The sequence below is a fragment of the Epilithonimonas sp. genome, assembly GCF_032054305.1.
GTDB lineage: Bacteria > Bacteroidota > Bacteroidia > Flavobacteriales > Weeksellaceae > Epilithonimonas.
Genome location: NZ_DAMBSX010000003.1, coordinates 393,949 through 451,619, shown reverse-complemented (window position 1 = coordinate 451,619; position 57,671 = coordinate 393,949). Strand labels below are relative to the sequence as shown.

58 protein-coding genes and 2 tRNA genes (2 of these 60 only partly in view) are annotated in these 57,671 nt (G+C 36.0%); 39 read left to right on the top strand and 21 right to left on the bottom strand.

Annotated features, from left to right (window positions below; all coding sequences use genetic code 11):
- The 3 genes from rpsT to RTX21_RS08890 form a co-directional block, all read right to left on the bottom strand.
- Positions 1-151, bottom strand: the 5' portion of a protein-coding gene (rpsT, locus tag RTX21_RS08900; protein ID WP_312766951.1) for a 30S ribosomal protein S20. It extends 104 nt beyond the left edge of the window; 151 of the gene's 255 nt are visible here — the first part of the coding sequence; the start codon lies at positions 149-151; its stop codon lies off the left edge, out of view.
- A 271-nt stretch (positions 152-422) separates the two neighbouring features.
- Positions 423-494, bottom strand: a tRNA-Glu gene (locus RTX21_RS08895).
- Between the two features lie 61 nt (positions 495-555).
- A complete protein-coding gene (locus tag RTX21_RS08890; RefSeq protein WP_312766949.1) occupies positions 556-1,839 on the bottom strand; it encodes an N-acetylmuramoyl-L-alanine amidase in 1,284 nt (427 codons plus the stop codon).
- Positions 1,840-1,881: 42 nt separating this feature from the next.
- Here RTX21_RS08890 and RTX21_RS08885 point away from each other — a divergent pair, with 42 nt between their 5' ends.
- From RTX21_RS08885 to RTX21_RS08875, 3 genes are read left to right on the top strand one after another with little or no spacing between them, the layout of a single operon-like run.
- Entirely contained in the window at positions 1,882-4,503 is a 2,622-nt protein-coding gene (locus RTX21_RS08885) for a putative LPS assembly protein LptD (RefSeq protein WP_312766947.1), read from the top strand.
- A 46-nt stretch (positions 4,504-4,549) separates the two neighbouring features.
- Positions 4,550-4,930, top strand: coding sequence for a RidA family protein (locus RTX21_RS08880; protein WP_312766944.1), 381 nt, complete (start codon positions 4,550-4,552; stop codon positions 4,928-4,930).
- 2 nt (positions 4,931-4,932) lie between these two features.
- Positions 4,933-5,400: a hypothetical protein gene (locus tag RTX21_RS08875; protein ID WP_312766942.1), complete on the top strand. Its 468-nt coding sequence runs from the start codon at positions 4,933-4,935 to the stop codon at positions 5,398-5,400.
- Between the two features lie 55 nt (positions 5,401-5,455).
- Here RTX21_RS08875 and RTX21_RS08870 read toward each other — a convergent pair whose 3' ends face one another.
- From RTX21_RS08870 to RTX21_RS08860, 3 genes are all read right to left on the bottom strand, one after another.
- Positions 5,456-5,821, bottom strand: coding sequence for a helix-turn-helix transcriptional regulator (locus tag RTX21_RS08870; RefSeq protein WP_312766939.1), 366 nt, complete (start codon positions 5,819-5,821; stop codon positions 5,456-5,458).
- Between the two features lie 287 nt (positions 5,822-6,108).
- A complete protein-coding gene (locus tag RTX21_RS08865) occupies positions 6,109-6,360 on the bottom strand; it encodes a hypothetical protein (protein WP_312766937.1) in 252 nt (83 codons plus the stop codon).
- 244 nt (positions 6,361-6,604) lie between these two features.
- Positions 6,605-6,859: a helix-turn-helix transcriptional regulator gene (locus RTX21_RS08860; RefSeq protein ID WP_312766936.1), complete on the bottom strand. Its 255-nt coding sequence runs from the start codon at positions 6,857-6,859 to the stop codon at positions 6,605-6,607.
- A gap of 138 nt (positions 6,860-6,997) precedes the next feature.
- Between RTX21_RS08860 and RTX21_RS08855 the strand changes: the two genes are divergently transcribed.
- The 4 genes from RTX21_RS08855 to RTX21_RS08840 are packed head-to-tail and all read left to right on the top strand — an operon-like array spanning position 6,998 to position 10,789.
- The gene (locus RTX21_RS08855) at positions 6,998-8,455 is read left to right on the top strand and encodes a hypothetical protein (protein WP_312766935.1); all 1,458 of its coding nucleotides are present in this window, start codon (positions 6,998-7,000) and stop codon (positions 8,453-8,455) included.
- A gap of 12 nt (positions 8,456-8,467) precedes the next feature.
- Complete coding sequence (locus tag RTX21_RS08850; RefSeq protein ID WP_139166557.1) at positions 8,468-9,037, top strand: DUF6705 family protein; 570 nt, start codon at positions 8,468-8,470, stop codon at positions 9,035-9,037.
- Between the two features lie 38 nt (positions 9,038-9,075).
- Positions 9,076-9,939 carry a hypothetical protein gene (locus tag RTX21_RS08845; protein WP_312766929.1) on the top strand — a complete coding sequence of 288 codons (864 nt, stop codon included), beginning with the start codon at positions 9,076-9,078 and terminating at the stop codon, positions 9,937-9,939.
- Positions 9,940-9,949: 10 nt separating this feature from the next.
- Positions 9,950-10,789 carry a M23 family metallopeptidase gene (locus tag RTX21_RS08840; RefSeq protein WP_312766926.1) on the top strand — a complete coding sequence of 280 codons (840 nt, stop codon included), beginning with the start codon at positions 9,950-9,952 and terminating at the stop codon, positions 10,787-10,789.
- Positions 10,790-10,869: 80 nt separating this feature from the next.
- Here RTX21_RS08840 and asnB read toward each other — a convergent pair whose 3' ends face one another.
- Positions 10,870-12,531 (bottom strand): asparagine synthase B, encoded by a 1,662-nt coding sequence (asnB, locus tag RTX21_RS08835; RefSeq protein ID WP_312766924.1) that lies wholly within the window; start codon positions 12,529-12,531, stop codon positions 10,870-10,872.
- A gap of 485 nt (positions 12,532-13,016) precedes the next feature.
- Between asnB and RTX21_RS08830 the strand changes: the two genes are divergently transcribed.
- Entirely contained in the window at positions 13,017-14,303 is a 1,287-nt protein-coding gene (locus RTX21_RS08830) for an adenylosuccinate synthase (RefSeq protein ID WP_312766922.1), read from the top strand.
- A gap of 240 nt (positions 14,304-14,543) precedes the next feature.
- On the opposite strand, the gene RTX21_RS08825 is transcribed toward RTX21_RS08830, so the two are convergent.
- Positions 14,544-15,473, bottom strand: a complete 930-nt coding sequence (locus RTX21_RS08825) for a hypothetical protein (protein ID WP_312766920.1) — start codon at positions 15,471-15,473, stop codon at positions 14,544-14,546.
- Between the two features lie 158 nt (positions 15,474-15,631).
- Here RTX21_RS08825 and RTX21_RS08820 point away from each other — a divergent pair, with 158 nt between their 5' ends.
- From RTX21_RS08820 to coaE, 5 genes are all read left to right on the top strand, one after another.
- Positions 15,632-16,168: a YMGG-like glycine zipper-containing protein gene (locus RTX21_RS08820; RefSeq protein ID WP_312766917.1), complete on the top strand. Its 537-nt coding sequence runs from the start codon at positions 15,632-15,634 to the stop codon at positions 16,166-16,168.
- Between the two features lie 61 nt (positions 16,169-16,229).
- Positions 16,230-17,840: an LIC_10190 family membrane protein gene (locus tag RTX21_RS08815; RefSeq protein ID WP_409414971.1), complete on the top strand. Its 1,611-nt coding sequence runs from the start codon at positions 16,230-16,232 to the stop codon at positions 17,838-17,840.
- An 80-nt stretch (positions 17,841-17,920) separates the two neighbouring features.
- Entirely contained in the window at positions 17,921-18,943 is a 1,023-nt protein-coding gene (gene ruvB / locus RTX21_RS08810; RefSeq protein WP_312766914.1) for a Holliday junction branch migration DNA helicase RuvB, read from the top strand.
- 253 nt (positions 18,944-19,196) lie between these two features.
- Entirely contained in the window at positions 19,197-20,063 is an 867-nt protein-coding gene (locus RTX21_RS08805; protein WP_312766911.1) for an MBL fold metallo-hydrolase, read from the top strand.
- 51 nt (positions 20,064-20,114) lie between these two features.
- Positions 20,115-20,696: a dephospho-CoA kinase gene (gene coaE / locus RTX21_RS08800; protein WP_312767017.1), complete on the top strand. Its 582-nt coding sequence runs from the start codon at positions 20,115-20,117 to the stop codon at positions 20,694-20,696.
- Between the two features lie 70 nt (positions 20,697-20,766).
- On the opposite strand, the gene RTX21_RS08795 is transcribed toward coaE, so the two are convergent.
- From RTX21_RS08795 to RTX21_RS08750, 10 genes are all read right to left on the bottom strand, one after another.
- Entirely contained in the window at positions 20,767-23,697 is a 2,931-nt protein-coding gene (locus tag RTX21_RS08795; RefSeq protein WP_312766909.1) for a reprolysin-like metallopeptidase, read from the bottom strand.
- Positions 23,698-23,816: 119 nt separating this feature from the next.
- Positions 23,817-24,074: a GlsB/YeaQ/YmgE family stress response membrane protein gene (locus RTX21_RS08790; RefSeq protein WP_248874318.1), complete on the bottom strand. Its 258-nt coding sequence runs from the start codon at positions 24,072-24,074 to the stop codon at positions 23,817-23,819.
- Between the two features lie 36 nt (positions 24,075-24,110).
- Positions 24,111-25,064: a signal recognition particle-docking protein FtsY gene (gene ftsY / locus RTX21_RS08785; RefSeq protein ID WP_312766906.1), complete on the bottom strand. Its 954-nt coding sequence runs from the start codon at positions 25,062-25,064 to the stop codon at positions 24,111-24,113.
- Between the two features lie 125 nt (positions 25,065-25,189).
- Positions 25,190-25,345: a DUF4295 family protein gene (locus tag RTX21_RS08780; RefSeq protein ID WP_312766904.1), complete on the bottom strand. Its 156-nt coding sequence runs from the start codon at positions 25,343-25,345 to the stop codon at positions 25,190-25,192.
- A 19-nt stretch (positions 25,346-25,364) separates the two neighbouring features.
- Positions 25,365-25,547: a 50S ribosomal protein L33 gene (gene rpmG / locus RTX21_RS08775; RefSeq protein ID WP_027384735.1), complete on the bottom strand. Its 183-nt coding sequence runs from the start codon at positions 25,545-25,547 to the stop codon at positions 25,365-25,367.
- A complete protein-coding gene (rpmB, locus tag RTX21_RS08770) occupies positions 25,547-25,795 on the bottom strand; it encodes a 50S ribosomal protein L28 (RefSeq protein ID WP_027384734.1) in 249 nt (82 codons plus the stop codon). Before rpmB ends, rpmG begins: the two co-directional genes overlap by 1 nt.
- A gap of 156 nt (positions 25,796-25,951) precedes the next feature.
- Positions 25,952-26,302, bottom strand: coding sequence for an ArsC/Spx/MgsR family protein (locus RTX21_RS08765; protein WP_312766901.1), 351 nt, complete (start codon positions 26,300-26,302; stop codon positions 25,952-25,954).
- 73 nt (positions 26,303-26,375) lie between these two features.
- Positions 26,376-26,990 carry a deoxynucleoside kinase gene (locus RTX21_RS08760; protein ID WP_312766900.1) on the bottom strand — a complete coding sequence of 205 codons (615 nt, stop codon included), beginning with the start codon at positions 26,988-26,990 and terminating at the stop codon, positions 26,376-26,378.
- A gap of 72 nt (positions 26,991-27,062) precedes the next feature.
- A complete protein-coding gene (locus RTX21_RS08755) occupies positions 27,063-27,749 on the bottom strand; it encodes a hypothetical protein (protein WP_312766899.1) in 687 nt (228 codons plus the stop codon).
- Positions 27,750-27,827: 78 nt separating this feature from the next.
- Positions 27,828-28,394 carry a DUF6759 domain-containing protein gene (locus RTX21_RS08750; protein WP_312766897.1) on the bottom strand — a complete coding sequence of 189 codons (567 nt, stop codon included), beginning with the start codon at positions 28,392-28,394 and terminating at the stop codon, positions 27,828-27,830.
- A gap of 237 nt (positions 28,395-28,631) precedes the next feature.
- Between RTX21_RS08750 and tsf the strand changes: the two genes are divergently transcribed.
- The 6 genes from tsf (at position 28,632) to RTX21_RS08720 (ending at position 36,927) form a co-directional block, all read left to right on the top strand.
- Positions 28,632-29,459: a translation elongation factor Ts gene (tsf, locus tag RTX21_RS08745; RefSeq protein ID WP_312766895.1), complete on the top strand. Its 828-nt coding sequence runs from the start codon at positions 28,632-28,634 to the stop codon at positions 29,457-29,459.
- A gap of 96 nt (positions 29,460-29,555) precedes the next feature.
- The gene (locus tag RTX21_RS08740) at positions 29,556-31,925 is read left to right on the top strand and encodes a choice-of-anchor L domain-containing protein (RefSeq protein WP_312766894.1); all 2,370 of its coding nucleotides are present in this window, start codon (positions 29,556-29,558) and stop codon (positions 31,923-31,925) included.
- A 115-nt stretch (positions 31,926-32,040) separates the two neighbouring features.
- The gene (locus RTX21_RS08735) at positions 32,041-34,737 is read left to right on the top strand and encodes a gliding motility-associated C-terminal domain-containing protein (protein WP_312766893.1); all 2,697 of its coding nucleotides are present in this window, start codon (positions 32,041-32,043) and stop codon (positions 34,735-34,737) included.
- Positions 34,738-34,877: 140 nt separating this feature from the next.
- On the top strand, positions 34,878-35,678 hold the full coding sequence (locus RTX21_RS08730; protein WP_312766892.1) for a hypothetical protein: 801 nt from the start codon (positions 34,878-34,880) through the stop codon (positions 35,676-35,678).
- Between the two features lie 108 nt (positions 35,679-35,786).
- Positions 35,787-36,473, top strand: coding sequence for a tRNA (guanosine(46)-N7)-methyltransferase TrmB (trmB, locus tag RTX21_RS08725; RefSeq protein ID WP_312766891.1), 687 nt, complete (start codon positions 35,787-35,789; stop codon positions 36,471-36,473).
- Complete coding sequence (locus RTX21_RS08720) at positions 36,466-36,927, top strand: DUF6759 domain-containing protein (protein ID WP_312766889.1); 462 nt, start codon at positions 36,466-36,468, stop codon at positions 36,925-36,927. The genes trmB and RTX21_RS08720 overlap by 8 nt, the downstream gene beginning before the upstream one ends.
- Before the next feature lie 50 nt (positions 36,928-36,977).
- Here the strand turns inward: RTX21_RS08720 and RTX21_RS08715 are convergent, their stop codons facing one another.
- Positions 36,978-37,994, bottom strand: coding sequence for a glutaminyl-peptide cyclotransferase (locus RTX21_RS08715; RefSeq protein WP_312766888.1), 1,017 nt, complete (start codon positions 37,992-37,994; stop codon positions 36,978-36,980).
- 153 nt (positions 37,995-38,147) lie between these two features.
- On the opposite strand from RTX21_RS08715, the gene RTX21_RS08710 reads away from it, so the two are divergent.
- Genes RTX21_RS08710 through RTX21_RS08700 form a run of 3 tightly spaced genes read left to right on the top strand, consistent with a single transcriptional unit; the run spans position 38,148 to position 40,131 of the window.
- The gene (locus tag RTX21_RS08710) at positions 38,148-38,642 is read left to right on the top strand and encodes a dihydrofolate reductase (protein ID WP_312766886.1); all 495 of its coding nucleotides are present in this window, start codon (positions 38,148-38,150) and stop codon (positions 38,640-38,642) included.
- Positions 38,643-38,686: 44 nt separating this feature from the next.
- Positions 38,687-39,301, top strand: coding sequence for a recombination mediator RecR (gene recR, locus RTX21_RS08705; RefSeq protein WP_312766885.1), 615 nt, complete (start codon positions 38,687-38,689; stop codon positions 39,299-39,301).
- Positions 39,298-40,131, top strand: a complete 834-nt coding sequence (locus RTX21_RS08700; RefSeq protein ID WP_312766884.1) for a glycosyltransferase family 2 protein — start codon at positions 39,298-39,300, stop codon at positions 40,129-40,131. Before recR ends, RTX21_RS08700 begins: the two co-directional genes overlap by 4 nt.
- On the opposite strand, the gene RTX21_RS08695 is transcribed toward RTX21_RS08700, so the two are convergent.
- Positions 40,121-40,645: a hypothetical protein gene (locus RTX21_RS08695; RefSeq protein WP_312766882.1), complete on the bottom strand. Its 525-nt coding sequence runs from the start codon at positions 40,643-40,645 to the stop codon at positions 40,121-40,123. The two genes, RTX21_RS08700 and RTX21_RS08695, sit on opposite strands and share 11 nt — an antisense overlap.
- Before the next feature lie 25 nt (positions 40,646-40,670).
- Positions 40,671-42,002 (bottom strand): aspartyl protease family protein, encoded by a 1,332-nt coding sequence (locus RTX21_RS08690; protein WP_312766881.1) that lies wholly within the window; start codon positions 42,000-42,002, stop codon positions 40,671-40,673.
- Between the two features lie 177 nt (positions 42,003-42,179).
- Between RTX21_RS08690 and RTX21_RS08685 the strand changes: the two genes are divergently transcribed.
- The 17 genes from RTX21_RS08685 to RTX21_RS08605 form a co-directional block, all read left to right on the top strand.
- Entirely contained in the window at positions 42,180-43,010 is an 831-nt protein-coding gene (locus tag RTX21_RS08685) for an energy transducer TonB (RefSeq protein WP_312766879.1), read from the top strand.
- A gap of 188 nt (positions 43,011-43,198) precedes the next feature.
- Complete coding sequence (locus tag RTX21_RS08680) at positions 43,199-43,972, top strand: ParA family protein (RefSeq protein ID WP_312766877.1); 774 nt, start codon at positions 43,199-43,201, stop codon at positions 43,970-43,972.
- Positions 43,973-44,032: 60 nt separating this feature from the next.
- Complete coding sequence (locus RTX21_RS08675; protein ID WP_312766875.1) at positions 44,033-44,923, top strand: ParB/RepB/Spo0J family partition protein; 891 nt, start codon at positions 44,033-44,035, stop codon at positions 44,921-44,923.
- Positions 44,924-45,553 carry a DUF5683 domain-containing protein gene (locus RTX21_RS08670; RefSeq protein WP_312766873.1) on the top strand — a complete coding sequence of 210 codons (630 nt, stop codon included), beginning with the start codon at positions 44,924-44,926 and terminating at the stop codon, positions 45,551-45,553.
- Positions 45,554-45,575: 22 nt separating this feature from the next.
- Positions 45,576-46,274 carry a 4-hydroxy-tetrahydrodipicolinate reductase gene (gene dapB, locus RTX21_RS08665; RefSeq protein WP_312766872.1) on the top strand — a complete coding sequence of 233 codons (699 nt, stop codon included), beginning with the start codon at positions 45,576-45,578 and terminating at the stop codon, positions 46,272-46,274.
- Positions 46,275-46,409: 135 nt separating this feature from the next.
- A complete protein-coding gene (gene lepB, locus RTX21_RS08660) occupies positions 46,410-48,080 on the top strand; it encodes a signal peptidase I (protein WP_312766871.1) in 1,671 nt (556 codons plus the stop codon).
- A gap of 339 nt (positions 48,081-48,419) precedes the next feature.
- A complete protein-coding gene (locus tag RTX21_RS08655) occupies positions 48,420-49,034 on the top strand; it encodes a WbqC family protein (RefSeq protein ID WP_312766870.1) in 615 nt (204 codons plus the stop codon).
- A 142-nt stretch (positions 49,035-49,176) separates the two neighbouring features.
- Positions 49,177-50,865 (top strand): S8 family serine peptidase, encoded by a 1,689-nt coding sequence (locus RTX21_RS08650; RefSeq protein WP_312766868.1) that lies wholly within the window; start codon positions 49,177-49,179, stop codon positions 50,863-50,865.
- A gap of 100 nt (positions 50,866-50,965) precedes the next feature.
- The gene (locus tag RTX21_RS08645) at positions 50,966-51,463 is read left to right on the top strand and encodes a lipocalin family protein (RefSeq protein WP_312766866.1); all 498 of its coding nucleotides are present in this window, start codon (positions 50,966-50,968) and stop codon (positions 51,461-51,463) included.
- A 17-nt stretch (positions 51,464-51,480) separates the two neighbouring features.
- The gene (locus RTX21_RS08640; RefSeq protein WP_312766864.1) at positions 51,481-52,167 is read left to right on the top strand and encodes an OmpA family protein; all 687 of its coding nucleotides are present in this window, start codon (positions 51,481-51,483) and stop codon (positions 52,165-52,167) included.
- 85 nt (positions 52,168-52,252) lie between these two features.
- Positions 52,253-53,140 (top strand): decaprenyl-phosphate phosphoribosyltransferase, encoded by an 888-nt coding sequence (locus tag RTX21_RS08635; protein ID WP_312766862.1) that lies wholly within the window; start codon positions 52,253-52,255, stop codon positions 53,138-53,140.
- A gap of 64 nt (positions 53,141-53,204) precedes the next feature.
- Positions 53,205-54,524: an FAD-binding oxidoreductase gene (locus RTX21_RS08630; protein ID WP_312766860.1), complete on the top strand. Its 1,320-nt coding sequence runs from the start codon at positions 53,205-53,207 to the stop codon at positions 54,522-54,524.
- A gap of 64 nt (positions 54,525-54,588) precedes the next feature.
- Positions 54,589-55,314 (top strand): SDR family NAD(P)-dependent oxidoreductase, encoded by a 726-nt coding sequence (locus tag RTX21_RS08625; RefSeq protein WP_312766858.1) that lies wholly within the window; start codon positions 54,589-54,591, stop codon positions 55,312-55,314.
- A 6-nt stretch (positions 55,315-55,320) separates the two neighbouring features.
- Entirely contained in the window at positions 55,321-55,908 is a 588-nt protein-coding gene (locus RTX21_RS08620; protein ID WP_312766857.1) for an HAD family hydrolase, read from the top strand.
- Between the two features lie 49 nt (positions 55,909-55,957).
- Positions 55,958-57,130 (top strand): cysteine desulfurase family protein, encoded by a 1,173-nt coding sequence (locus RTX21_RS08615; protein ID WP_312766856.1) that lies wholly within the window; start codon positions 55,958-55,960, stop codon positions 57,128-57,130.
- A gap of 66 nt (positions 57,131-57,196) precedes the next feature.
- Positions 57,197-57,514 (top strand): thioredoxin, encoded by a 318-nt coding sequence (gene trxA, locus RTX21_RS08610; protein ID WP_027384703.1) that lies wholly within the window; start codon positions 57,197-57,199, stop codon positions 57,512-57,514.
- Positions 57,515-57,650: 136 nt separating this feature from the next.
- Positions 57,651-57,671: transfer RNA gene (locus RTX21_RS08605), tRNA-Asp, on the top strand; it runs 153 nt beyond the window's last position.

The window sequence follows — 57,671 nt, the reverse complement described above, 5'->3', positions numbered from 1 at the left end:
CTTTAGGTAACTGCTCAACTGCTACTGCTTTGTTTTCTTCGTTTCTCAACGCTTTCAAAGCTGTTCTTGCAGTTTTGTGGTAGTATCTGTTACGAAGTCTTCTTACTTCGTTTTGTCTAATTCTCTTTAATGCTGATTTATGATTTGCCATATCGTTCAAATGTGGGTGCAAAGATAAAAACTATTTTTTAATTTGCAAACTTTTTTAAATAAAATTTTGTTTTGCCTGTTGAAGTTGATCATGGCCCAAAATCATTTTTAATTATAAAAATCCGATGTCCTTCTCTTCTTCTTTAAAGCGGTGCAAAAATATGGATATTTTTTAAAATTCAAAATGTTTTTTTGATGTTTTTCTAAAGGTGTGATTATCAGATAAAAAAAATGAAAGCTATTTTATAACTTTCATTTTAGATTCTTGATTGTAGCCTATAGGGGAATCGAACCGCTGTTGCAAGAAAGAAAATCTTGAGTCCTAACCACTAGACGAATAGGCCGTTTAGTTTTTTATGGACTGCAAAAATAGATACTTTATATTTTTTTAGCAAATGATTTTGTCTATTTCAATTTTTTCTCGATTACAGTGTTTGTAATTCCCTTGTTTTCCAGTTCTTTTTGGGCATTCACGGCATCTTCCAATGTTCTATATTTTCCACTGGTGTAGTAGAAGATTCCGTTTTCTTTGTTTCTGACGATATCAGTAAGCGTTTTCATAATAAGGGATTTGGAGTCCAGCTTGTCTTTTCCAGCATAGATCTCTATAGTATAATAACCCATTCCCAAAGCCTGATTTGGAACAAAACTGATTGCCATAGAATTCCGGAATCCTGCATCTTTGGCCGTTTTCAGATTGGTATCTCTTACAGAAGCATAATTTGTGGTTCCATAGTAATATTTGTAGAATCCATTCTCTTTGATCGGCAAGATGTATTTCAAACCTTTAAGAGCTGGGTCTTCGTCTGTATATTTATTAGGAGTGCTCATCAATAATATTCTGAAATCATTTTTCAGAGGTTGTTCTACCGGTTTTTCTGGTTCAGGCTCTTTTACATTTCGGTCAACGAGTTTTTTATAACTTACTATGGCATTATAAATACTTTCCGCAATAGCTTGCTGGCCTTCTTCTGTAGAGATATAGTGGGCATCATCATAATTATTTACAAAACCGGTTTCTATCAGGATCGATGGCATTGCGTTCATTCGGAGAACGTGTAAATTTTCCTGCTTTACGCCACGTGACATTCTCTTGTCTTTTTTTACAAAATTCTCTTCTACCAGTCCACCGATAATAAGGCTGGCTTCCAGATATTTGCTTTGCTGGATTTTAAGGGCGATCAGAGATTCCGGGGAGCTTGGGTTGTAAGATGCGAAGTTCTCCCTATCCTTTTCATCAAGGAAGATCACGTCGTTTTCAGCTTTGGCAACATCCAGGTTGGCCTTGTTCTGATTAGGCCCCTGCACAAAAGTTTCGGTTCCTTGTGCAGTTGCGCTTCTGCTGGGGGAAGAATTGACATGGACCGAGATGAACAGGTCTGCTTTGCTCCTGTTGGCAAGCGTGGTTCTGCTTGTCAAAGATGGATATTCATCTATTTTTCTGGTGTAGATTATTTTATAGTCTTTGTTCTTTTCAAGCATTCTTCCCAATTTGAGGACAATGCCGAGAGTAACATTTTTTTCCTGTACAGACCCGATGTCGGGATAGGTTCTATTTGCACCGATGTCACTGCCACCATGCCCTGCATCTAAAACGACTGTAAATTTTTTTTGAGAATAACAGTGACTTAAACCGATAAAAAATGTTAACAGAAAGAAAATTTTATTATAAAATTTGAAGCTGGTCATTTTAATCTTTAAAATTTAATTAATTTTGAACCCAATTTCAGAATGACTGCATTGGCCCGAAGTATTTTCAAAAGTATATTACTAATTTTAAATATCCTAATTTTTAACAATATTTTATCACAAACTGTGCCTAAAAATATTGATGAAAAAAACGATGTTCGAGATTCTATAAATATAAACAAAGACTCTTTAAATCTTAAAAAGGATACAATTCTTCCAAAAGAACAATTGGAGGATGTTGTGAAGATGAAGGCAGAATACAAGAACAGCTCTTCCATTACCAACAAGCAGACCACACTCCACAAAAATGCCCAGATCATCTATCAGGATATGCAGATAGATGCGGATTATATCAGATTCGAATGGGAAACCGGGAAGATCTATGCCAGAGGGGAGCAGGATGAGAAAGGAAAGATCATAAAGCCGGCAATCGCTACCCAGGCCGGAAAAAAATATGAGTATAACGAGGTTATCTATAATACCAAAACCAAACAGGCGATCGCTTTCAATGCAAGGACGGAAGAGAATGAAGGTGTCATTGTAGCCCAGAAGACCAAGAAATATAATGATTCGGTCTATGTCATGAGCCATGCTATTATGACGACTGATGAGTATTACATAAAAAAGAAAGATTCTTTACCGGATTATCATATCTCTGCAGCTTATATAAAGTTGCTGAAAGGTAAAAGTAATTCACAGGTGGTTACCGGGCCATTTCAGTTTTTTATAGAACAGGTTCCAACTCCTCTGGTCCTTCCGTTTGCGATTCTTCCATTCTCGGATAAAAGGTCTGCAGGGATTTTGATTCCGAGTTTTGGGGAGCGCCAGGATGTCGGGTTTTTCTTGAATGGTCTGGGGTATTATCAGCCAATCGGAGACCATTTTGATCTGAAGATCCTTTCCGATATCTATACAAAGGGAAGCTGGAATTTGAAGCCGGAACTCAACTATCTTAAAAAATACCGTTATTCCGGGAATTTTGCAGCGGATTATGGTTATACAGTGCGTGGGATAAAAGGCCTGGATGATTATTCCAGGACAAAGACCTTCCGGATCGCATGGAGGCATTCCCAGGATTCTAAAGCCAATCCATATTTTACCTTCAATGCGAGTGTGGATATTGTCAGCAGCAAGTTCTATAACAATACGGTCAACAATAACTATATCTTCAACGGAAATGTCCTGAATACGACACAGACCTCCAGGGTCAATGTTACTAAGAGGTTTCTGGATTTTCCTATAACGATCAGTGCGAGTGCCACCTATAACCAGAATTTTGCAACAGGCAATACGGATATTCGCTTACCGGATATGACCATAGCAGTCAATCAGTTTTACCTTTTCAAACCGAAAACGGGTGTCAGAACAGGATTATTGGAAAACATCAATGTCAATACGGGCTTTGCGCTTAGTAATTATGTGACCACGACAGAGGGTGCGCTATTCAAAAGAGAAATGTGGCAGGACCTGAAAACCGGTGCCAAAAATAATATTTCACTCTCTACCAATACTACTGTTGCGAAATATTTCACATTTACTTTGGCTGCCAATGCAGATAATGTTTTGACGACAAAAACTTTGGAAAAAAGTTATAATCCATTGACTAACCTTGTGGAAGATAATTACAAAAGCAATGTTGCGGGTTATACTACATTCTCCACAAGTGCAAGCTTGCAGACAGTTTTGTATGGACAGAAGAACTTTAATAAAAATTCTCCTATCGTTGCTATCCGTCATATGGTCACGCCAAGCATGAGTTTTACCTATTCTCCTGATTTTGGTGATAGAAGCTGGGGCTATTTCAGAAATTATTCTAATGCCAGAGGAGAGATGACGCCTTATTCTATTTTTGAAGGAGGGATCTATGGAGCGCCTTCATCGGGACTTCAGCAGACCATGGGCTTCAATATATCGAACAATCTGGAGATGAAAGTGAAATCTAAGACCGATTCTACCGGTGTGAAAAAAGTGAAGATCTTTGAAAATCTTAATATTTCCGGAGGTTATAATTTTGCCGCGGAAAGAAACAAATGGTCGGTATTCAGCGTCAATGCACAATCTTCTTTCTTCAATAATAAACTGAATGTCAACACCAGCCTTACTTTGGAACCCTATAAAATTATTTTCGAGGAGGGAAGCAGCACGGGAACAAGAACGGATCAGTTTGGACATTTTAGCCTGCAGGGGATCAATGTTCAAATGTCTTATCCTATGAGCGAAGCTATTTTCGGAAAGAAAGAAGAACTCTCCAAAAAATATAAAAAGAAGGGCGAGATCCGGAACGAGAACTACTTCTTCGATGATGACAATTATGCCCATTATCAACCCACCTGGACCTTGAACGTGAATGCCAACTATGCCTATACAAGAGGCTTGTCCAGAGAAGGTACCAAAACGGCAACTGTAGGTTTGGACGGAAGTATAAAGCTGACGCCTTATTGGAACATCAACGGTAGTACAAGCTATGATGTCGAAAGAAAAGAACTGGCCATGACACGGATCGGATTTGCCAGGGACCAGCGTAGTTTTACGATCACATTCAACTGGGTTCCTTTCGGGCAATACAAGGTCTATGATTTCTTTATCGGGATCAAGGCCAATATCCTGAAAGATGCAGTGAAATACAAAGAGAGAAGTTTCACGCAACCTAACAGCTCTTTCTAGGATTTTAGGAAAATTTGTATAGTTTTGTAAAAATTAATTTTTGAAAATGAAGAAGATCATTCATACATCAGAGGCTCCGGCAGCTATTGGGCCTTATTCTCAGGCAACTTTGGTCAATGGGACATTGTATATATCTGGTCAGATCCCTGTGGACCCGGAAACTGGAAAGCTGGTGGAAGGGATTGAAAAAGAGACGCACCAGGTCATGAAAAACCTGAAGGCTATCCTGAAAGCAGCTGATATGGATTTTGATAATGCTTTGAAAGCTTCTATCTTTCTGAAGAATATGGACGATTTTGCGGTTGTGAATGAGGTCTATGCTTCTTATTTCAATAATGATCAATATCCTGCCAGAGAAACGGTGCAGGTTTCCTGCCTTCCAAAAAATGTAGATGTGGAGATCTCTATGATCGCGTTCAAAGACTAAAAATGAATTTTTTCAGGAATACATTAGGTGTTTTGGCTGGCTTAACAGTGGCTGCTCTCATTATCACATTGGGGATAAAGATAGATTCCTCCTGGGTCACGTACAAGCAGTTTGCACCTTTTGACCATTGGGAAACTTTGCTTCAGTCGGTTCAGAAAAAAGATTCCTTTTTTGTGGCACTTTTATTCTTTGGAGGGCTGGGGGTTACTTTTGGAGGTGTGGTTACGGCCATGATCGTGAAATATGCCAAGGTAGCCTATGCTATTCTGATAGGCTTCATCATGCTGTTCATCGCCATGTTGGATATCATTATTTATCCCTACCATCCTGTTTTCTATAAGATATCGATATTCCTGATATTCTTTCCTTTCTCATGGATCGGTGGCAAAATAACCGAGGTCATCTACGAAAGACGAAAAAAGAGAGCCAAACAATTATTACAATCAAAAAATAAAAAACCACAAGCGTAAGTTTGTGGTTTTTATTAACTCAAATAGTCTATCTACTTAGGTTATTATTCTTGGATCATTCAATGTTATGAATCTTTTTATAGACGCCAAGCTGAGTTTTCAGTGAGAGAATTTCTTCCTCTTTCCCTTTCAATTGTTCTAGCAATGCTTTTTCCTTTTCCGTTTCAAAGTCCACGTCCAGCTTTTGCCCAAGATACATCAGGAAATTAAAATTGATAGCCCTGCTGAGCCGCCACAAAATCGTGGTCTGCAGCGATGATTGTTTGAAGTACTGGTTCAGGGTTGTGGGGCCGATGCCCAGCTTTTCTGCCACATCCTTTTTCTTTAGGTTTTGTTGTTTGATCTCCCAATGTACCAGATTCCCTATATGCAAAGGGTCGGTATCATCTTGCTGTAAAAATTTCTTTTTGATTTTTTCCATTTCTGTGTTTTTAATTGGTTCTAAAACTATTGTTACTTGGTTATAAAGACCAAGTAGCTAATTAATTTTAATAAGTATATTGGTAAAGATAACTAATAGAGTTGGTGAAGATGACCAACTCTATTGGTTAAAAAACTGTGGTAAGTTGGTGTTGATAACCAACTGAGTTATGTTTTTTTTGTCATTTACTTGGTTAAGATAACCAAGTGGGTTGGTTTTCTTAACCTGATTTTATAAAAAACTCCGCTTATTTACGGAGTTTAGAAATTTTTATTGGTACTGAGCTATTACTCCGGCTCGGTAGGTGCATTGCCTCCACCGCCTTGCCCCGCAAAGCGTTGCTTCAGCTGGTTATAAACAGCATCAGAACCCGCTACGCCAGCATCTGCTGCAGAGCCAAACAGTTTGTAAAGGGTCAATGCGCCCACGTAGGCCTCGCTGCCAGCGAGTAGTTGTGTGTCCTGTAGCTTTTCTCCCAACTGGTTATGGAGGGCGATCAACTCATCCAGCTGTGCGAATAGGGTTAGGTCGGTCTGCATACCGGCTGGTGAAACGTAGCTTGGTAATAGGCCAGCGTTGTTCACTCTCGCAGATATGGCATCTTCTGTAAAAGCTTTGTTGCTGACATCTATCGCAGGCAGGCTGGTGCGCTCGTCTGTGGTAAGCCCGAGGAGGAAGGGCAGGTTGGTCAGGATGGTTTGGTAAGCGGTTTTGACTGCAGTGATCTGTGAAGCGGTCGCCGTGATGTTTAGGTTAAAATTTTAACTAATGTCCTTATCTATTTTAAAAATTAAAAAGTTCTTTGATGTCGACTTCCAATGCTTTTGCAATCTTGAAAAGGTTAAGTATTGATGTATTTATTTTACCTGTCTCTATTCTGGTTATTTGAGAAATCTCAATATCTAAATCAAAAGCAAGTTCTTTTTGAGTCAGTTTTTTCTGAAGGCGGATCTCACGGACTTTGTCCCCGATTTTTTTTAATATTATTGAATCCGTTTCCTGCATAAAGCAAAGGTTGGATTTTAGTATAAAATTCAAATAGGCAAATTTGCCTATTTGAATAATTTAATATAATTTAGCAAAATTAATTAATTGCATTTTTTTAATTTTCAGTTGAAAACGTTATGCAATTGATATGAAATCATTAGTTTTATAAACTTAAAAACAAAAACACCTATGAGAAAAACCTATGTATTGTGGTTTGCCTTTCTGGCAATCCTGATGGTCGGCTGTAGGAATGACAATTTCAACACCGGCGAGACCAGCAACAATCAACAAGCCCTGAAATTCCGTGTCGTCTACAGGTCCGAGATTCCACAGATTATCATGGAGCTTCAGACAAAAACAAACAATTTCAAAGTCCCATTGAGGGGACATCCTTCTGCGATGGGCAAAACAGAGACTGTGTTTGGGGAGATCAATACCAACTACATTATTGAAACTACAAACGGGACTGATGAAGTATATTACACATTCTCTGTAAGACCGGATGCAGAGTATGATGCTTCTGGAACGTATAACCTGGAAGTGAAAGCATACGATACAAATGCTTCTACTGCCAAAGTGATTGCTTATGAGCCGACAGCAGAGTGGCTACTGAATGGTAATAATGATTATCTGACGTTTTCTGGTAACAGAAAAACTTATTCTCTGGATGGGACTCTGGAAAGCACAGTGGTTTACGTTATAGGTAACCCGGAGTGTCCAACTCCACCAGAACCATGCCCTGACTGTCCGACTACTCCCAGTGGGCCTGGTGGTGGAACCGGGGGTAATGGCGGCGGTATCCCAGGTGGCGGCGCTGGTGGTGGAGGTGGAACTGGAACCACAGATCCTGGTGATAATGGTCCCGGTCCCACTAGTTCTGGCGGTGGGCAATGTTTCTATGTATGCGATTATGATGAAAATGGAGAGTGCTCATCCATGACAAGAATATGCGTTGGAGCAAAACAAGTTAAAAACTGTCCTCCTGATAATGGTGAAGGTGGCGGTGGTGGTGTTGTGATCTATGATGAGACGAAAACGCCTTGCGCAAGAAACAAAGCGTTATTACAGAATGCAAACATACAAGCGTCTATAACGCAATTGAAGAACACTGCCGTAAATGGATCTGGAGAAGTGGGCTTCAAAAGCAAGAAAGACGGAACACCTTCTGCTATAATTACTGGTGGTGCCCATAGCGTGAATTTTGGGGACAAGACAGGTTATGCAGGAGGGTATCATAATCATACCAAAACAGGAATCCCGATGCATTCGCCACCGGATATAGACCAATTGTTAGGTTTTGCAAGGGCGCAAGGAAATTATGGCGATCCTACGCTTGCTTTTGTCGGAATGGTAGCGCCAAATGGAATGCATTATATCATACGTTTTACAGGAACTTATCAGGATGCTTTGACAACTTTTTCACAGGATGAAATAGATATTTTTGAAAAAAATTACCAAACTAGATATAGAATATATAAACCAACTGGGGATATGAATAACGATACAATTGAAAAATTTTTTTTCAAAGCCCTTAAAGATATGGGACTAGATAAAAAAATCGTTTTACAAAGAGTAGAAAATGATGGGACAATAAAAACAATAATAAAAAATAATGATGGAACAATAATGGCTGTTCCTTGTTCTTAAATAATAAAAAACATGAAAAAAATAATATTCTTAACACTTTTTGTTATTTCAATGAGTTGTAAAACACAGGAATACCCCTTAAAAACAGATTACACAGAAGTACCTAATTATTCATATCTAAAGGATATTAACAATGAATTAGATTCATATATTGGTATTTATAACGCTAATTTTCAAGGAAGAGAAATAACCATATTTATTACAAAAGAAATCCATAAACTTTTTGATCAAGGCAAAAATAAATTTTATAAAGATGTTTTATCTATAAAATATGTAATTGTAAATTCTTCTGGAATCACTCTTCAAAATACTCAAAACATGACTTTGCCAACACAACAAATAAGGCATACGATTTATAGTCAATGGGCTGAAGAAAATGGAAATCTAATGCTTTTTTATTATGGAGGTACCAACTGCGGAGTTGGATGGGGAAGTATTCATTTGAAAAAGATAAACGCTACTCAACTTTCTTGGGAATATCTACCCAATGATATTATTCTTGATAATAGCCGATGTCCCGCAGGGACAGATATCAATATCTACCTCCCAGAGACTAAAGATTTGATATTTACAAAACAATAATTAAAAGCCTCTGCAATGGGGCTTTCTTTTAAAAACAGATGAAAAAACTAATATTATTATCAATCTTCACTACTTCCTTTCTTTTTGCACAAGAGAGTGCGGAAAACATTCCGAGCCAAACCGTGACTGTGAAGAATAATAAGCCTATCCCATATGCAAGGGCGTTTTTTGAAGATAAGCCTTATTTCAAAAACACGGATAAAAAAGGAAGACTGAAACTGGAAAAAGGAGAGAAGATTTCCAAAATAACTGCTATCGGCTTTGAAGACCTCTTCCCAGATAACAACCAAAAAGAGTTCGTGTTGAAGTCTAAGGAAGATATTGAAAAGACGAGTTTGGCTCCTAAAAACAAACTCTTGTTTACAATTGGAAAGGCAGATAAAAACTCTGTCAACTATATGGTGGGTGATAGAGAGTTATTTAGCAAAGCAGAGTATATCCCCTATAAAGCAGATTATTCTGAGATATCCTTCATAAAAATCATAACTTTTTTATCATCTTCTTTGAATGGAAAAACCAGACCTGTTATCCTCAGATTTTATAAAAATGATAATGGAAAACCCGGTGCTCCTTACGGAAACTCTGGTTATGTGGTCAATTGTAAACCAGGTAAGACCATTAATAAGGTAGATGTTTCAGATAACGGATTGGTATTTCCAAAAGAAGGTCTTTTTTTAGGTTTCGAATGGATCAATATTCCCCTTAATATTGTAAATGCTGACAAGAAAGCATTGTCTATAGATAAAAACAAGTCTTTAAATGGTATGATTGAACCGAATATCGCTTTGGAGAAAGCCGATGATGAAAACAATGATTGGTATCTCTCCTCAAAAGGCTGGCTAAAACAAAAATACGGCGATAATCATTACAAAATAAGTTTTGAAATGGTCATTTCTGACTAATAAAATTAGTATGATAAAAAGATTTATTTATCTGATAACACTTTTAAACTATTGTTTTCTATTTTCTCAGGTTGTCTATAATATCAAGGTCTATTATCAGAAAAAAGAAGACACTATTACATTATTATTGGATAACAATGATCCCTTCCCGTATTCTTTTGAGTTTTTTGAGCAACCAAAAGTAGAGAATATGCGTTCTGTGGTGGAGCATTTCCCTAACAAATATGTTATTGAGGGCAATACGGCCAAGGTGAGATTGGCGCAGTTCATTCCTCTTGATAAGAAACATGCTTTTGCCTTCAAGAAGATTCCAAAATTCAGTATTCGAATTGGAAATATATGGAAAGAAGATTATGATTCGGATTATGTTTACGATCTCCCCTATTTAAAAAGAGAAAAGTTTTTACTTTCACAGGGGTATTATGGATGGGAAACACATCAGAATCAAAATGCCCTCGATTTTAAAATGCCGGAAGGTACAGAGATTTTAGCGGCAAGAGAGGGTTATGTTATAGAACTAAAACAAGACAGCAATACAGGATGTCCCGATAGGTCATGCGCAAATCAAGGGAATTACATCAAGATAATCCATGCCGATGGGACAATAGCAGACTATTATCACATCAGGATGAATGGCGCAAAAGTAAAATTCGGTGATAAAGTTGAAAAAGGGCAAACTATTGCACTAAGTGGAAATACAGGATGGAGTACCGGACCGCATTTACATTTTATGTGTTATCTACCCAGGCCAAAAGGAAAGAATATCAGTATTAAAACCTTGTTCCGTGTGGATGATGGGGAAAAAGTCAAATTTCTTAATCCCGGAAGTACTTATAAAAGGAATTATTAAATATTTACCCTGATTTAAAATAAAAACCACAAGCCATAGCCTGTGGTTTTCGTGTAGTATAGTTAGTTTAAATAAATTTATTAATAAGCCGTCTCGTGAACTTTCACAGCACGTCCGCTCGGGTCGTTCATTTTTTTGAAAGCTTCATCCCATTCTAGGGCGACTGGTGTAGAACAAGCCACAGATGGGACAGAAGGAACACAGCTTGCTGCAGAATCACTCGGGAAATGACTTTCAAAGATGGTTCTGTATCTGTATTCTTCTTTGCTCATCGGCACGTTGATCGGGAATCTGAACTTTGCATTGGCCATCATTTCGTCTGTTACTTCGTCCTCGGCAACTTGCTTCAAAGTATCGATCCAAGAATAGCCAACACCATCACTGAACTGTTCTTTCTGCCTCCAGGCGATGCTTTCCGGAAGGATATCTTCAAAGGCTTTTCTAAGGACCCATTTTTCCATTCTTTCAGGAGTTACCATTTTATCTTTTGGATTGATGGTCATTGCCACATCCATGAATTCTTTGTCAAGGAAAGGGACTCTGCCTTCTATTCCCCAGGCCATCAAAGATTTGTTGGCTCTCAGGCAATCATAAAGATGGAGTTTGCCCAATTTTCTCACTGTTTCTTCATGAAAAGCCTGAGCAGATGGTGCTTTGTGAAAATACAGATAACCACCTAACAATTCATCTGAACCTTCTCCCGAGAGAACCATTTTGATTCCCATAGATTTGATCACTCTGGCTAAAAGATACATGGGTGTAGAAGCTCTGATCGTGGTCACATCATAGGTCTCCAAGTGATAGATCACATCTTTGATAGCATCCAGACCTTCCTGGACTGTATATTTGATCTCGTGATGTACGGAACCGATATGGTCCGCTGCTTTCCTGGCCGCTGCCAAATCAGGGGAACCTTCCAATCCAACAGCAAAACTGTGTAGTCTTGGATACCAGGCTTCCTGTGTATCGCCACTTTCTATTCTTTGTCTTGCAAATTTGGCGGTTACAGCAGCAATGATGGAAGAATCCAATCCGCCGGAAAGTAGTACACCATAAGGGACATCACTCATCAATTGTCTGTGTACGGCTTCTTCCAGGCCTTTTCTGATGGCAGCGATATCCGTTTCGTTATCTTTTACATTTTCGAACTCTGTCCAGTCTCTTTTGTACCATTGCTGTAGCTCTTGTCCATCTTTGCTATAAATAAAATGACCGGGTAAAAATTCTTCGATCTTGTTACAAACGCCTTCAAGCGATTTTAGCTCAGATGCAACATAAAAGCTTCCGTTTTTATCCCAACCCATATACAATGGAACGATTCCCATGTGGTCCCTTCCTATTAAATAGGCATCATTTTCTTCATCATATAATGCAAATGCGAAGATTCCATTTAGTTTCTCAAGAAAGTTTTTCCCATCTCTTTTGTATAAGGCCAAAATTACCTCGCAATCAGATTGGGTCAGAAACTCATAATCTGGAAATTCAAGTCGTAATTCCTGATGGTTGTATATTTCTCCGTTTACGGCCAAAGCTACTTTTCCGTCCTTTGTAAATAGTGGTTGTTTACCAGATGTTGGATCTACGATAGCCAATCTTTCGTGGGAAAAGATAACATTGTCGTGTTGATAGATTCCCGACCAGTCCGGACCGCGATGTCTGATTTTCTTAGACATTTCCAATATCTGAGGTCTTATTACTTCATTTTTTTGTTTGGTGTCAAACACACATACAATTCCACACATTTTTTATTTATTTTCTGTTTTGATTAAAATTATATGGCAAAAATATATTTACCAATTCATAAATAAAATTATTTTTTTATTTTTCGTTTAAAATTTAATTTATTTTATTTTTTTGGTTAAATATTTTCTGTTTATTACTGGAAAATGATAGATATTATTGATTTTTTATTTAATGATGATGTTTTCTAATAAAAATGGATAGAGTATAAATTATTTCACTATATTTTTTAAACAATTATTTGTTTTTTTAAAATTAAGTCTGATTTTTTGTGGTAGATTAGAAAATTTGTACGATTTTTGCAACGAAAATTGTATTGTAAATGCGAAATGGTCTCCGGAGCATTTCAAATTGCATTTATGATTTTTTTTCATCATTTGTGTTTTTGCCCTCTTATTCATAGTAAGAGGGTTTTTTATTTTGTATGATTTTGCTAAGCCACATTTATAGTATAACTTTGCAAATAATCTAAAAAAAGTAAAAAAATATGTCAACTTACGTAGTTGTAGGTCTTCAATATGGGGACGAAGGAAAAGGTAAAATTACAGATGTTTTATCTGCAAAATCCGATTATGTAGTACGTTTTCAAGGAGGCGATAATGCTGGTCATACAGTATATGTTGGGGATGAAAAATTTGTATTGCATCTTTTACCTTCCGGTGTTTTGCAGTGTAAAGGTAAATGCATCATTGCCAATGGTGTTGTAGTAAACCCAAAAGCTTTTATCAAAGAGATCGAGCAGATCGAGAGTAAAGGGCTGAAAACCGATCACGTTTTCATTAGCAGACGTTCCCATGTGATAATGCCTTACCATATTTTACTTGATACTTACAGAGAAGAAGAACAAGGCGGAACCCAAATTGGTACGACCAAAAAAGGAATCGGACCATGTTATGAGGACAAGATTGCAAGAGTGGGTATTCGGATGATCGACCTTCTTAATCCTGAAGTTCTTAGAGAAAAAATTGAGAAAAATTTAAAAGTAAAAAATTCTCTTTTTGAGAAATATTTTGAGAAGCCGAGTTTGGATGTTGAGGAAATTTATCAGGAGTTTTTAGCCTTGGGTGAAAGATTGAAAGACAGAATTGTTGATACAGAGCTAGAGATCAATGAAGCGATCAACGAAGGAAAAAATATTTTGTTCGAAGGAGCTCAGGCATTGATGCTGGACATCGATTTTGGAACTTATCCTTATGTGACATCTTCTTCGCCTTCCACTGGTGGTGTTTGTACCGGAGCCGGGGTCCCTCCAACGGCTTTGAAAAATCTTATAGGTGTTGCAAAAGCTTATACTACAAGAGTCGGAAATGGTCCTTTTCCATCAGAATTGGATAATGAATTAGGAGAAAAGATCAGACAAATTGGTTTCGAGTTCGGAGCTACTACAGGAAGGCCAAGAAGAACCGGTTGGTTGGATCTGGTTTCTCTTAAGCACGCTTGCATGATCAATGGGATTAATAATCTAGTAATTACCAAACTAGATGTTCTTACAGGTATACATCCTTTGAAAATCGCCACGAAATATAAGACTGAGGATGGAAAGATCATCGATTATTTCACTTCATCTACAACCAAATTATATAATTACGAACCAATCTATGAGGAGCTGGAAGGTTGGAATGAGGATATTACCAATGCCAGAACTTATGATGAGCTCCCAGCAAATGCAAAAAAATATATTGAGTTTATAGAAGAGCATTTGGGTATTAATGTTTATTTGGTTTCTGTAGGACCTGAACGTTCCCAGAATATTATTAGAAAAGAATTATTCTAAATTTTTAATCAGATAGAAACAAAAAACCGGAACCTAAGTTCCGGTTTTTTCATTTGTGTTTAGAAAAATCTTTTGTGTTCGTATTGCCCTGTTTGAGGATACAATAATATTAATTCTCAAAATGTGGTAAAAGAAATCATCTATTTATCTGTTTACTTACTTATACTCATACAATTTTGAATTGTTGATATGCGATTTATTATATTGAAAATCAATGATTCTTATTTGTAAAATAAAATTTTAGAAATTATTGATGATATAAAGATTTATATCATTTTCTGAGGGCAAATTGAACTTTCTACGGATTCTATACTTCTTATTTTCGATCGCCCGGATTGTAGAATTGGTGGCTGTCGCAATTTCTTTGGTACTAAGGTTGAGTTTGAGCAAGGCGCATACTTCCAATTCGGTAGAAATAAGATTTGGGGAAGCTGCTAAGATCTTGTCAAAAAAATCTGGAAATTGAGATTTGAAATAAGTGATGAATAGAGAATTCTTGCTCATTGCAAAATCATATAATTCGCCCGAAAAATTAATTTTGTCAGTTTTCTGAATAATGTTATTTAATCTTTCTTTTTCTACATAGTATTTTACTAAAATACGTTCTTTACGATATATAAAATACATCCCGATAAATGTACAAAAGGATATTTCGAAGATTTTATAGATTCTTACATACCATTGTTGTTTTAAGGTAAGATCTACACTGAAAAATTGACTTAAATAATAATTGGTTCCAGCATTGATCAAAAACCAAATAAGATAAGAAGCGACCAAAAAAAATATGAACCATCTGTCTCTGATGTGGTCAAAGAAAAACGACAAAGCTATTGTAAGAGATACATACGAGAGATAATTCATGCAGCCTTCACCAGAAATCGTATCAAAATAGAAAATAAAAAAACCTAAAGAGAAAAAAAGTAGAAAAAGCAGATTGCTATTAAATCTAATTCTGTCAGGAAAAAATAATGTCACCAACATAAATAGGGCAGCTATTGTGAAAATTAAAAGACTTTCATACTGTTTAAGAATAAGATTTAATACTATGTTGCAAGCCAATAATAATACAAGAGTCAAAGTATAAACATCAAACAAGATGCTTTTCTCATATTCCATTTCATTTTTTGCAAGGTCTCTTTTTTTAGCCAATACGGTAGCTATATAGCTCATGAATGATTATTTGTGTTATTCAAAAGTAAATAGAAAATTCAATAAATCGATACACGATATTAATTATCTAAACTTGATTTGAGCGATGATTTCCATTTTGGTATCATAATTGAAAATGAATTAATTGTAATTCACATTTTGTGAAAAAATAAAAGGTTATGAAAAATTTATTTTTAACAGGAGCAAGTATAGTTTTATTGTTGTCATCTTGCAATAAAGACGAAAAGCTACAAACAGCTTCTTTGGAACAACAAAAACTGGATTATCAAGCGAGACAGATTGATATAGAAAAACAAAAGCTTGCTATTGAAAAAGAGAAGATCAATTTTGAAAGACAGAAAGATAGTCTCAACAAAGTTGAAGTAGAGAAAGAGCAAGAAAGAAAAGCTGAGGCTAATCGTGTTGCCAGAAAAAGAACTGTAAGAAGTTCTTCTTCAGGAAGCGTTGCAAATAACTCGTCTTCAGCTTCTAGCAGCTCAAACACGGCTGCTACGACCGGAACGACTCAGAAAAAAGGCTGGAGTAGTGCAGCAAAAGGCACAGTTATTGGTACAGTTGGTGGAGCCGCAGCCGGAGCTATTATCTCCAAAAAGAATCCAGGTCTTGGAGCAGTCATCGGAGGTGTTGCAGGTGGTGCAACGGGTTACACGATAGGACGGGCAGAGGACAGAAAATCGGGTAGAGTACAGAAGTAAATTTTCTTCATATATATTTTAACACGGAAAGATTGCTTATTTTTGGTAAGCAATCTTTTTTATGCTTTTACTTTTCATATCTATAATAAGTTTATTGATGGTTAATTTCGGAATGGGGTTAATTGTCAAAAATTTTCTAAAAACCGAAAGTCAGAGTTTTGTTATGACCTCCTTTTTAGGAATTCTGAGCATTACATTTTTCCAAACCATAACTGCATTTTTTTCTCCACTCAATATTTTTGTTGAATCTTTTTTTCTGATTCTTGGATTGATAGGATTTCTCTTTTTATTAAAAAAGAAAGACTTTGCATATCTCGATTTTAGAAAAAATCTCAACGTTTGGTTTTGTTTTTTGGTTGTTCTAATTTTTTTTGTTGGAGCTTTTTCTCCTTATTTATATGACCATTACAGCTATTATACTCCAACTATAACATTTCTTAAAGAAGTTGGTTTTGTAAAGGGAATTTCAAATCTGGATCTATTATTGGGGCAAACCTCTTTTTGGCATATTTATCAAGCTGGATTTTCAAATATTTTGGATGAATTCATGAGAATAAATTCTTATATATTAGTTCTGTTTTTGATTTATATTTATGAAAGAAGACAATGGATATTATTGATTTTCATCCCGTTTTTTCTTTTATTCATTCAACAGCCAAGTCCGGATTTACCGGCATTTGTAATTGCTCTGATTGTTCTAAGTGAATTATTAAATAATACTGACAGGAAATTACTCTTATACCTTTCAATGTTTGCGTTTTGTATAAAACCAATCATGTTTTGGCTACCACTACTTATTATTTTGGAATACATCTGTCAAAGAAATTTCAAATTTCAAATTCTGATCCCAGTTTTGGCTTTTGGGATTTTATTCACTTTGAAAAATATCTGGCTTTTCGGATTCCCGGTTTTCCCGGTTTCAGCAATTGATTTTAATTTACCATGGAGGCCAAGCCAAGAGATTCTGAACTATTCGTCTCAGATAGGATCAATGAAATCTTATGACATGCATTATTCTTATCAGCAGATTTTCGATTTTAATTTCTGGGAAAGGATTTATCATTGGTTTACAATTGGCTTCAAATCAATCCTTAATCTTGGAATTGTATTAAGTGTTCTGATTTTAGGATTTTTAGCCCTTAAAAAACGAGATAGATTTTATACTTTGATTTTTATCGGTATTTTAATCAAGTTTATTTTAATTGTCATATTTTCAGCGCAATATCGATTTTTTATAGATGTTTACTTGATTACCTTATTTATCGTTTTCAAAAATATTTCTGAAGTGAGAGTTATTTTCATATCGATTGTTTTTTCAGTTTTGATTGGGGTTATTTTTACCTTTCCTGGTTTCGTAAAAGGAAAATCCCATATGGGAAAATGGATGTCAGGTTTTCAAATGTCACAAATGATAAAACCTACTGAATTCAAATCAGAAAATCCTAGATCTTATCAGCTTGGAAATTTAAAATTTAATGCCACAAAAGGATTGATTGATAAAACTCAATTTCCTACATTGTCTCTTTATTGGCTGCACACCTATCAATATTATAATATTTTTCCTCAAGTATCAGATAATGGATTTATTCAGAAAAAATTATCCAAAAAAGAGAAAATCGAACTCCAGGAGATCATTGATGATTTAGAAAGATCCAAATCAAAAATCCCTTAAAATTTCTCTATCTTTGAATACCATTAAATCAAATTCACTTTCTGGTTTAATCTTCATTTATAATTATTAATTAATAAACAATGCCAGATTTTTTACATCCTGATAAAGAGAATTTTTCTGACGACGATTTGATTCAGGAAGAGAAGATCCGTCCGCAGAGTTTCAGGGATTTTGCAGGACAAAGAAAAACATTGGACAATCTGGAAGTTTTCGTAGCTGCGGCTAAAAATCGAGGTCATGCTCTGGATCACGTTCTTTTGCATGGCCCTCCGGGATTAGGAAAAACTACTTTGTCACATATCATTGCTAATGAATTAGGCGTAAATTGTAAAATTACCTCAGGCCCTGTTTTGGATAAACCTGGAAGTTTAGCTGGATTATTGACGAACCTTGAAGAAAATGATGTTCTTTTTATTGATGAAATCCATCGTTTGTCACCGATTGTAGAGGAATATCTGTATTCTGCGATGGAAGATTACAAAATCGATATCATGCTGGAAACTGGTCCCAATGCACGTTCTGTACAAATCGGACTCAATCCTTTTACACTGATTGGAGCAACTACACGAAGCGGAATGCTCACAAAGCCGATGCTCGCAAGATTTGGGATCCAAAGCCGATTAGAATACTACACTATCGAACTTCTGGGGATGATCATCGAGAGAAGTGCACGTGTTTTGGGTGTGAAAATCTACGAGGATGCGGCACTCGAAATCGCAAGAAGAAGCCGGGGAACACCCAGAATTGCAAATGCATTGTTGAGGAGAGTTCGAGATTTTGCCGAAATCAAAGGGAATGGAGAGATTGAGATCAATATCACAAAATTTGCACTGAATTCCCTTAATGTCGATGAGTTTGGATTGGATGATATGGATAATAAGATCATGCGTGTCATGATAGAGAATTTCCGGGGAAAACCAGTCGGAATTTCTGCACTGGCAACTTCTATCGGGGAAAACCCGGAGACTTTGGAAGAGGTTTATGAACCATTTCTGATCCAGGAAGGTTTCATTATCCGTACGCCACGTGGAAGAGAAGTGACCGACAAAGCTTACAAACATTTGAAAATTACAAGACCGAAAAATCCGGGAGAACTCTTCTAAATACACTTATTGACTACGCCGAAATACTTTTTTCGATTTTGGGCAGCTTGATCAACCCTCCGTTCCCGCTTTGTCACTCTGAGGTTCTCGAAGAGTCCACTCAGGTCGGGCTGTTGCAATTCGATGTTTATAATTCAGTATAATTTACTATATTAGTAAAAAACAAAAATTCTTATGAAATCACCTCCTGAGATAAGATTTGACGAAGTCTTGGTGATTCCATATGGCAAATAAAAATCATAAATAGCTACATATGAAACTCTATCCGATCCAATGTGGAAAATTCAAATTAGATGGTGGTGCAATGTTTGGTGTTGTTCCAAAAACGCTTTGGGAAAAAACAAATCCGGCTGATGAAAAAAATCTCATTGAATTAGGAATGCGTTCTCTTTTGGTAGAGGACGGGAAAAAATTGATCCTGATCGATTGTGGCCTTGGAGACAAACAAGATGAAAAATTCTTCGGACATTACTCGCTTTGGGGAGATGATTCCTTAGATAAAAACTTGAAAAGATATGGTTTCGTTAGAGAAGATATTACGGATGTTTTTTTGACACATCTCCATTTTGACCATTGTGGTGGTGCCGTAGAGTGGAATGATGACAGGTCTGGTTATAGGCCTGCTTTCAAAAACGCAAATTTCTGGACCAACGAAAATCATTGGAAATGGGCGACAGAACCCAATCCGAGAGAAAAAGCCAGCTTCCTGAAAGAAAATATTTTTCCATTGGAAGAAAGCGGGCAGCTCAATTTTCTGCCGTTGCCAACTACCGGAAATTATGGATTTGCTCCCGATCTGAAAATGGATGTTATTTTTGTCGATGGTCATACGGAAAAACAAATGCTTCCTGTTCTTCAGTATCAGGAAAAAACAATCGTTTTCGCAGCTGATCTGATTCCTACCGCTGGCCATACTCCGCAAGTTTATGTTATGGGTTATGATACACGACCATTGCTGACGATGGAAGAAAAAGGAAAGTTCCTGAAGCAATGTGTGGACAACGAATATCTTTTATTCTTTGAACATGATGCACACAATGAACTGGCAAGCCTTAAAATGACTGAAAAAGGTGTGAAACTTAATCAGACATTTAGTTTTAATGAAGTTTTTGGATATTAATAAATTATGGATACAAAAGATACGATCTTAACTCAAGACGAAGATATTCCCATACCCAAGATAATTGGATTAACGGGCGGAATTGGTTCTGGAAAAACATCAGTTGCAAAGATTTTGGAGGAAAAAGGTTTTCCTGTATATTATTCTGATGATGAAGCGAAGAATATTGTCAACAAAGATCCTGTTCTGAAAGAGAAAATCATAGAATTGTTAGGAAAAACAGCTTATTCTGATGGCATCTATAATAGGAAATTTGTTGCGGATAAAGTTTTTAATAATTCCAACTTGTTGGAACAATTAAACCATTTGATTCATCCTGCAGTAAGAATAGATTTTGAAAAGTGGGTAGCTTCCCAGGATTCTGAATTTGTTTTTAAAGAAACGGCTCTTCTTTTCGAACTTAAATTGAACCAACAATGTTACAAATCGCTTTTGATTACAGCGGATGATAATCTCAGAATCAAAAGAACGATGGATAGGGATAATAAAACTTATCGTGAAGTGGAAGCCATTATACAGAAGCAAATGCCTGAAAAAGAGAAATGTAAATTGGCTGATTATATCATCTATAATAATTCTGATTTCGAAAGTTTACAAGTTGCAACAGAAGCTGTTATTGATGAACTTAATTAAAATTAATTTATCACATAAAAAATAAAAACCCCGAATATTATTCGGGGTTTTCTATGTATAGAATTAATGATTAATTCTTGATGAATTTGGTTTGAGATTTCTCTCCGTTAGATTCTAATGATAAGATGTAAACGCCTTTTGTCAATTTAGAAACATTTACTTTTCCGTCCGTAGTTCCTTGGTTTACTAATTGTCCGCCTACAGAGTAGATCTCGAATTTAGTTTTAGAAGAAACATTAGAGATATTAATTACATCAGTTGCTGGGTTTGGATAAACGCTGATGTTGTTTTTCTTAATATCTGTTACAGCAAGCGTTTCTGAAATCTTAACGGCATAATCTTCGACTTCGCCATAAGTGAAAGATGCACAAGGTCCGGTTGGTGCTGTGCTATATCTCATGATAACTCTCATTCCCACAGTTTTGTCTCCAGTATATGCAGTAGAAGGGACTGCGAAAGTAGCTGTAACGGTTGCTGTTGTACTGGCAGCACTTGTCATTATTTTTTCAGAATCTTCGTAGGTTCCATTTCTGTTGAAATCGATCCAAACAGCAACTGCTTCGCTATAAGTGGTTCCTGTCCAGGCTTTTGTTACTGCAACTGTGTTTCCAGTAGAACCTTTAACCAACTGAATCAATCTAGTATTATCTGATCCATAGTTAGTATAATAACCCGCTCCGGAATTACTTGTCATAACTGAACCACCGTTAGCAGGAGTTACTACTACTTTGGATATGTATTCATCAGAAGAGTCAGAAGAAGTAACAGAGCAATAAGTCAAACCTGAGGTTCTGAACGTTTTACTGGAATAAGTTCCGGTGGTTCCACTACAGATAGATGCAACTTCTACATTGTATTCTGTGTCTTCTTCTAATTGAGTAAGAGTATAAGTATTGGCTGTGATACCATTTACAACAGTCCAGCTTGCATCTGTGGTCTTTTTGTATCTTAATGAATAAGTTGCATTTGCAATAGCATCCCAGTCTACTTTTGCACCAGTCTGTGTAATATTAGACACGGCAACTCCTGCAGGCGCTGTACCATCACAATTGACCATCGCTGATACATTCACTTTTCCAACAGCGTAGAACACATTGTCAATTGCAGATACTCTAACAATGATTTGTGTGTCTGTAGGAATATTGGAGAAGCTTAATGCTTCTGATCCGTCATTCGCAGTTGATGCTATTAAATCTGTCCAAGTGGTACCGTTGTTTGTAGTATAATCTATCTTAACGTTCGATACACTATATGGTGCAGTATTGGTATTTACTACATCCCATGTAAAGGTAGATGGTGCATTATTATAGACTTTTGTCGTGTTTACCTTGAAAGGGCCATCGCTTCCCACTGTAATTGTTTGAGCTCCAATTTGAGTCTGCTGCTGAGTTATGTCAGCATTGTTGTCTCTTACTGTTACGCGGAAGTTCATTGTTCTCGCGACATTCGATACAGCTTCCCAGTCTGTAGCACTAGACAAAGTACCATTTAAAACATTGCTTAGTTTAGGGAAATATCTATAAGGTAGGGCAGAGCCTGTCAGAGATCTGAATTTTGGACCTGCTGTATTGTTGCCTGTAACGGTTGTTATTGCACTTGTCGCTCTATCATATTCTTCCCAAGTGTAAGTCAGTGGGTCGCTTTCGGCATCTGTAGCAGAAGCCGTCAATACAAATGCTGTTCCTTTTGGGATCGTTTTATTTACTAAAGTAGCAAGAACCGGAGGGTTATTGGTTATAGTAGTATTAACATCACAGCTTTGAGTATTGACATAAGTTTGAACTTGCTCTATGCTTCTAACATGGAAATATGCATCGGAATGAGCCTGTACATCTGCACTTGTAATCCCTGCGTATCCCATAATCGTAGAACCGGAACCTGGCTCCATGTGGGCAGTATTATAAGGTGCAGACTGGATACCATGTGAGAATGTATGGTCAGCTCCAAACTGATGCCCCATTTCGTGAGCCACATAATCTATATCAAAATTATCTCCTTCTGGTCCACCTGATCCCGGAGATGTGAAAGCCGACCCTTTAGCTTCCTCATCAGAATTGCTAGAAGGATTTCGGCAAACATTTCCGATATCTCCTGCACTTCCACCGCCTCCCGAACGTCCGAATAGATGTCCTATATCGTAAGCCGCATTACCGATAACCGAAGTTAATGTTTGTTGGATTTCAAGATTCCAAGCTCCAGCTGCACCTGTAGAAGCATTGGAGTATGGATCGGTAGCTGCATTGGTGTAAATCAATTGAGGAAAATCCTGTACATTCATATGAATGGCAAAATCTTTCTCAAAAACACCATTCACTCTGGTCATTGTAGCATTGATGGCAGCTGCGGCCTGAGGAACACCACCAAAATATGTGGTATATTCTCCTGTTACGGAAATTGCTAATCTGTAAATTCTGTATTTTTTATCGCTAGCCCTATTAAAATTGGTGTTATCATGTGTGAAATCTGTGGAGTTAGACAGATTTTCCATTTGTCTTTTACTTAATAGTGACTCAGATGTAGTACATTCAAAAGCTTTACCTTCGGACCTTTTATTGGTCTTTGGGAAAACACCATAAACGGATTTGTCTTTGTTCTGTGGTTCAATAAACTCATATTGCCCATTTCTGAACATCATGGATTGGAAATCATATGGAGAAATACTGAATCTCACATAAACTGTCGGGTCATCTACCTTTACCCCCGTATAGGATCCTAGTTGATAACGATCGGCCATAGATTTTTCAACTACAGGTAAACTATAGACTGCAAATTTTTCTATCTTACCTTCCAGAGTTGGCAAATTGATAATGATTGCTTTGCTGTTTTTTCCTGTCTCTTGGGCATTTGCCAATTGTGATCTAATAGCATCGATGTCCAATGCATAATAATTAGTAGTTTTTGTTTCGCGTAACTTTTCTCCTTTCATAGATGTCGGACTCCATTGTGTGTATGCAGCCGTTATCATTCCCAAAGAAAAAAGAGTAGTAAAGATTTTCTTCATACTTTAATTTAATTTAATTTTAATTCAAATATATGTGCTTTTCTTGTCAAAACAAAAACGCATCAGTAATTCTGATGCGTTTTTACTATTTTTTTTAAATTTTAATGAATGATATTCACTTATTTTTTGGTTACCATCCTATAAAGGAATAGGAGCAGAACAGATCCACCAATTGCTAAAAGCCAACTTCTTGGACTCCAGAAAGAATCCACATCGCCCCAACCTAGCACATATGTTCCAATTGCTCCACCAAGAAATGAACCTATAATTCCAATGATGATTGTTACAACCCAACCTCCGGGATCGTTTCCAGGATGGATGGCTTTTGCGATTGCTCCGGCGATAAGCCCGAAGATGATCCAAGTTAAAATACCCATAGTTTGATTTTTTAATGTTAATATTAAGTGATTTTGTTATCTCTTCTTGAAGAATGAATTTACAAATTCCATACCATTAAAAATCTGAAGATCTTGGATTTTTTCTCCTACACCTATATATTTCACAGGAATTTGAAATTGATCGGAAATACCAATTACGACACCTCCTTTTGCTGTCCCATCTAATTTTGTGACCGCTAAGGCTGTTACTTCTGTAGCTGCGGTGAATTGTTTTGCCTGTTCAAATGCGTTTTGTCCAGTAGAACCATCTAAAACTAATAAAACTTCGTGTGGAGCATCAGGAATCACCTTTTGCATGACACGTTTTATCTTGGACAATTCGTTCATGAGATTCACTTTGTTATGCAGTCTGCCAGCTGTATCTATAATTACAACATCTGCATTTTGAGCAACTGCAGACTGAACTGTGTCAAAAGCGACAGAAGCCGGGTCAGAACCCATTTCTTGTTTTACAATAGGAACGCCGACTCTCTCGCTCCAAATGACCAATTGATCAACAGCAGCAGCTCGGAAAGTATCGGCTGCACCAAGAACGACTTTCAATCCTTGAGATTTGAATTGATGGGCCAATTTTCCAATAGTGGTTGTTTTTCCGACACCATTCACGCCAACAACCATTATGACGTAAGGTTTTTTACTTGTGTCAATATTGTCTGAGTCCAAATGGGGGTTTTCCAGAAGAAGTCCGGAAATTTCTTCTCGAAGAATATCGTCCAGCTCGCTTACATTGACATATTTGTCTCGTGCTACACGGTCTTCTATTTTTTTGATGATCTTGATGGTGGTTTCTGCACCAACATCTGAAGCAATGAGAACTTCCTCCAGGTCATCAAGGACTTCATCATCTACGGTACTTTTCCCAACAACAGCTCTCGATATTTTATCAAAAAAACCTTGGCTGGATTTTTCCAAACCCTTGTCCAGCGTTTCTTTATCTTCTTTTTTGAATATTTTTTTGAACCAACTCATTTTTAATATAAATGATTAATGATAATCGATTAATGATTTTTTAGATTCGATTTTGAATCGAAAACAAAGATAACAAAAAAACTACCCTTAAAAAGAGTAGTTTCTATATTGTATTCGATTGGGTATTATTTTTTCAAATAACCTTCAACTTCGTCAGCGTTCATTACTTTTTCTTCAAAAACATAAGCATCTGATTTAGATGACTTCACCATTTTGATTACTTTTGTCATTTTTTTTGAACCAGCTCCACCTTGAAGTGTTGCTACTACCTTCTTTGCCATTGTAAAATATTTTTATAGATTACTTAATTTCTTTGTGAACAGTATATTTCTTAAGAACCGGATTGAATTTTTTAAGTTCCAATCTTTCTGTAGTGTTCTTTTTATTTTTTGTAGTAATGTATCTTGACATTCCTGCTACACCGCTTTCTTTATGCTCAGTACATTCTAGAATCACCTGAACTCTGTTACCTTTTTTAGCCATTACTTAGTAGTGTTTTTAATAAATCCGTTTCTAGCAGCTCTTTCAAGTGCTTCCTCTATACCAATCTTGTTGATAACTCTAAGTCCGTGGGCAGAAACTTTAAGAGTTACTGATTTTTCTTGCTCAGGAAGATAAAATTTCTTCTCTAGCAAGTTAATTTCAAAACGTCTTTTCGTTTTGTTATTAGCGTGAGAAACATTGTTTCCTACCATTGCACGCTTACCTGTTATTTGGCAAATTCTTGACATATCTCGATGTTCTTTTGACTAATGAATATTTGAGAGTGCAAAATAACGGATTATTTTCCAGATAGCCAAATTATTTTTAAAATAATTAATAAAAAACGAACGTGAAATATTTGATAATTAATATCTCACGCTCGTTCCTTTATGCTTTATAATAATTTAGTTCTCTATAAAGAATTTTACATTCTCCAAAGGATTTCCAGGCATTGCAATTTTGCCTTTTATAAGGATGGGGCATTGTATCAATTCAGGATTCAAGGCTATAACTTTCAAAGCCTGTTCTTCATTTACCGTTTCCGATTCCGAAAAATATTTTTTGAAAAGTTCTGTGGAATGCCTTAATACTCTGCTCGGGTTCTTATTAAGTTTCTTGAACAAAGTTCTCAGCTCAAACAAACTCAACGGTTCTTTTTTGATGTCAATAATCTGGAATTTGATATCATTCTCGTCCAGGTATTCCAAAATAGCTTTGGATTTCGGACAGCTGTTGTTATGAATTACTTTTATCATAATAGTGATGCATTAATTATGACTTAGGTGCTTTTAATTTTTAGATCTGTCCAATTATTTTGCCAAAAATAATTTAAAACAAACCGTTCAGTTCTGCATCTATTCTTTCCAGAATATACCCGAAATCTTCAGGTCTTTCTACAAAATCAAGATTGTCCACATCTATAACAAGAAGTTTTCCTTCTTTGTAATTTTCTATCCAATTTTGGTATTTGTTATTCAGTTTTGTAAGGTAATCTATGCTTATTCCAGCTTCATATTCTCTTCCTCTTTTGGAGATTTGTCTCACCAAAGTAGGAACATCTGCACGAAGGTAGATTAGCAGATCTGGTGCCGAAACAAAGTCCTTCATTAATCTGAAAACTGATAAATAATTGTTAAAATCACGTTCAGAAAGGAGATTCATTTCAGCAAGATTTTCTGCAAAAATGTGTGCGTCTTCATAGATTGTTCTATCTTGGATCACATTTTTTCCACTCTCGCGGATCTCTTTTACTTGTCGGAATCTGCTTCCCAAAAAATAGATCTGCAAAGCAAAACTCCATTTCGACATGTCACCATAGAAGTCATCCAAATAAGGATTGTGATCAACATCTTCAAATTGTGCTTCCCAATTGTAATGCTTTGACAACATTGTGGTTAGTGTAGTTTTTCCGGCTCCGATATTTCCAGTAACAGCGATGTGCATTCTTCGTTATAATTGATGAGTTATAATTAATAAATGATAATATTGATAAATCGAAACTTGATTTATCGACCATCAATTATTTTTGTAAAGATAAAGTTTGTCTTTTATGAGTGCCAAAAATCCGGAGTTATTTTTATCCACAATCTTTGCGTTTTGATTTTGGAAAATTTCGGATAGGGATTTTCCGTCAAATTTTTTGATGCTTTGGGTTTCAAATATCAGAATATCATCATTGGTGCGGCGTAGTTTTTTCGGATTGCTGATGTTTTCCGAATAGAGCAAAGTCGCTTTTGTGTTGTAAACTTCAAATGTGTTTTCTCTTAGAATATATATCTTATTATTATATACCAGGAAGTCCAGGAGCGACTGCAGGTTGACATTGAAGGGAAAGGAATTAATAACAGAATTGCTTCTGAAGTTGTATTGGATCAATGTTTTGGTGCTGTCATCTATCAACCAGGCAAATTGAAGGTCTTCGGAATAAACGGCTTTAATAAAACCGAAGTTACTGGTGAGATTTACTTTTTGAATTTCATTCAGGTTTTGATCCAGAAATTTGATTTCCTGCGCATTTTCTGAAAACACGACAATATTTAAAGGATTAGTAACACTTTGGACTTTGTATGGGAAAGTCATCATTACTTTTCCAAGTTGCTTGCCTGTAGGGTCATATTTGGTCAAACTTAAATCCTGATTCTTGTATATATAAATGTTTCCATAATCATCTCCCAAAAGTTCTCTTGTGTTTTTTAGCTGCAAAGAGTCCAAGCTGATTTTATCCTGTGAAAAGAAAAATAAAGGGGATAATAACAGTATGAATGTTGATAGCCTCAATTGTTATTGTTTTGCGGCATTCAATGTGATGATCACATCTTTTGTGATGGCTTTGTTCTGGTTATAACTCGCATCACATATGGATGTGGTGAGGTTATAATTGCCTTTGTCTACAAGGATATAGTTCTGCCCATTGGAAGGGACTGTAAGGTTATAGAATTTTTTACCGCTGATCTTCACCACAAGATTACAAGCTGATTTGTTCACGATTTGAATGATTGCCTCTTTTTTGTTAGGGTCATTATTGAATAGGCTTGTAAGGACAGCTGCGGTATTCTTAGCTTGTTCGGATGGTTGTCCTTTTGCCGCTGTCGTTCCCACTTTAGAAGTTTTCTCTATCTTGTTTTCGGTCATGGTTGTGATGGTGGGCTTTGCAACTACGGATGTGCCGGCATATTTCAAAGAAAGAGCTCTCTTCTGGAGTTCCGGAACAGCAGGATGTTTAGGATTGTCTCGGATAAATTTTTCCACAACCGCTCTGTCTGTGGTCTTTTTTGCTTCAAAAACACTTACTTGGGAAAATATACTTATTGATACTAATAAAAATGAAAGTAAAAATATCTTCTTCATTATTTTTTAAGGACTAATTTTATTAAGAACGTAAAAATAGGTCAAATCTTGTAATATCTATTAATATTTTTGATTAAATATATGTTGTTTTGATTGGTTTTTATAAAAATGCAGCCAGTATCTTATTTTTAACTAATGAATGCCAAGGTGTATTATTTTTTATAAAAATCACTATATTTGCACGCTGAAAAACATGAAGTAGGATAATCAAAAATTAAAATTAAAATAATCAATATTATGTCTTATACACCAGTAGCTGCAGATGTAGCAAAACTAAGAAACACGACAGGTGCAGGAATGATGGACTGCAAAAAAGCTTTAGTAGAAGCTGAAGGAGATTTCGAAAAAGCAATTGATATCCTTAGAAAAAAAGGACAGAAAGTAGCTGCTAACAGAGCGGACAGAGATTCTTCTGAAGGTGCGGTTATCGCAAGAGTGAACGAGGATAATACTTTGGGAGTTGTTATTTCTTTGAACTGTGAAACTGATTTCGTTGCTAAAAACGAAGCCTTTATCGAGTTGGCTTATGAATTGGCTGAAATGGCAATCTTTGCTGCTACTAAAGAAGAATTATTAGCTACAGATTTCCACGGACTTACTGTTGCTGACAAATTGATCGAGCAGACAGGTGTCATCGGTGAGAAGATCGAGATCGGAGCTTTCGAAAGAATCGAAGGTCCTTTCTTGGGAGCTTATATCCACGCTGGAAACAAGATTGCTGCAATCACTTCGCTTTCTGCAAAAGTAGACGGAGCGGATGAAGCTGCAAAAGCTGTTTCTATGCAAGTTGCCGCAATGAACCCGATTGCACTAGACGAGAACGCGGTTTCTCAGGAAACGATTGATAAAGAATTGGAGATCGAAAGACATAAATTGACTGAAGAAGGTAAGCCTGCAAACATCATCGATAATATTTTGAAAGGTAAAATGCAGAGATTCTACAAAGACAATACTTTGGTACACCAGGATTTCATCAAAGATTCCAGCGTATCAGTTGCGGACTATGTAAAATCTGTGAACGCAGATCTTAAAGTTACAGGTTTTGTGAGAGTTGCTCTTTCTTAATCTTAGACTTATAAATAAAGTTAAATCCTGCTGTAAAATATAGCAGGATTTTTTATGTCGTAAATATTGAATATTTTTGCAGACTAATTATGTTAAATGAAAGAGGTCGATTCTAATAAATTCCTTGTCAGAATCTATATGATTTGCTCTGTGCTTTTTTCCTTTTTTGGACAGGCGCAGATTACGGTGGATAATAGTACATATTCGCCACAAGAATTGGTAGAAAAATTCATTGGTACAAAAAACTCCAGTTGCGTATCAATTTCTAACGTTTCAGTTACAGGAGGTAATATAGGTGCGGGCGATTCTAGTTATGGTTATTTTACCAAAGGAAGAAGTAATCTGGCAATGGATGAAGGGATTATTTTATCAACTGGAAGCGTCTTGTTAGCTCCCGGTCCAAAATCTTCCAGTATACAAAGTGTGGCAGGTCTTACGGATTGGCCCGCAGATCAAGATTTGGCTGACGCAATGGGGAAACCTAAGTCAGATTTTACAGATGCTACTATATTGGAGTTTGATTTTACATCATCATTGAGTAGCAAAGTCAGTTTTAGATATCTTTTCTTATCAGAAGAATATTATCCGGGCAATTATCGATATAGTGATGCTTTTGCTTTTTTGATCAAAGAAGCAGGAAGTGCAGACGCATATACCAATATCGCACTGGTTCCCGGAACTAATGAGCCCGTGTCAGTAACCACGATCAACGCCAGAGAGAATACAAAATATTTTGATGGCTTTATAGGATACAATAGTAATAGTACTGGCACGAACGATAGTCCAACCAATTTTAATGGTCAAACAAAGATATTAACGGCGGTTGCTGATATTGTACCAGGTAAACTTTATCACATCAAACTCGTAATTGCAGATGAGACGAACTATCAGTATGATTCCGCAGTGTTTTTGGAAGCTGGTAGTTTTACAGGGAATATCGATCTTTTACCAAATATAGAAACTGATGATTCTGCTATTATTTGTGATAATATAACGGGTATTACATTAATGCCTAAAGATTTAATAAGTGATGTGGGAGCAATTTATAAATGGACAGAAGAAAGCAGCCCAGGTGTTGTGTTGTCATCCAATCCTTCCTATCAAGTGTATACTCCGGGAGATTATAGGCTTAGAATTGAATTGAGTAGTGGTTGTACGCTCGCTGGAAATGTAAGGGTAGAAGATGCTCCAATTGCACAAATAGATACTTCTCCTATTGCTATTTGTGATGTTGATTTTGATGGTAGTTTTTCAGCCGTATTGTCTGATTATAATTTTCAAATTGTCAAAAATTTTTCCAGAGATTTCAAAACGTCTTATTATACTTCAACAGGAGTTTTAATTGATCCAGATAAGGAATTTAAGTTTACACAAAACCCTGAGATTATTACGGTTAAAGTTGGCGCGTTCAGTTGTGCGCCAAATTCTTATCAAGTTCAGTTTTATCACGGTCAGCCGCTTGTAATGAATTACCCTCAAAATGTCACACCAACTTTCGATATATGTGATGATGAACTAGATGGATTCAAAGATGTGAATCTTGAAGCTATAGTGGATAGTGAAATGACCAATGTCATAGGGACAACTAAAACGTTTTACAAAACAGAAGCCGAAGCTAAAATGGGAGGTGCTTCTACTGTTGCCAATATTAATCCAAAACTTAGCCTAACCAATGCTGATTTGATTTATTATGTAAGAATAGAAAATTCTGCTGTAGGTACTTGTCCTAATTATGGATCGTTCAGGCTTTTGTTCAAACAACCGAAAAGATCAACGACATTAAAAGATACTTTGATTTGTAAAGGGGATCAAGTAAGCCTCGATGCAGGTTTGGGATTTACCTCATATAAGTGGTATAAAGCATCTGATCCATCAAAATCTATTAGCACTTCACACGATACTCCAAAACTCTCTGCGGATGATTATATTGTAGAGTTGGGATTCAATGGTTGTGTTTATAAACAATCTGTAAAGGTTTCGGAACCTGCCGATCTGGCGATTGATAATATTTTGATAGATGGAAATAATGCAACGGTTCTGGTTTCAAATGGTATCCCACCGTATAGATACTTTTTAGACGGAAAAGAAAATACTTTTTCAAATGTTTTTGAAAATATTCCAAAAGGCGATCATACGATAGAAGTTATGGATGCTTGCGGATATGTGACAAGGGATTTTTCTATTATTAATGTTAAGAATGTCATCACTCCCAATGATGATGGGAAAAATGATACGATTGATTATTCGGACCTTATGACAAAATTAGAGCCCAGGCTCGAAATTTTTGACAGAAATGGAGCTTTGGTTTTCAAAGGAAGCCCCGAGAATCAATATATATGGAATGGAAAACTGAATGGAAGACCGCTGTCCACTTCATCATATTGGTATGTTCTAGAATGGAATGAATCCGGAAATCCTAAAAGAGTACAACATACAGGCTGGATTCTTCTTAAAAATAGGGATTAATTGTGGTGAAATAATAGATTGCTTTTTTTACATTTGTAATACTTTCGACCTAACCATGAAGAAAATATTACAAATTCTGCTATTTTTCCTATTATCGATAAATATATCTGCCCAGATGGATACCGAGCATTGGTTTGCACCGATGTTTGATACTTTTAATTATTCAACCCCAGGCTATGACAACAGCTTGAATGGTGATTTTTTATATCTGTCAACTGATTCTGTTGATGATTTTGAGGTTGTCGTCTATTCTGGCGAAGTAGAAATAAACAGAGTAACTATTCGGAAAGGGAGTCCAAAGTACATTAAGCTTGCTCCAAAAGTTATTACTACACTTGATGCTTCGGATACATTTTTAATAGCAAAAAGAGGATTACATCTTATTGGTAGCCGAAAATTTTTTGCTAATTTGAGATTATTAAGAGGTCCTCATGCGGAGATTATTAATTCCAAAGGCTTCGCAGGACTCGGCACGGATTTTTATGCAATGATGACTCCCCTGTCAGTCCAACAGGCAAATCTGAGTTCACAAGTTAATATACTTGCAACAGAAAATAATACTTCTGTCAAAATCAGTGGCTATAATCCAAATATTAAATTCCAAAATGGGACACAGGTGCCGGAGATTAATGTGAAATTAAACAAAGGTGATTCTTATATGGTCTCTGTCCCCAACAGATCTCCTTATGTTGTGGATTCTACAGGCTTAGGCGATCCTGATGAAAATTACTATGGATTGATAGGTGCAAACATTCGTTCAGATAGACCTATTAGCGTTACAAATGGTAGTTTTAATGGGACTTATGTCAACTCTTCCGGTGGGAATGATATACTTATGGATCAGACGACCCCAGTTAATCGATTAGGGAAAGAATATGTGATTGGAAAGGGTAATGGGCCTATTCGTGCTTCCAATCAAGGGGGGATAGACTCAGAACGTGTTATAGTGCTGTCTACAAAAGATGGTACTAAGTTTACTATTAATGATAGTCCAGTTGTATATACGTTAGATAAAGGAAAATATAAAATTATCTACGGTTCAGAATCTTATAAAATGCAGGCGCCGGATGTCTATAATATGTATATTAAAAGTACAGAAGATATATATGTCTATCAGCTTTTGGCAGGCAGTGCGCTTTTCGACTCGGCTTCGGGCGGGATGAATATGATTCCCGCACTTAATTGTTTGTTGCCTAATCAAATCGTGGAGTTGCCGGAAGTGAATCAAATTGGGACCAAAGATGATTTTGATACTAATGTTAATATCATTACTAGAAATGGAGCTCAGGTAACAATGAATGGAGAAGTGCTAAATGGTTCATATGGACCCTATCCTGTTTCCGGAACTTCCGAATGGGTTCTGTTTACTAAAAAAAATGTAAAAGGGAATCTGTCTATATATTCTACAAAGGCTGTTACAGCAGGCTTGGCTGGTGGTGATAAGGCTGTTGGTTATGGAGGCTTTTTTGGAGGCTTTAGCTCGGTACCTCAAATTATCAAAACAGGTACGTGTACTATTGGAGATACAGAATTGAAAGTTGATGATGGTTATGATTCTTACGAATGGTATTATAATGGTGCATTGATTGCATCGGGAGCAGATTTATTTTTTATAGATCCGGAAAATTATGGTTCGGGGAGTTATTATTGTAAAATTTCCAAATCAGATTGTGGTTCTTTCACGACTGATCCATATATTTATACCAAATGTCCGGAGTTCACAACAAAAAGCTTTGATACAGGCAACTGCAAAATTGTTGAAATACCTGTGGCGTTTTCCTCAGATCCGTTAAAGCCGATTGACTGGGATAGTGTTATTGTTACAGAGAAGCCGGAAGGCGGGTCGGTGGATTATGATAGATCTGCCCATAAGATAATTTTTAATCCGGAGAATACAGATTTAAAAACCGTGACATTCACATATTATTTCGAAGGAACGGCTACGATTCCTGATTCCGAAGAAGTTACAGTTACTGTTAATATTGCTCAGATCAATTTGACGAACATGGAAGATGTACAGTGTGTTGATTTTGATGGGAACGGGGTTTATGATTTAAAGGCTATTTTTGAAAAAACTGTTAATCAGGATTCAACATATGTTAAATATGAGTACTTCGAAGATTTAGCATTGACGCAAAAAATTCCGGAGACTAATTCAGCCAATCCTTACTATCAGGTGGAAAGTTACAAGTCTGAGCCTGGTAAATCTATCTATGTCAAAGTTACCAATATCTATGGTTGCGATAACATCGACAAACCAGCAGAGATAGCACTCAAAACTTTTGAGTTGCCTGTGATCAATACCATAGATGTGAAAGATAATACTTTTGTTACTATAAGTGTGACTAAGGGAAATTCTCCATATCTATATTATATCAAAAAAAATGGGCCATTAGATTATTTGCCGTTAGATGCGGATTATAGCTCGTCAAGCACACTTCCCGTCAAAGATGGAAAAGGTAGTTATACAGTCTACGTAAAATCCGCAGATAATTGCTATCCGGTTGTAAAGACCTTTTTTGTTGTGGGAATCTCAAATATAATCACACCAAATGGAGATGGGAAAAATGATACAACAGATATGTCTATGCTCTCTTATAAGATCAATCCAAAATTCCAAATTTTTGACAGGAATGGACGAAAAATATTTGAAGGGTCTACGGCGAATGATTTCATATGGACAGGTAAAGAAAATGGGATTACTATTTCCACAGGGACCTATTGGTATTTCCTTCAATGGCAGGATTTTGAAAATGCAGAGCCCGATATTATGACAGGTTGGATCCATCTTAAAAATAGGAGTTCAAATTAAAAATATATTAATTCTATTTCAAAAAAAAATTTAATTCTAATTACTTAACAAAAAACCGATAAAGTTTAATAAAATTTTAACCTAATCGGTTTTTTTTTGTAATGCTTCTGCGCATATTTCTGTATAAATTTGCCGACAATATGAAGAAGATATTCACAATTTTGACATTGTTTTGCATGGCCTGTGTTTATGGGCAATTCCTTAATGGTGAAATTTATATCAGAGATAAGTCCAGTCTTTATCTCAATCAGGTCTATGTGACCAATGTTAATGAACACAAGAGTGTTGTTGCTAATTATAATGGTGAGTTCCGTATTTTGGCGAAAAAAGGCGATGTGATCAGATTCACTTCCATTGCTACGGAGAGGAAAGATATTACAGTTACAGAACAGATGTTGGAAAGAAATAAAAACTTTGTAGAGCTACAGATCGCTTATTATGAGATTCAGGAGGTAATTCTAAGTTCTTTTCGTCCAACAGGTAATTTGAGAAGAGATGTTGCTATGTTGAAATCTTCTGAAAAAGCATTTGAATTGAAAAAAATGATTGGGTTGCCCGAGCCGAAAGGAGATGGAACATCGCCTGATATTCCCGTTCTGTCTTTTAATCAAGGTCTGAGTTTCAGTATCGATAGTATTTTTGATTTGATATCAGGAGAAAAGAAAAAGAAAGAACGGTATTATCAATACGAAAAGATGAGTAAGCATATCAAGGACCTGCAGAATTATTTCGGAGATGATTACTTTGTTAAAATGAAGATACCAAAGGAATTGATACCTAATTTCCTGCAGTTTGTTTATAGTTCTGATAACATTACTGCTTTTCTGGAGACGGATAATTATGAAGCTGCGAAGATATATATAGAGAAGTATTTGCCGATATATCTTAGAAGGCTACAGAACTCGCATCTGATGCAAGTTGCAGGAAGTGAAATCAAATAATAAAATATTTTTTATATAAATTATCAAATAATAATGAATTATTTTATTGTAAATCATTAAAATTATTTATTTTTATTGCGTTTTTAAAATTGGAAAGAAGAATTATAAATGGGAAAAGGAAAAAACAAACTTGCTAGATTCGAAGAGAACAGACGTTTAAATAATGTAATTCAACCTACAAGAGAACAAGCCATCAATGATTTTGAACACAAAGGAAAATGGCGCGAGTTCTTTGGAAATAGCAATCCTATTGTTTTGGAACTTGGATGTGGTAAAGGCGAGTATTCTGTCGGGTTGGCAAAATCTTTCCCGGATAAGAATTTCATCGGAGTAGATATCAAAGGAGCCAGATTCTGGTTCGGTGCAAAAGAAGCGATTGATAAAGGTCTTAACAATGTAGCTTTTCTTAGAACCCAGATAGAGCTCATAGATAATGTGTTTGCAGAGAATGAAGTGTCTGAGATTTGGATCACATTTCCAGACCCACAGATCAAATACAGAAGAACCAAGCACAGGCTTACGAATCCGGAATTTTTGGATAGGTACAAACGTATTTTGAAAAAAGATGGCGTGATTCATTTGAAGACAGATTCAGAGTACTTACATGGCTATACTTTGGGGCTTTTGCAAGGTTTGGGACATGAGGTTTTGACTGCGCACCATGATATTTACGGCGCTCTGGAATATCAACCTGATACGCCACTTCTTAGAGATGTGAGGACATATTATGAGGAATTATTTTCTTCCAAAGGAAAAACGATAACTTATATAAAATTTAAATTGAAAGATGAATAAACTGATCTTGCTTATTTTGGGTGGTTGTTTGGCAAGTTGTGCAACTAGTTCTGTTTCTCCTATTCTGAGGAAAAACTCGGAAGTATCATTAGGAATAGACCAGTTTAAGCAAAATCAAGAAAAACTAATTGTGGAAAACAAAGCGGTAAGTCTACTCAATCAGCTTTTCAATTCTGATGAATCTAATAAAAGTATGGTTTTGATCATCAATAATGACTCTGATTGTGATTTTACAATGAACATTATTGGGACAAAGAATTATAGTTTGCCTGTTGGTTCCAAAAAAGCAGAAAGTATAATTCTGGAGCAGGGCGATTATGAGTTGACATCCGAAGTTTGTAAAGGAGCCTACAAAACAAAAAAGACTTTCGCAGAAAATACACAATTGAATATAAAATATACTTTCGTGAAAAATGAACCGGCACCTATAACTGTTGAGCCAGTGATTCAATAAAAAATCTTCCAATATTCTTGGAAGATTTTTTTATGATAGACGAAAGCGAATTATTTTATGATGATTTCATAGATCTTGCTCCAGTTCTTTCCTGTAATTAACATGTTATCACCTTTGAAAGCGATTCCGTTCAGGACATCATCATTTCCAGATGTGTTTTGTTTGGCAATGTTGCTTAGGTCAATTATTCCCGTAACTTCTCCGTTAGCAGGATTGATCTGAAGTATGATGGGTTTTTGCCAGACATTAGAATATAGAGCCCCGTTATGATATTCCAACTCGTTGATTTGGTCATAACCTTCCTTGTCACTGGCGATAGCTATAGTTCTCAATACTTTTGAAGGATTTTCTGGATCAAGGAAATATATGTTCTTGGTTCCATCGGAAACGATCAGGTTTTTACCATCATTTGTCATTCCCCAACCTTCTGCAATTTCCTCTGGATAATCGAATTCCTTTATCAGTTTCATGTTCATGTCATAGATCAGCCCTTTTTTAGAACGATAAGTCAATTGATAAATCTTGTCTCCAAACACTGTGATTCCTTCAGAAAAAATATTACTTGGTTGAGCAACTTCCAAAAGTGGTGTTCTGCTTCCCAAAGTGTATTTCATCAATTTTGATTTTCCTTCAAGGCCTACACTTTCGTAGATTACATCTCCATGATTCTCAAATCCTTCTGTGAAATTATCTGTGTCATGCGGATATTGATTCACGATTTCGTAAGGGATCGCTCGTGCTTTGGCTTTTGCAAAAACATTGATGGTTGCATCTTGATATAGGACCTCGCCTCCTTTGGTTTTGATATTGAAAGTAACATCATTCTCTCCCAAAGAGAAAAAATTGGGATCAATAGAAAGATTGCTTGTTTCTTTATCTCCATAAGTTATAGTAATAGCTTCTGCATAATCCAAAACATCTTGAGGCAATTGTAATTTGTCTCCAAAATGATAACCTTTGTTCTGTACGGCAATATTGTGCTCGTTCAAAGAATTCAATATGTCTTTGTCCTTGTTGCAACTTGCAAGTATCAATAATGCAAAACAGGTGATGAGAATCTTTTTCATTTAAAAGTGGCTGTTTTATTCCCGAATTATAATTTTATAATTCTTTTGGAAAGATTGATTTTTTATGAATAATGCCCAAAAATACAAAATTATGAAAACTAAGGTCTCATAAATTTTTCTTAATTAAACAGAATAATGTAGATTTGTAATGTTATGACCACGATAATTGCAGCTATAGGAAAAAATAATACCTTAGGAAAAGACAACCGGTTACTTTGGCATCTGCCAAAAGACCTGAAGCATTTCAAAACTCTGACGGAGAATCATCCGGTGATAATGGGGAGAAAGACCTATGAGAGTATTGGGAAAGCTTTACCTAACCGTACTAATATTGTAGTAAGCAGAAAAGAGAACTGGTTTCAGGAAGGTGTGTTGATTGTTTCCACACTTAAGGAAGCTATTAAATTTGCTAAAAAAATCAACGAGAATATTTTTATCATAGGTGGTGGAGAGATTTATAAACAAACTATGGAGTTTGCAGATAGATTAGAGATCACGCAAGTGGACGCTGAAGTGGATGCGGATACTTTTTTTCCCAATATTAGCCCCAAATTCTGGCAAAAAATAGATGAGGTGTGTCATGCAAAAGATGACAAGAACAATTACGACTTCTGTTTCCAGACCTACGAAAAAATTAATAAAAATTAAAAATCCAATTTTGATTCTTAAATCTTGAATTTTTTTTCTTAATAATGGATTATCCAAGTAAAGTATTATCAAAGGCAATAGAAGAAATCGCAGGTTTGCCTGGAATTGGCAGGCGATCGGCGCTTAGATTAGCATTGCACTTGCTCCGTCAACCATCTTCTCAAGGTGTTTCTTTGGGGACGGCTATACAGAATCTGGTTACAGATATCAAATATTGCAAAGAATGTCATAACTTTTCTGATCAGGAGATCTGTGAGATTTGTAGTGATGATAAAAGAAATGCTGAGTTGCTTTGTGTGGTGGAGGATGTAAGAGATGTGATGGCGATTGAAAATACGGGAAAATATAACGGACGATATTTGGTTTTGGGAGGGAAGATCTCTCCAATGGAAGGTATCGGTCCAAGTCAGTTAAGAATTGATAGTTTGGAAAAAAAAATAAAGTCTCACACAATAAAAGAGGTGATTTTTGCGTTAAGTTCCACAATGGAAGGAGAAACTACTGCCTATTACATTTATAAAAAATTTAAAGATCAGGACGTTGCATTTTCTAATATCGCCCGCGGAATTGCTGTAGGAGATGAGTTGGAATATGCTGATGAAATCTCGCTTGGCAGGTCCATTATCAATAGAACATCATATAACGAAGCCGGCCTATGAAACTGAGTGTTATTATTGTTCATTATCAGGTTGGTGATCTTTTGAAAAACTGCATTCTTTCCATTCAAAAATATTTCCATGGTTTTGAGTACGAAATTATTGTCGTAGATAATGCCTCTCAAAACTCTTCATGGAAAACACTTATTGCGGACTTCCCAACTGTAAATTTTATAGAGTCAAAAGAAAATCTTGGATTCTCCAAAGCAAATAACATCGGTGTAAAAGCCGCAAAGGGCGAATATGTCTATATCTTGAATCCTGATACGGAGATAGAGGGTGATTATTTCATGGAGATATTGGATTTTGCGGATAGTCAAAAAAATATTGGAGCTATTGGACTTAGGATGCATAATGCAAAAGGGGAGTTCCTACCAGAAAGTAAAAGATCTGTTCCGGCTCTGGTCAATTCCTTTGAAAAATTATTCACAAAACTCCGTGATGATTCCAAAACTTATTACAGAAATGATGTGGATGAGTTTGGAATTGCAGAAGTTGCTGTAATGACAGGTGCAAACCTTCTTGTGAAAAAATCTGTATATGAAGAAGTTGGAGGCTTTGATGAACGTTATTTTATGTATGGAGAAGATATTGATCTTTGCTATACGATTCTTCGAAAAGGTTATAAGAATTTTTATTACGGCAAATACTCTATACTTCATTACAAAGGGGAAAGTACGGTAAAAGATCAGATTTATCTCAAAAGATTTTTCGGAGCAATGGATATTTTTATTGGAAAATATTACAAAAAACAGAAACCGTTTCAGTATTTATTAATGAAGATCGGATTGAAATTCAAACATTTTATCGAAGCCAGAAAGATCAGGAATTGATTTTTTTCTCTGTATGGAAAGTAGATTCTTCTGCAAATTTCCTCAATTCTCCCATTTCTTCTTTAGCTTTCAATTGACCGAATCTTACTGCAAAGTAGGTGAGAGCAATTAATATCAATATAGCAAACGAGGCGGGTAATGCCCAAGGATAGTTGTTGGTATTGATTTGTTTTTCCACATAATACAGTGTGAAAAAAGTCATCCAGGCAACGGTGAGAAGAAAATAAAGAAACATGAAAAATGTCCATACTGCCGGACTTGGGCCAAAAATTCCACGGATTACCGTTGTTGTGTCATCTTCTTTTTCAATTCTTAAGGCCAGATTAGGTTTCCAATAGCTTTCTTCTTTGGTCCTTACAAAGATTGTCGCTACTTCCTTATTGATATTCCCATAGAATTTGTCCTTATTTTTATCCAAATAATTTCTCAGGTTAGATTCATATTCTTCCAAGGATAGATCCGTGTACAGTTTGAATCTTGGCCTGTTTCTGATATGGTTCAACGTCTCGCTCATGTTTTTTTAATTTTAAATCCAATAATTATTCCTCAATATAAGGAATCGGGTCTTCTAGCGTGAATTCGAATTTCATTGGAAGACCATTTCTTTTCACTTCTAGTTTTATTTTTTTGCTTACATCTGTTTTCAGGATGAGATGGATCTTGTTCAGGGTCAGATCTTTCGCATTTTTATTATCAATTTTGACAAGCTCATCGTTCTTATTGATTCCTGCTTTTTGCGCCGGCGAATCTTTTCTCGTCCCTGAAACTAGAAAAATAGGCTTGAGTGTAAATTTGTACTGAAAATTATTACTATTATCAAGAACATTGATCTCGTTGCTTGCAGAGTTCTTTTTCGCGGTCTGTACCTGCACTTGTTCTTTTTCCCAGATCAGACCATCCTGTTTTATTTCCAGTCCGCTTCCATCGATGAGAAAAGGGTCGTTCAGGTGTTGGTTGGCTTTAAAATAAATTTTCTTGCCAGAATAATCGAAGATCACGGAAAACCGTCTTAGAATCTCTGAGCCAATTGAGCCTTTCCTGTCTTTCACAAGTTTCAAATGCTGTATAGAAAATTCATCCGGCATAGAAGCTATGGGTTTGTCGAGCCTGAAGTTTCCAATATAAAGAGAATTGATTCTGCTTCTTTTTCCAAAAATATCACCACTGAAGCCACGTCCCAAAAAATCATCAATATTCGGACGGTTATAGATAAAATCTTTTATAAGTGTAGGGAATAGCCAAACAGAATCTGTGTTTCCGAGATCGAGAAGAAGTTTTGAACTTTGTTTATCATGCTTCATTTCCACATCGGCAAACATATATGGTTTGTTCATCTCTACGCTCATCGGGAATTCCGAATATCTTTTTACTCTTTTCGGAAATTTGGTGTTGTCTTTGTAGACCGTGATGGTTTTCTTCAGATAATTGATCTCGATTGGGTGATTCTTGAAAAAATAATAACCGATAATCCCGTTTACAGGAACTCCAATATCTTGAGATATGTTGAAGTCTTCATCCAGAACAATAAAGACAGTGTGTGATCTGTCGACAAAATGTTCTCCGATTCTAATGTTATTTTTTATAGATTTCAATGCTTCTACACTTACCGTTTCGCCCAGACCTTTGAAGGTGATCTTCTCAATATTTTTAAAATCGACTTCTTTATTTTCAAGACTGAAAAGCAAAGTTTCTGATATGCCGGAGTCTAACATGAAATTAAGTTCAACCCCATTTATCGTCATAGGAATGAAGATGAGGTTGTTGATCAGCTTGAATTTGATGACGGTCTTATCTATGTTTTCCAAAACAAAACCGTCCTGGGCGCAGATGCAGAAACTCCAAAGCAGGCATAAAAACAATTTAATTTTCATCACATCAAATTACATATTATTTTTTTACAAGTTTAATAATTCTTTGGATTGAATTTTAAAATATTTATGTATTTCATAATTTGTTTGATTTTTAGTATATAAAATGGAATGTTATTTGATAGATTTTTATTCAATTGTAAAATATGTTGTCAATCATTTAATTTTAATTTATTAGTTATGAAAAATCTATCAACTATCTTCGGGAAAGACAATTTGGACGAAATCGTTTTCTCCAATAGAAATAAAGCTTATGGTGCCTATGTTCTTCGAAATGAATATTCTAATCAACTTACAAAAGCTCTATTCATAGGAACTGCTTTTATTGCGTCGGTTTCTGTAATTCCGTTTTTAATTTCGGCGCTTAAATCTGACCCAATTATTACCGAGCTCCCAACTTCTGGTCCGGTAATTTTAAAAAATGTTGATCAACCGGATAAGCCCAAACCAACACCAACTTCACCAGTTCAGCAAAATATTAAAACAGTAGAAAATCCAGAATATAACCCAGTTCGCGAAGTGAGAAAAGAGAAACCGCTTCCAACAAAAAAAGATTTTGAAGGTGCTGCAATAGGAACAGAAACTAAGCCAGGAGAAGAGACAACAATTACAGTCGCTCCTCCAGCAACAATTCCAGGGCTGCCAACTGTAGCTCCTTATAATCCTCCAACTCCACAACCGGCTGAAGATCCAAACAAGCTGATAAATCAAAACGAAGCAGATGTTGCAGCAGATTTTAAAGGCGGAATTAATGCTTTTCGTCAAAAGGTAGCCCAAGGATTCGATACGGAATCTGTTGGTCAAGATGGAATGATTTCTGCGATCATTACTTTTGTAGTAGAAAAAGACGGAAGTATTTCCAATTTGAAAGTTAATGGTTCCAATTCAGATTTCAACTCAGAAGCAGAAAGAGCTGTGAAGTCAATTAAAACAAAATGGACTCCAGCCCAATTGAAAGGGAAATCTGTGAGATCTTCATTCAGAATGCCGATTTCGATGAAGATTGAGTAATTTGATAATCAATGGTATATTGATTCTAAATAATTCAGGACTTTATAATTATCCACATTTTCAAGGGAAATGTGGATAATTTTTTTGTTTACCAACTTGTTAATTAACAATACTTTAACGGATTGATGGGTTTTTCAAAACATTCTTAGTCCTAAAAAATTGTATTTTTGAGGATTAAATTAATATTTATGGGAAAAATCATTGGCGTTGCGAATCAGAAAGGAGGTGTTGGTAAGACGACAACTGCTGTAAATCTGGCATCGGCCTTAGGTGTTTTAGAAAAGAGAATTCTTTTGATAGATGCAGATCCACAGGCTAATGCAACTTCTGGTTTGGGTGTAGAGGAAGTTAATTTCTCCACATATAATTTGCTGGAACACAGTGTGGAAGTTACCAAATGTATTCTGCCAACCAGTTCGCCAAACGTAGATATTATCCCTTCGCACATTGATTTGGTAGCAGCCGAGATAGAATTGGTGGACCGTGATAATCGAGAATATATGATGCGAGAGGCTCTGAGTCCGATTAAAGATCAGTATGATTATATCATTATAGATTGTGCACCAAGTTTAGGTTTGATCACCATCAATGCTTTGACTGCTGCGGATTCTGTTATTATTCCGATCCAATGTGAATATTTTGCTCTGGAAGGTCTTGGTAAATTACTGAATACCATTAAAAATGTTCAGAAGATCCATAACCAGGATCTTGACATAGAAGGATTATTGCTGACAATGTATGATAGTCGTTTGAGATTGTCAAATCAAGTTGTAGAAGAAGTGAATTCGCATTTCCCGGAAATGGTCTTCGAAACAATTATCAGTAGAAATGTACGCCTTAGTGAAGCACCAAGTTTTGGAGAAAGTATCCTGAAATATGACGCAGAAAGCAAAGGTGCTATCCAGTATATTCAGCTGGCAGAGGAAGTGCTTCTGAAGAACGAAAAATTAATTAAAAATTAAAATGATTTTTTTGAAATAATATTTCATTGATTATCATTTACTAATTGTCATTTATACAAAATGAGAGATAAAACAAGAGCAATGGGACGTGGTTTGGGGGCCATCCTGAACGCAGAAAGCAAGACGAATATCAATTCTGCTTCCGATGAGGGCGCAAAGACATTGGTAGGCAATATTGTTGAAGTTCCAATTGAAGATATATACCCGAATCCCAATCAGCCAAGAACTTTTTTTGATGAAAAAGCACTTAATGATCTAGCGGAATCCATCAAAAGCTTGGGGATTATTCAACCGGTAACACTTAGAAAAGATGGCGCAAAGTTCGAGATCATCTCTGGGGAAAGACGTTTTCGCGCTTCCAAAATTGCAGGGTTAATTTCTATTCCGGCTTATATCCGCTTGGTCAATGATCAGGAATTGTTGGAAATGGCTTTGGTTGAAAATATCCAGAGAGAAGACCTTGATCCGATTGAAGTGGCTTTGACTTATCAAAGACTTTTGGATGAGGTTGGAATGACCCAGGAAAATCTAAGTCAGCGTGTTGGTAAAGAAAGAAGTACAATTACAAATAGTGTTCGCCTTTTAAAATTGTCTCCGGATATCCAAAACGGAATCAGAAGCGGACAGATTTCTGCGGGTCATGGTCGTGCAATTATGAGTTTGGATACGGATGAGAAACGCCAAGACCTTTTTGAGAAAATTATCAAAGATCAACTCAATGTAAGACAGTCAGAACAACTTGCTGCACAGTTGAAAAATTCTCATGATAAAGAAAAAATTGTAAAGCAGGCAATTGTTCCGAATCATGTAAAAAAAGCACAGAAAAATCTTTCAGATATCCTAAATGTCAATGTCGAGATCAAGACTTCGGCAAATGGGAGAAAAGGAAAGATCGTTCTTGATTTTAAAAATGAAGAAGAGCTGGAAAGCATTCTTGCTCATATTAGATAAATGAAAAAAATACTTTCAATTTTCTTATTCTTCTTCTTTTGTTTTGCTCTTTCACAAGTGAATCGGAATGATACGATACGTGTGGAAAATCATCCGAAAGATAGTATTCCTGCTGCCAGACCAATGGCAGAAGCCCAGATTTTAGAAGATATCGAAGATAATAATGCACCTGCAAAAATCACCAAACTAAGTCCCACAAAAGCAGGTCTTTATTCTGCTGTCCTGCCCGGATTAGGACAATTTTATAATAAGAAATATTGGAAAATTCCTTTGGTTTGGGGCGCAGTCGGGACAGGAGTAGGTATCGCACTTTGGAATGATAAGCAATACAAACGTTACCGGAATGCTTATGTAGCAGAACTCAATGGTCTTCCGCATGAATTTTCCGATATTAATGGTATTACAAAAACCGTTTTGGGAAATGCACAGGATAGGTCCAAAAGACAACGTGACTATGCGATAGGAATAACTGCTTTGATCTATATCCTTAATATCGTGGATGCTGTTGTAGACGCCCACCTTTATGAAGGTCGCCACGATTCGGATCTGGCAATTGTCCCATCGGTCATCAATGACCAATTCAGTACAAGTGAGGCAAAAGCAGGTCTAACTCTAAGCTTCAGATTCTAAATAATCTCAATTTAATTTTAAAATGAAAATAGCATTAGTCGGTTACGGAAAAATGGGGAAGATCATTGATGAGATCGCACAAGGCAGAGGTCACGATATTGTTGCCAGGCTAAAAGAAACTCCAACCAAGGAATCCCTGAACAATGCTGATGTTGTCATCGAATTCTCAAATCCCGAAGCTGCTTTTGAAAATATCAAAGTTTGTCTAGAGAATCATATTCCTGTAATCTGTGGAACAACGGGCTGGTTGGATAAAAAGCCGGAAATTGAGAAAATCACTTTAGATAATAATAGTGCATTTTTATACGGTTCTAATTTTAGTTTGGGCGTCAATCTATTTTTCGCACTCAACGAAAAATTAGCCAGATTGATGAGTAATGTCAAAGAATACTCTTGTCAGTTAGAAGAGATTCATCACATTCACAAGTTGGATGCGCCGAGCGGAACTGCTATTTCCATTGCAGAAGGAATTATTGAAAATTCCAAATATGAAGCTTGGAAACTGGATGAAACCAAAGATAACGAACTAGGAATATTTGCTATTCGTGAAAATGAAGTTCCGGGAACTCATAGTGTTTTTTACAGATCGGAAGTGGACGAGATAGAAATCAAACACACTGCTTTCAACAGAAATGGATTTGCTTTGGGAGCAGTAATCGCGTCAGAGTGGATTGTTGATAAAAAAGGTGTTTTCTCTATGAAAGATGTTTTAGGTTTGTAATTTTTTCAAATTAATTCTTTCCTTTAAGATTGGGGTGAAAATTAATTTAGGAGTAAAAACTGTAACAAAAACAATACATCAAAAACTAATTACTCAAATTGCTGAAAGCTAAAGCCGAAGCCAAATGAAATATTTATGAATTATATTATTACTTATACAGTTTATGTTCTCATTATCAGTGTTCTGATGGGACTTACAACTTGGAAGTTATTCAAGAAAATGGGACATAATCCATTATTCTCGTTTGTTCCTTTTTATAATTATTTGATTATTCTCAAAGAAACCAAACATCCGAAATGGTGGGCGATCTTATCATACTTACCAATTGTTGGTCCGATAATGATGTCTGTTTTTCACCTTTTCTTGATGAAAAAATTTGGAAAGAGAGGAGCTTTGAATGGAGTTTTGACAGTAGTTCTGCCTTTCATTTTTATGGCAACGGTGAATTACGGAAAAGACCCGGAAATTGAAACTGAAGAAGAGGAAGAAGAAAGTAAAAAGAAAGAGACATTTTTAGGTTCAGTAACTTTTGCGGTAGTTTTTGCGACTATTATTCATGCTTTTTTGACACAGCCATTCGGTATTCCGACAGGTTCGATGGAGAGAACTTTATTGGTTGGAGACTTTCTTTTTGTGAACAAATGGGCCTATGGTTACAGAATGCCAATGAGACCTGTTGCATTACCGTTTTTGCAGGGAACCATATTTGACGCGGGACAAAAAGGAAATCCAAAAGATGACCCGAAATCTTACGTTGATGCGGTTAAACTGCCATATCTGAGACTGCCTGGTTATGACGAGATCAAGAGATATGACATTGTTGTTTTCAACTATCCACAAGATTCTGTACATACCGCAATCGATAGAAAAGACCCATATGTTAAAAGATGCGTTGGTATTCCTGGAGATGTTATCGAGTTCAGAGCCGGAAGATTATTTATAAATAATGCGCCGGAGAAAATTCTTGGTGATGAGTATCAGCAACATAAATTTATAGTTAAGAGTTCAGAACAATTAGATATTCAAAGGCTTTATAAAATCTATGGTTTTTTACCAGTTAGAGAGAATCAGGAGGATTCAGGTTTTGTCTATGAATTTCAAGGACTGACCGATAAAACAAAAGAAGAAATTAAACAGATTCCCGGAGTAGAAAGTGTTGAGGAAGATGTTATGAAAAAAGGAAAATCAGCTGTAGCTTATTATAAATATGCAACAGACGGTGATGGAAGATATCTTTTTGATAAAGAAGGTAGTCTTATTCCTGCATCAAGAATAGATTCTTCAAACAGCATTTATCCTGTAAACAAACCTTGGAATCAGGATTGGTACGGACCTCTTAGAATTCCGAAAAAAGGCGATATTGTAACACTTGATCAGGAAACTTTACCAACGTACAAATGGATCATCTCCGAGTACGAGCACAACAAGCTTGAAAACAAAAATGGAAAGATCTACATCAACGGACAAGAAACCAATCAATATACCATCAAACAAAATTATTATATGATGATTGGGGACAACCGCGATGCGTCTTTGGATGCGAGATTCTTTGGAGTTGTTCCGGAAGAAAATATTGTGGGAAGACCCATGTTCACTTGGCTAAGTGTAGAAGGATTGTTCTCCGATGCTAGCTCAACTTATCAGGCGCCGGGTAAAAAGATCCGTTGGGACAGGATGTTCAAAGCCACTAACACTGGCGAGGCAAACAAAACTTCCTATTGGTGGGTTGCCGTGATTATTTTGGTGCTGTTCTTCGGTTGGGATTATTTCGCCAAACTTTTCGGAAAGAAAAAAGAAGAAGATTAATTTAATAATTTAGAAGCTTAATCCCGCTATCCACTCTATCTTTTTTGTCATTGCGAACAACGTGAAGCAATCTGTTGAAATTTTTGACAATCGCAATAACAAAAAAGGATGCCGTTCCTATCGGGGCTATGGGATTTATCCTCCGAAATAAAGATTCAACACTTTGTCAGAGATTATTATCTTTGACAAAGTTTTTTTAATTAATATCCTCCAATAATCATTCAAAACTTATATAAGCGAAGCGCCTTTGTGAACCTAAAAATATTTAATTGTAAAAAACTTGGTGTCCTTTGTGTTAAAATTTTCGAATGATTTGAAAGAGGATTATCAAAAATAAATATGAAAAAAGTTCTTTTACCAATATTCTATTTACCACCACTTTCGTGGTTCTCGGTATTCCTAAATGAAGAAAACGAAGTCGCTTTCGAACAATTCGAAAACTTTCCAAAGCAGACTTACAGAAACAGAGCAGCAATCTACGGAGCCAATGGAAAATTACCATTGATCATTCCGATTAAACATACAGGAAAACGAGAAATAAAAGATGTCGAGGTTTCTTTTGCCGAAGATTGGCAGAAGCTCCATTGGAAGTCCATCAAAACAGCTTATCAAAGCACTCCTTATTTCGAATATTACGAAGATAAGCTCAAAAAAATATATGGTGAGCAGATTATTTCTTTAAAAGAATTTAATCTCAAGGCTTTAGGTATTATTCTTGATATTCTGAAGACCGAAAAAAAGTATGAGCTGACCAACGAATATTTCAAAAACCCGGAAGCAGAAGATCACAGAGAAAAATTCTCCGCAAAATCCGAATCAACATCTGAGTTTGAAGAGTACTTTCAGAGCTTTTCGGACAAGAATGGATTTATAAAAGATTTATCTATTCTCGATCTGATTTGTAACATTGGGCCAGAAAGTTTGACTTATATCAAAAATATAAAACTCGATTAACAGCCACGAAACTCTATAAACGAGATTTTATTTAATTAAAAATAATTATTTATATGAAATCGCTTGTTGCAAAAAAACGTCTGATCAAAGATTAGTGAAATGAGCGATTGGATAAGGCAATTAAAAAAATAGATTTATACTTATGAAAAAATTATTGATAGCGGCAGCTTTTTTATATGCAGGATTTGGATTGGTTCATGCGCAGACAGCTTCTCCGCAGGAAGATAAAGACCAAAAAACTTGGTATCATAAAAATTATGCAACTACAAAAGTTTATGGAGTTAACACAGAAAATGCTTACAAATTTTTAGAATCGAAAGGTCTAAAACCAAAAACTGTCATTGTCGGAGTTTTGGACAGCGGAGTGGAAGTTGATCACCCGGGATTGATCAAAAATATGTGGACAAACCCAAACGAAATTCCTAACAATGGAAAAGATGATGACGGAAACGGTTACATCGATGATGTTCACGGCTGGAATTTCCTGGGAGGTAAAAACGGTGACATCGATGTTGATAATATGGAAGTAACGAGAGTCGTGAAAAAATATCAACCAATTTTCGAAGGCGATGATTCTGCTAAGAATAAGGAAAATCAAGCAAAGATGCCGGACGATTTTGCGATGTATATGAAATCCAAAGAGATTTTTAACAAGAAAAGTCAAGAGGCAAAACAAAGTCTTCAGATGTACACGATGATCAACAATTCTATCCCGGATATGGTGAAATTGTTAGGTGATAAAACATTGACAAAAGAGAACTTGGCAACGATAAAACCTTCTACCCAACAGGAAGCTATGGCGATGCAGGTTCTTGCTCAGGTTGCAAACGACCCTCAAGTAGCAGGGAAACCAGCTTCTGAAGTTAAAACTTACATGGAAGCTCAGATGAAGGAGGCACTGGACTATTTCACACCACAGGCTGAGAAAGGTTACAACCTGGATTTTGACCCTAGAAAAGAGATCGTTGGTGATAATTATGATGATTATTCTGAGAAAAGCTACGGAAATAACCACTATGAAGGTCCAGATGCAAAACACGGTACTCACGTTGCTGGAATTATTGCAGGTCTGGCAAACGGTTCCGAACCTCAATATGGTGTAGCTTCCAGAGTTGCTAAGATCATGACTGTAAGAGCTGTTCCGGATGGGGATGAAAGAGACAAAGATGTTGCAAATGCTATCCGCTATGCGGTTGACAACGGTGCGAAAATCCTTAATATGAGTTTTGGAAAACCTGTTTCTCCGGGTAAAAATGTAGTTTGGGATGCATTCAAATATGCAGAGAGCAAAGGTGTCCTTTTGGTAAAAGCAGCAGGGAATGAAAACGAAGATATTGCAGAACATCAGTACTTTCCAACTAATTTCAAATCTACCTCAGACGAAAAACCTTTCATTAACAATATGATCGTAGTTGGTTCGAATACAAATGATGCAAATGCTTTGAAATCAAGCTTCTCTAATTATGATCAAAAAATGGTAGATGTTTTTGCGCCAGGTTCGGAAATCTATTCAACAGTTCCAGATGGGAAATATGAATATCTTCAAGGAACATCTATGGCATCTCCTGTAGTAGCAGGTTCTGCCGCAGTTTTGCTGGCGTATATGCCAAATCTAAAACCGGAACAGATCATAGAATCTCTTGTTAAAACAACAAATGTAAATGCAACGAATGGATTTGATAAGTTATCAAGATCCAATGGTGTGATAGATGTAGCAAAAGCTGCGGAATATGCATACAAGAATTTCTATAAAGCTGAAGTGCCTTCAAAATCTGTAAAAAAACCAGTTAAGAAAAAAACACATAAAGCAATAGATAAGAGTAAGTTATAAGATCAATACTTAAAATAAAAAATCTGAGAGAGTCTCAGATTTTTTATTTTTTATCCTTTGGCATAATTTTTTGTAATAACTTAGCAGTAAATATAAAACTATGAGAAAATTAATTTTTTTAGGATTTATTGGAGCCGCTTTGATTTCCACATCTTGTGCTTCAAATAAGACTGGAGTAAGTGCGGGCGAAGCTCAGACAGTACGTTCCGAGGTTATGAAACTAAAAGGGGAATGGACAATTTCTAATGTAGATTATAACAAATCTTTCAAGATAAAACCTTTTGATGAAGGAGCAGATATCAACTGTTTTGTTGGCAGCTCTTGGAAACTGATCCCGAATAATTATACAGGAACTTACTCCTTGAATGGAGGAGGAGATTGCCCGATGAAAACGCAGGCTATCACTTTTAGTGTTGATAAATATAGCAATGTATCTATCAAAAAAGTTGGTGAAGGTGAAAAAGCTAAGAGAGTAACATCTGGTTATATGCTGAGACTGGAAAATCCAACTGAAAATAGTTTTACACTGGTTCAGTCTGTAAATGCGGACGGTTCACCAATGGATGTGCGTTACAATTTTACGAGAACAGCTAAATAATATTAAAAATACATATAATGAAAATAACTAAACTAAACATCGCTGCATTTTTTATCTCAGGTTCACTCTTATTGACAAGTTGTGAAAGTGTTCAAAATGCTAATAATACACAGAAGGGTGCTGCAATTGGTACAGCAGCCGGAGCCGTTCTTGGGGGAATTTTAGGGAATAACCTTGGAAAAGGTGGCAATGCCCCACTTGGAGCTGTGTTAGGCGGAGTTGTTGGTGGCGTTGCCGGAGGTGTTATCGGTAACAAAATGGACAAGCAGGCCAAAGAGATCAAAGATGTATTGCCAGGAGCGGAAGTAGAAAGAGTTGGTGAAGGTATCAAAGTGACATTGCACGAAAATACAGTTAACTTCGATTTTAATTCTTCTAATTTAACTACTCTAGCAAAAAATAACCTAGATAAATTAGTTACAGTCCTTAAAAATAATCCGGATACAAATATTAACATATACGGACATACGGATAGTATTGGTAGTGATGCTGTTAACTTGAAGATCTCAGGTCAGAGAGCTGCTGCTGTAAAAAACTATTTTGTAGCTAACGGTATTTCTGCTTCCAGGCTATTCACAGAAGGATTAGGTAAATCCAGTCCTATTGCTTCTAACGATACAGATGCAGGTAGAGCACAGAACAGACGTGTAGAATTTGCAATTACGGCAAATGAAAAAATGATCAATGATGCTAAATCAAATTAACAATCATTCATTTTAATATAAATAATAAACCGCAATTTGCGGTTTTTTTATTTTAATGCTACTTTTGCATAATTATAACCATTTGATGAAGAATTATTTAAAATTAATAAGAGTAGAACAATGGGTTAAGAACTTATTTGTTTTTGCTCCTCTATTCTTTTCTGGCAAAATTACTAATACTCATCTTTTCTATGAGAGTATTTTTGCATTCTTAGTATTCTCTTTTACAGCGAGTTCTATTTATATCATCAATGATTATTTTGATATCGAGTCCGATAGAAAACATCCGGAAAAGAAGAGTCGTCCTTTGGCAAGTGGAGCTATTTCCAAAATGAGTGCAAAGATTTTATTTTCCTTCTTGATTCTTTTATCCATATCATCTGTTTTCATAGGAAACTATATTTTTCATACCAATTTCTGGAAATTCGGGGTGATCATCGCTTTTTATTTTGTGATGAATCTTTTCTATACATTCAAACTGAAACAGGTTGCTATTGTTGATATTTGTATCATTGCCATTGGGTTTGTTCTTAGAGTACTAGCTGGTGGTTATGTCACAGGAGTTGTTGTTACCAATTGGGCAATTCTATTGACTTTTGTTTTAGCTTTAGTTTTGGCGATAGGAAAGAGAAGAGGAGAACTGATCAATGCCCAGATCTCTGGAAAAACCAGAAAAGCTTTGGATGGTTATAACGTTCAGTTTGCAGATATTGCATTGTCAATCAGCTGTACTTTGGCAATCATTTGTTATCTGATGTTTACTTTGTCACCAGAGGTTCAGGCAAGATTTCATCCGAGAGTTTTTTATACAGTAATTTTTGTGGTGTTCGCATTTTTAAGATATCTTCAACAAACTCTCGTCTATAACAAGACCGAATCGCCAACGAAAATTGTTTATAAAGACCGTTATATACAGGTCACAATTGTCCTTTGGGTAATCGTTTTCCTTTTACAGATCTATTTTAAGAAATAAAATCACTCCATTATAAACTGAGTCAGTAATAGATTCAATTTTTTAAGAAACCAAAAACCAACAGATGAAGCCGAATTTTGTACAGAAAGTGACCAACTGGGGAAATTTTCCAATCGTGGAAAAGGAAATGAGGTCAGATGATTCTATTTCTAAGATCAAGCAATTTGTAAGAGAGAATAATGAAGTCATTGCAAGAGGAAACGGTCGTTGCTATGGTGATGCTTCTCTCGGCGAACATATTTTTTCTACAAAAAGATTGAATAAATTCATCTCTTTTGACAGACTCAACGGAATAATCGAATGCGAATCCGGCGTTCTTTTATCAGAAGTTTTAGAAGTTTCCGTTCCGCAAGGTTATTTTCTTTACGTAACGCCCGGAACCAAATACATTTCCGTCGGAGGTGCAATTGCTTCGGATGTTCACGGAAAAAATCATCACGCAGAAGGTTGTTTTTCAGAATATGTAACTGAGTTTAAATTGTTAAATGAAAACTCAGAAGTTATTATTTGTTCCCGTAATGAAAACTCTGATAAATTCTGGGCAACAATTGGTGGAATGGGTTTGACTGGAATTATTCTGTCAGCTAAATTCAAACTGAAAAATATAGAATCGGCTTATATCAGACAGGAAAGCATCAAGGCAGAAAATCTGGATGAGGTTTTTAAATTATTCGATGAAAGTGAGGATTGGACTTACAACGTAGCTTGGATTGATTGTTTCCAAAAGGGAAAAAACCTAGGCCGTTCTATTTTAATGAGAGGCGAACATGCTCTGAAGGCGGAATTACCATACAATCTTCAGAAAAAATCATTGAAACTAAAAGAAAAATTCAAACCGACAGTTCCTTTTTATTTTCCTGGATTTGTTTTGAATGCTTTGACTATCAAGATTTTCAATTTTCTTTATTACAATAAGCAAACAAAGAAACAGCTTAATAATTTTATTGACTACGAAACTTTTTTCTATCCTTTGGATGTCATCAATAATTGGAATAAAATCTATGGAAAAAGCGGATTCATCCAATATCAAATGGTAATCCCGAAAGAGAATGGAAAAGAAGGAATGCGGCAAATCCTCGAAGCCATTGCAAAAAGTGGAAATGGTTCCTTTTTAGCTGTTTTGAAATTATTTGGTAAAGATAATCCGTTGGCTTATAATTCATTTCCGAAAGAAGGTTACACTCTAGCTCTGGATTTTAAAGTCAATAAAGGATTGAAAAAATTAGTTGACCAACTGGATGCAATCGTTGAAAATTTTGGAGGAAGAATTTACTTAACAAAAGACAGTATGAGCAAATCTTCTTTGACCAATTATCTTCAAAATGTCAATTCATCAAAATTTGTTTCATTACAACATAAGAGAATTCTTAATAATGGTTGTTAGGATTTAGTTTCATTATTAACTCTAATACTTTCAAACTCTAACACACTAAAACCTAATACCAATTATGATAGTTCTTGGTTCCAATTCTGAAGTTGCACAGGCATTCGTAGAAGAATGTTTAACGAAAGGAGAGAAATTTCCCACTGTTTATTTGTTGAGTTCCAACCCGGAAACGACAGAGAAATTCGCAGGCCATCTTCAGGTAAAGTTTCTTCAGAATTCAGAAATTATTCTTTTAGACTTAATGAACGAGATTGATTATAAGACTTTGGAGAACATCAATTCAGATTTGTTGTTTTGTGCAACAGGTTATTTGGGTTTAGGAACGGAAGAAGGACTTTATGATGATGAAAATACCGCTCAGATTATCGATGTCAATTACGCCAAATTAGTTCCCGTGCTCAATTTATTCGCCAAAAAAATGGAATCCAAAAGACAAGGAACAATGATAGTATTATCATCTGTTGCTGGAGAAAGAGGGAGACAAAGTAATTTCATCTACGGAAGTGCCAAAGCAGCGTTGACAGCTTATCTTAGTGGATTGAGGAATTATCTTTTCGATAAAAAAGTTCACGTTCTGACTGTGAAACCAGGTTTTATGGACACCAAAATGACGGAAGGTTTACCACTAAATCCAGCTTTGACCGCAACGCCTAAAAAAGCAGCAGAAGGAATCTATAAAGCTTATAAAAATAAAAAAGATGTTGCTTACGTTTTACCAATTTGGGCAATTATTATGATGATAATCAGAAATATTCCAGAGTTTATTTTTAAGAAATTAAAGCTTTAAAACCCGATGAAAAAATTATATTTATTCGATTTTGACGGAACCTTAAGTTACAAAGACACAATGTTTTTGTTCTTAAAGTTTTATGACCCTGCCAAATTTTCTGTCCAGTTTCTGAAGCACGTTCCTCTTTTTGTTTTGTTGAAGTTAAAATTAGCAGATACAGAAGCCGTAAAGAAAAGTTTCATTTCATCCATTTTAGGAGGGCAGTCCAGATATCAAATCGAGAGAAAAGCACAACAGTTTTTTGATGAGAATTATCCGTCTTTGTTCAGAGAAAATGCTTTGGATTTTATTAATAATATTGATAGAGAAAACACAGAGTCTTACATCGTTTCCGCATCATTAGATATTTGGGTAAAACCTTTTGCGGAGAAATTCAATATGAAGTTGCTTTCTACACAGGCAGAATTCAAAGATGATATTTTCACTGGAAATTTTATTGGGAATAATTGCAACAAAGAAGAGAAAGTAAACCGAATAAAACTGGAAATCGGCGATAAGAAATTTGGCAAAATCATTGCTTTCGGGGATACTTCCGGAGACAAAGCAATGTTCAAATTCGCAAATGAATCACATTATCGATTTTTTCACTAATTTAGTAGCTTTAAAATCCGAATCAATTTCGGCTTCAAATCTAATTAAAATGGAAAGAATTTATCTGGACAACGCAGCCACTACGCCTCTCGACGATGAGGTGATAGACTGTATGGTGAATGTTTTAAGATTCAATTATGGCAATCCGTCATCTACGCACAGTTTGGGACAGGAAGCCAAGACCATTTTGGAAGAAGTGAGGCGAAAGATTGCCGATTCTTTGAGAGTAACTCCGGGCGAAATCGTTTTCACATCCTGTGGAACAGAATCTAACAATATGATTATCAAATCTTCGGTCAATTATCTTGGCGTAGAAAGAATCATCACTTCAGCCTTGGAACACAAATGTGTCGCTGAAACCTGCCTTGAAATGAAGAAACTGAAAGGTGTAGAGTTGGTTTATCTAAGACCAGATTCCAACGGCGACCTCGATTTGAATAAATTAGAAGAATTACTGAAAAACTCAGAAAAGAAAACTCTGGTAACATTGATGCACGCCAACAACGAAATCGGGAATATTCTTGATATCGAAAAAGTAGCTCATCTTTGTAAAGAAAATAATACACTTTTCCATTCCGACACCGTTCAGACAATGGCACATTTGGATTTGGATTTTTCTAAAATTCCGGTTGACTTCGCTTCTTGCAGTGCACACAAATTTCACGGCCCAAAAGGTGCCGGATTTGCATTCGTAAGAAAATCTTCCGGTTTGAGAGGAATCATCACAGGCGGACCCCAGGAAAGAAGCCTGAGAGCAGGAACTGAAAATGTAACTGGAATTGCAGGTCTTGGAAAAGCTTGGGAGATTTCGCAGGAGAAAATGGAGGATTATAAAAATCATATTCAGGATATCAAGAATTATACGATCCAGCAATTAAAAGAAAAAATCGAAGGCGTAAAATTCAATGGAAAAAGCGCCGAAGACAGCAGTTTATATACGGTTCTGAATCTTTTGTTGCCTTATAAAAATCCATTGATCGGATTACAATTGGATATGAAAGGGATTGCAATTTCGCAAGGAAGTGCCTGTAGTTCCGGAGCTTCGAAGCCTTCTATGGTTTTGATGTCCGTTTTATCGGAAGATGATTTGGATAATTCCACGCCGGTCCGTGTATCGTTCAGCCATTTTACCAAAAAGTCTGATATTGATGCATTTGTGAGTGCGTTAGAAGAAATAGGCAAACAATTCGTTATAGAAAAAACTGATAGTTTACATAGATAATCAACAGAAGAAACAAACTTAAAATTTTGTAATTTTGTTCAATAAAACAATTAAGAATAAGAAATCATGGCAGTAGAAATTACAGATCAATCCTTTCAGGAAACAGTATTAAATTCAGATAAACCAGTTTTAGTTGACTTTTGGGCTGCTTGGTGCGGACCTTGTAGAATGTTGGGACCAATCATTGAGGAAGTTGCAACAGACTTTGAAGGTAAAGCTTTGGTAGGTAAAGTAGATGTTGATAATAATCAGCAGATTTCTGTAGATTACGGAATTAGAAATATCCCTACAGTTTTAATTTTCAAAAATGGGGAAGTTGTAGATAAAATCGTAGGTGTAGCACCGAAAGAGGTAATCGCTGAGAAGCTGAATGCTTATCTATAGTGAAATTAATATAATTGAAAATGAACGCTTTTCTATTTGAAAGGCGTTTTTTTTTATTTAAAATTTGGAGATGTAAATTATTGTTGTATTTTTGCAACCACAATAACGAAAGGTAATCATCTTAGTTATGGCAAAAGATCCGGTAGTTCAGCTGGTT

Coding starts and splice junctions, on each gene's coding strand:
- recR (WP_312766885.1), top strand. CDS start 38,687: ATGGATTATCCAAGTAAAGTATTATCAAAGGCAATAGAAGAAATCGCA.
- RTX21_RS08855 (WP_312766935.1), top strand. CDS start 6,998: ATGAGAAAAACCTATGTATTGTGGTTTGCCTTTCTGGCAATCCTGATG.
- RTX21_RS08790 (WP_248874318.1), bottom strand. CDS start 24,074: ATGGGTATTTTAACTTGGATCATCTTCGGGCTTATCGCCGGAGCAATC.
- RTX21_RS08845 (WP_312766929.1), top strand. CDS start 9,076: ATGAAAAAACTAATATTATTATCAATCTTCACTACTTCCTTTCTTTTT.
- RTX21_RS08730 (WP_312766892.1), top strand. CDS start 34,878: ATGAAGAAGATATTCACAATTTTGACATTGTTTTGCATGGCCTGTGTT.
- ruvB (WP_312766914.1), top strand. CDS start 17,921: ATGCCAGATTTTTTACATCCTGATAAAGAGAATTTTTCTGACGACGAT.
- RTX21_RS08685 (WP_312766879.1), top strand. CDS start 42,180: ATGAAAAATCTATCAACTATCTTCGGGAAAGACAATTTGGACGAAATC.
- RTX21_RS08635 (WP_312766862.1), top strand. CDS start 52,253: ATGAAGAATTATTTAAAATTAATAAGAGTAGAACAATGGGTTAAGAAC.
- rpmB (WP_027384734.1), bottom strand. CDS start 25,795: ATGTCAAGAATTTGCCAAATAACAGGTAAGCGTGCAATGGTAGGAAAC.
- RTX21_RS08795 (WP_312766909.1), bottom strand. CDS start 23,697: ATGAAGAAAATCTTTACTACTCTTTTTTCTTTGGGAATGATAACGGCT.
- RTX21_RS08750 (WP_312766897.1), bottom strand. CDS start 28,394: ATGAAGAAGATATTTTTACTTTCATTTTTATTAGTATCAATAAGTATA.
- RTX21_RS08640 (WP_312766864.1), top strand. CDS start 51,481: ATGAAAATAACTAAACTAAACATCGCTGCATTTTTTATCTCAGGTTCA.
- RTX21_RS08765 (WP_312766901.1), bottom strand. CDS start 26,302: ATGATAAAAGTAATTCATAACAACAGCTGTCCGAAATCCAAAGCTATT.
- RTX21_RS08710 (WP_312766886.1), top strand. CDS start 38,148: ATGACCACGATAATTGCAGCTATAGGAAAAAATAATACCTTAGGAAAA.
- RTX21_RS08865 (WP_312766937.1), bottom strand. CDS start 6,360: ATGCAGACCGACCTAACCCTATTCGCACAGCTGGATGAGTTGATCGCC.
- RTX21_RS08650 (WP_312766868.1), top strand. CDS start 49,177: ATGAAAAAATTATTGATAGCGGCAGCTTTTTTATATGCAGGATTTGGA.
- RTX21_RS08740 (WP_312766894.1), top strand. CDS start 29,556: ATGAAAGAGGTCGATTCTAATAAATTCCTTGTCAGAATCTATATGATT.
- RTX21_RS08875 (WP_312766942.1), top strand. CDS start 4,933: ATGAATTTTTTCAGGAATACATTAGGTGTTTTGGCTGGCTTAACAGTG.
- RTX21_RS08870 (WP_312766939.1), bottom strand. CDS start 5,821: ATGGAAAAAATCAAAAAGAAATTTTTACAGCAAGATGATACCGACCCT.
- RTX21_RS08695 (WP_312766882.1), bottom strand. CDS start 40,645: ATGAGCGAGACGTTGAACCATATCAGAAACAGGCCAAGATTCAAACTG.
- asnB (WP_312766924.1), bottom strand. CDS start 12,531: ATGTGTGGAATTGTATGTGTGTTTGACACCAAACAAAAAAATGAAGTA.
- RTX21_RS08735 (WP_312766893.1), top strand. CDS start 32,041: ATGGATACCGAGCATTGGTTTGCACCGATGTTTGATACTTTTAATTAT.
- RTX21_RS08815 (WP_409414971.1), top strand. CDS start 16,230: ATGCTTTTACTTTTCATATCTATAATAAGTTTATTGATGGTTAATTTC.
- RTX21_RS08625 (WP_312766858.1), top strand. CDS start 54,589: ATGATAGTTCTTGGTTCCAATTCTGAAGTTGCACAGGCATTCGTAGAA.
- RTX21_RS08850 (WP_139166557.1), top strand. CDS start 8,468: ATGAAAAAAATAATATTCTTAACACTTTTTGTTATTTCAATGAGTTGT.
- RTX21_RS08720 (WP_312766889.1), top strand. CDS start 36,466: ATGAATAAACTGATCTTGCTTATTTTGGGTGGTTGTTTGGCAAGTTGT.
- RTX21_RS08880 (WP_312766944.1), top strand. CDS start 4,550: ATGAAGAAGATCATTCATACATCAGAGGCTCCGGCAGCTATTGGGCCT.
- rpmG (WP_027384735.1), bottom strand. CDS start 25,547: ATGGCTAAAAAAGGTAACAGAGTTCAGGTGATTCTAGAATGTACTGAG.
- RTX21_RS08890 (WP_312766949.1), bottom strand. CDS start 1,839: ATGACCAGCTTCAAATTTTATAATAAAATTTTCTTTCTGTTAACATTT.
- RTX21_RS08645 (WP_312766866.1), top strand. CDS start 50,966: ATGAGAAAATTAATTTTTTTAGGATTTATTGGAGCCGCTTTGATTTCC.
- RTX21_RS08630 (WP_312766860.1), top strand. CDS start 53,205: ATGAAGCCGAATTTTGTACAGAAAGTGACCAACTGGGGAAATTTTCCA.
- RTX21_RS08885 (WP_312766947.1), top strand. CDS start 1,882: ATGACTGCATTGGCCCGAAGTATTTTCAAAAGTATATTACTAATTTTA.
- RTX21_RS08655 (WP_312766870.1), top strand. CDS start 48,420: ATGAAAAAAGTTCTTTTACCAATATTCTATTTACCACCACTTTCGTGG.
- RTX21_RS08700 (WP_312766884.1), top strand. CDS start 39,298: ATGAAACTGAGTGTTATTATTGTTCATTATCAGGTTGGTGATCTTTTG.
- dapB (WP_312766872.1), top strand. CDS start 45,576: ATGAAAATAGCATTAGTCGGTTACGGAAAAATGGGGAAGATCATTGAT.
- RTX21_RS08615 (WP_312766856.1), top strand. CDS start 55,958: ATGGAAAGAATTTATCTGGACAACGCAGCCACTACGCCTCTCGACGAT.
- RTX21_RS08780 (WP_312766904.1), bottom strand. CDS start 25,345: ATGGCAAAGAAGGTAGTAGCAACACTTCAAGGTGGAGCTGGTTCAAAA.
- ftsY (WP_312766906.1), bottom strand. CDS start 25,064: ATGAGTTGGTTCAAAAAAATATTCAAAAAAGAAGATAAAGAAACGCTG.
- RTX21_RS08840 (WP_312766926.1), top strand. CDS start 9,950: ATGATAAAAAGATTTATTTATCTGATAACACTTTTAAACTATTGTTTT.
- RTX21_RS08830 (WP_312766922.1), top strand. CDS start 13,017: ATGTCAACTTACGTAGTTGTAGGTCTTCAATATGGGGACGAAGGAAAA.
- RTX21_RS08680 (WP_312766877.1), top strand. CDS start 43,199: ATGGGAAAAATCATTGGCGTTGCGAATCAGAAAGGAGGTGTTGGTAAG.
- RTX21_RS08715 (WP_312766888.1), bottom strand. CDS start 37,994: ATGAAAAAGATTCTCATCACCTGTTTTGCATTATTGATACTTGCAAGT.
- RTX21_RS08825 (WP_312766920.1), bottom strand. CDS start 15,473: ATGAGCTATATAGCTACCGTATTGGCTAAAAAAAGAGACCTTGCAAAA.
- RTX21_RS08670 (WP_312766873.1), top strand. CDS start 44,924: ATGAAAAAAATACTTTCAATTTTCTTATTCTTCTTCTTTTGTTTTGCT.
- RTX21_RS08620 (WP_312766857.1), top strand. CDS start 55,321: ATGAAAAAATTATATTTATTCGATTTTGACGGAACCTTAAGTTACAAA.
- RTX21_RS08675 (WP_312766875.1), top strand. CDS start 44,033: ATGAGAGATAAAACAAGAGCAATGGGACGTGGTTTGGGGGCCATCCTG.
- RTX21_RS08760 (WP_312766900.1), bottom strand. CDS start 26,990: ATGCACATCGCTGTTACTGGAAATATCGGAGCCGGAAAAACTACACTA.
- RTX21_RS08820 (WP_312766917.1), top strand. CDS start 15,632: ATGAAAAATTTATTTTTAACAGGAGCAAGTATAGTTTTATTGTTGTCA.
- lepB (WP_312766871.1), top strand. CDS start 46,410: ATGAATTATATTATTACTTATACAGTTTATGTTCTCATTATCAGTGTT.
- trxA (WP_027384703.1), top strand. CDS start 57,197: ATGGCAGTAGAAATTACAGATCAATCCTTTCAGGAAACAGTATTAAAT.
- trmB (WP_312766891.1), top strand. CDS start 35,787: ATGGGAAAAGGAAAAAACAAACTTGCTAGATTCGAAGAGAACAGACGT.
- RTX21_RS08690 (WP_312766881.1), bottom strand. CDS start 42,002: ATGAAAATTAAATTGTTTTTATGCCTGCTTTGGAGTTTCTGCATCTGC.
- tsf (WP_312766895.1), top strand. CDS start 28,632: ATGTCTTATACACCAGTAGCTGCAGATGTAGCAAAACTAAGAAACACG.
- RTX21_RS08805 (WP_312766911.1), top strand. CDS start 19,197: ATGAAACTCTATCCGATCCAATGTGGAAAATTCAAATTAGATGGTGGT.